The 57,671-nt window shown below is 35.3% G+C and carries 50 protein-coding genes (1 of these 50 running past the window's edge); 25 read left to right on the forward strand and 25 right to left on the reverse strand.

Annotation, left to right across the window (positions count from 1 at the left end):
* Positions 1-44: 44 nt before the first annotated feature.
* The 4 genes from H8R24_RS08360 to H8R24_RS08375 form a co-directional block, all read right to left on the reverse strand.
* Positions 45-752: a lysophospholipid acyltransferase family protein gene (locus H8R24_RS08360; RefSeq protein ID WP_187018184.1), complete on the reverse strand. Its 708-nt coding sequence runs from the start codon at positions 750-752 to the stop codon at positions 45-47.
* Positions 753-809: 57 nt separating this feature from the next.
* Positions 810-1,415, reverse strand: a complete 606-nt coding sequence (locus tag H8R24_RS08365; protein WP_187018183.1) for an FAD-dependent oxidoreductase — start codon at positions 1,413-1,415, stop codon at positions 810-812.
* Between the two features lies 1 nt (position 1,416).
* Positions 1,417-1,620, reverse strand: coding sequence for a hypothetical protein (locus H8R24_RS08370; protein WP_187018182.1), 204 nt, complete (start codon positions 1,618-1,620; stop codon positions 1,417-1,419).
* A 118-nt stretch (positions 1,621-1,738) separates the two neighbouring features.
* On the reverse strand, positions 1,739-2,320 hold the full coding sequence (locus H8R24_RS08375) for a MarC family protein (protein ID WP_187018181.1): 582 nt from the start codon (positions 2,318-2,320) through the stop codon (positions 1,739-1,741).
* 286 nt (positions 2,321-2,606) lie between these two features.
* Between H8R24_RS08375 and H8R24_RS08380 the strand changes: the two genes are divergently transcribed.
* The 4 genes from H8R24_RS08380 to H8R24_RS08395 all read left to right on the forward strand — a co-directional run bounded on the left by H8R24_RS08380 (position 2,607) and on the right by H8R24_RS08395 (position 7,672).
* The gene (locus tag H8R24_RS08380; RefSeq protein WP_187018180.1) at positions 2,607-3,176 is read left to right on the forward strand and encodes a DUF3109 family protein; all 570 of its coding nucleotides are present in this window, start codon (positions 2,607-2,609) and stop codon (positions 3,174-3,176) included.
* A 353-nt stretch (positions 3,177-3,529) separates the two neighbouring features.
* Positions 3,530-4,507, forward strand: a complete 978-nt coding sequence (locus tag H8R24_RS08385; RefSeq protein ID WP_187018179.1) for a ribonucleotide-diphosphate reductase subunit beta — start codon at positions 3,530-3,532, stop codon at positions 4,505-4,507.
* Between the two features lie 254 nt (positions 4,508-4,761).
* On the forward strand, positions 4,762-7,173 hold the full coding sequence (locus H8R24_RS08390; protein WP_187018178.1) for a ribonucleoside-diphosphate reductase subunit alpha: 2,412 nt from the start codon (positions 4,762-4,764) through the stop codon (positions 7,171-7,173).
* A 292-nt stretch (positions 7,174-7,465) separates the two neighbouring features.
* Positions 7,466-7,672: an addiction module protein gene (locus H8R24_RS08395; protein ID WP_187018177.1), complete on the forward strand. Its 207-nt coding sequence runs from the start codon at positions 7,466-7,468 to the stop codon at positions 7,670-7,672.
* 115 nt (positions 7,673-7,787) lie between these two features.
* On the opposite strand, the gene metE is transcribed toward H8R24_RS08395, so the two are convergent.
* Complete coding sequence (gene metE / locus H8R24_RS08400; protein ID WP_187018176.1) at positions 7,788-10,109, reverse strand: 5-methyltetrahydropteroyltriglutamate--homocysteine S-methyltransferase; 2,322 nt, start codon at positions 10,107-10,109, stop codon at positions 7,788-7,790.
* Between the two features lie 155 nt (positions 10,110-10,264).
* Between metE and H8R24_RS08405 the strand changes: the two genes are divergently transcribed.
* A complete protein-coding gene (locus H8R24_RS08405; protein WP_187018175.1) occupies positions 10,265-10,726 on the forward strand; it encodes an Lrp/AsnC family transcriptional regulator in 462 nt (153 codons plus the stop codon).
* A gap of 261 nt (positions 10,727-10,987) precedes the next feature.
* Here H8R24_RS08405 and H8R24_RS08410 read toward each other — a convergent pair whose 3' ends face one another.
* From H8R24_RS08410 to H8R24_RS08445, 8 genes are all read right to left on the reverse strand, one after another.
* Positions 10,988-11,722, reverse strand: coding sequence for a flagellar basal body-associated FliL family protein (locus H8R24_RS08410; RefSeq protein WP_187018174.1), 735 nt, complete (start codon positions 11,720-11,722; stop codon positions 10,988-10,990).
* A gap of 159 nt (positions 11,723-11,881) precedes the next feature.
* Positions 11,882-12,343 (reverse strand): YHS domain-containing (seleno)protein, encoded by a 462-nt coding sequence (locus tag H8R24_RS08415; RefSeq protein ID WP_187018173.1) that lies wholly within the window; start codon positions 12,341-12,343, stop codon positions 11,882-11,884.
* A gap of 51 nt (positions 12,344-12,394) precedes the next feature.
* Entirely contained in the window at positions 12,395-12,823 is a 429-nt protein-coding gene (locus H8R24_RS08420; RefSeq protein WP_187018172.1) for an OsmC family protein, read from the reverse strand.
* Between the two features lie 4 nt (positions 12,824-12,827).
* Positions 12,828-13,148: a thioredoxin gene (gene trxA / locus H8R24_RS08425; RefSeq protein WP_187018171.1), complete on the reverse strand. Its 321-nt coding sequence runs from the start codon at positions 13,146-13,148 to the stop codon at positions 12,828-12,830.
* A gap of 139 nt (positions 13,149-13,287) precedes the next feature.
* The gene (locus H8R24_RS08430; protein WP_187018170.1) at positions 13,288-13,821 is read right to left on the reverse strand and encodes a carboxymuconolactone decarboxylase family protein; all 534 of its coding nucleotides are present in this window, start codon (positions 13,819-13,821) and stop codon (positions 13,288-13,290) included.
* A gap of 30 nt (positions 13,822-13,851) precedes the next feature.
* Positions 13,852-14,010: a hypothetical protein gene (locus H8R24_RS08435; RefSeq protein WP_187018169.1), complete on the reverse strand. Its 159-nt coding sequence runs from the start codon at positions 14,008-14,010 to the stop codon at positions 13,852-13,854.
* A 1,192-nt stretch (positions 14,011-15,202) separates the two neighbouring features.
* Entirely contained in the window at positions 15,203-16,024 is an 822-nt protein-coding gene (locus H8R24_RS08440; RefSeq protein WP_187018168.1) for a helix-turn-helix domain-containing protein, read from the reverse strand.
* 22 nt (positions 16,025-16,046) lie between these two features.
* On the reverse strand, positions 16,047-17,099 hold the full coding sequence (locus tag H8R24_RS08445) for a flavin monoamine oxidase family protein (protein WP_187018167.1): 1,053 nt from the start codon (positions 17,097-17,099) through the stop codon (positions 16,047-16,049).
* Between the two features lie 182 nt (positions 17,100-17,281).
* Between H8R24_RS08445 and H8R24_RS08450 the strand changes: the two genes are divergently transcribed.
* Entirely contained in the window at positions 17,282-18,628 is a 1,347-nt protein-coding gene (locus H8R24_RS08450) for a deoxyguanosinetriphosphate triphosphohydrolase (protein ID WP_187018166.1), read from the forward strand.
* 2 nt (positions 18,629-18,630) lie between these two features.
* Here the strand turns inward: H8R24_RS08450 and H8R24_RS08455 are convergent, their stop codons facing one another.
* From H8R24_RS08455 to H8R24_RS08470, 4 genes are read right to left on the reverse strand one after another with little or no spacing between them, the layout of a single operon-like run.
* Positions 18,631-19,593: a DUF3078 domain-containing protein gene (locus H8R24_RS08455; RefSeq protein ID WP_187018165.1), complete on the reverse strand. Its 963-nt coding sequence runs from the start codon at positions 19,591-19,593 to the stop codon at positions 18,631-18,633.
* Between the two features lie 34 nt (positions 19,594-19,627).
* Entirely contained in the window at positions 19,628-21,409 is a 1,782-nt protein-coding gene (locus H8R24_RS08460) for a 1-deoxy-D-xylulose-5-phosphate synthase (protein WP_187018164.1), read from the reverse strand.
* Positions 21,410-21,457: 48 nt separating this feature from the next.
* On the reverse strand, positions 21,458-22,384 hold the full coding sequence (locus H8R24_RS08465) for a hypothetical protein (RefSeq protein WP_187018163.1): 927 nt from the start codon (positions 22,382-22,384) through the stop codon (positions 21,458-21,460).
* A gap of 44 nt (positions 22,385-22,428) precedes the next feature.
* The gene (locus H8R24_RS08470; RefSeq protein ID WP_187018162.1) at positions 22,429-23,361 is read right to left on the reverse strand and encodes a hypothetical protein; all 933 of its coding nucleotides are present in this window, start codon (positions 23,359-23,361) and stop codon (positions 22,429-22,431) included.
* A gap of 72 nt (positions 23,362-23,433) precedes the next feature.
* Between H8R24_RS08470 and H8R24_RS08475 the strand changes: the two genes are divergently transcribed.
* The 4 genes from H8R24_RS08475 to H8R24_RS08490 all read left to right on the forward strand — a co-directional run bounded on the left by H8R24_RS08475 (position 23,434) and on the right by H8R24_RS08490 (position 33,474).
* Entirely contained in the window at positions 23,434-23,877 is a 444-nt protein-coding gene (locus H8R24_RS08475; protein ID WP_187018189.1) for a nucleoside deaminase, read from the forward strand.
* A gap of 155 nt (positions 23,878-24,032) precedes the next feature.
* Positions 24,033-29,708, forward strand: coding sequence for an alpha-2-macroglobulin family protein (locus H8R24_RS08480; RefSeq protein WP_187018161.1), 5,676 nt, complete (start codon positions 24,033-24,035; stop codon positions 29,706-29,708).
* Positions 29,709-29,763: 55 nt separating this feature from the next.
* Positions 29,764-32,139 (forward strand): penicillin-binding protein 1C, encoded by a 2,376-nt coding sequence (gene pbpC / locus H8R24_RS08485; protein ID WP_187018160.1) that lies wholly within the window; start codon positions 29,764-29,766, stop codon positions 32,137-32,139.
* 141 nt (positions 32,140-32,280) lie between these two features.
* Positions 32,281-33,474: an MFS transporter gene (locus H8R24_RS08490; RefSeq protein ID WP_187018159.1), complete on the forward strand. Its 1,194-nt coding sequence runs from the start codon at positions 32,281-32,283 to the stop codon at positions 33,472-33,474.
* 259 nt (positions 33,475-33,733) lie between these two features.
* Here H8R24_RS08490 and H8R24_RS08495 read toward each other — a convergent pair whose 3' ends face one another.
* Positions 33,734-35,278 carry an Rne/Rng family ribonuclease gene (locus tag H8R24_RS08495; RefSeq protein ID WP_187018158.1) on the reverse strand — a complete coding sequence of 515 codons (1,545 nt, stop codon included), beginning with the start codon at positions 35,276-35,278 and terminating at the stop codon, positions 33,734-33,736.
* 389 nt (positions 35,279-35,667) lie between these two features.
* A complete protein-coding gene (locus H8R24_RS08500; RefSeq protein ID WP_016989051.1) occupies positions 35,668-35,958 on the reverse strand; it encodes an HU family DNA-binding protein in 291 nt (96 codons plus the stop codon).
* Between the two features lie 134 nt (positions 35,959-36,092).
* On the opposite strand from H8R24_RS08500, the gene mutY reads away from it, so the two are divergent.
* From mutY to gldD, 4 genes are read left to right on the forward strand one after another with little or no spacing between them, the layout of a single operon-like run.
* Complete coding sequence (gene mutY, locus H8R24_RS08505) at positions 36,093-37,133, forward strand: A/G-specific adenine glycosylase (protein WP_187018157.1); 1,041 nt, start codon at positions 36,093-36,095, stop codon at positions 37,131-37,133.
* Between the two features lie 45 nt (positions 37,134-37,178).
* Positions 37,179-37,619 (forward strand): single-stranded DNA-binding protein, encoded by a 441-nt coding sequence (locus H8R24_RS08510; RefSeq protein WP_187018156.1) that lies wholly within the window; start codon positions 37,179-37,181, stop codon positions 37,617-37,619.
* A 23-nt stretch (positions 37,620-37,642) separates the two neighbouring features.
* Positions 37,643-38,941, forward strand: coding sequence for a gliding motility-associated protein GldE (locus H8R24_RS08515; RefSeq protein WP_187018155.1), 1,299 nt, complete (start codon positions 37,643-37,645; stop codon positions 38,939-38,941).
* Entirely contained in the window at positions 38,934-39,524 is a 591-nt protein-coding gene (gldD, locus tag H8R24_RS08520) for a gliding motility lipoprotein GldD (protein ID WP_187018154.1), read from the forward strand. Before H8R24_RS08515 ends, gldD begins: the two co-directional genes overlap by 8 nt.
* Before the next feature lie 58 nt (positions 39,525-39,582).
* On the opposite strand, the gene H8R24_RS08525 is transcribed toward gldD, so the two are convergent.
* On the reverse strand, positions 39,583-39,960 hold the full coding sequence (locus tag H8R24_RS08525) for a heavy-metal-associated domain-containing protein (protein WP_187018153.1): 378 nt from the start codon (positions 39,958-39,960) through the stop codon (positions 39,583-39,585).
* Between the two features lie 110 nt (positions 39,961-40,070).
* On the opposite strand from H8R24_RS08525, the gene H8R24_RS08530 reads away from it, so the two are divergent.
* Positions 40,071-40,937 carry a DMT family transporter gene (locus H8R24_RS08530; RefSeq protein WP_187018152.1) on the forward strand — a complete coding sequence of 289 codons (867 nt, stop codon included), beginning with the start codon at positions 40,071-40,073 and terminating at the stop codon, positions 40,935-40,937.
* Positions 40,938-41,072: 135 nt separating this feature from the next.
* Here H8R24_RS08530 and H8R24_RS08535 read toward each other — a convergent pair whose 3' ends face one another.
* Positions 41,073-42,488 carry a M16 family metallopeptidase gene (locus tag H8R24_RS08535; RefSeq protein ID WP_225876789.1) on the reverse strand — a complete coding sequence of 472 codons (1,416 nt, stop codon included), beginning with the start codon at positions 42,486-42,488 and terminating at the stop codon, positions 41,073-41,075.
* Between the two features lie 7 nt (positions 42,489-42,495).
* Positions 42,496-43,821: a M16 family metallopeptidase gene (locus H8R24_RS08540; RefSeq protein ID WP_187018151.1), complete on the reverse strand. Its 1,326-nt coding sequence runs from the start codon at positions 43,819-43,821 to the stop codon at positions 42,496-42,498.
* Positions 43,822-44,054: 233 nt separating this feature from the next.
* Here H8R24_RS08540 and rplU point away from each other — a divergent pair, with 233 nt between their 5' ends.
* Together rplU and rpmA are read left to right on the forward strand one after the other, a co-directional pair.
* Positions 44,055-44,690 (forward strand): 50S ribosomal protein L21, encoded by a 636-nt coding sequence (rplU, locus tag H8R24_RS08545; protein ID WP_187018150.1) that lies wholly within the window; start codon positions 44,055-44,057, stop codon positions 44,688-44,690.
* Between the two features lie 31 nt (positions 44,691-44,721).
* The gene (rpmA, locus tag H8R24_RS08550; RefSeq protein WP_007137428.1) at positions 44,722-44,988 is read left to right on the forward strand and encodes a 50S ribosomal protein L27; all 267 of its coding nucleotides are present in this window, start codon (positions 44,722-44,724) and stop codon (positions 44,986-44,988) included.
* 179 nt (positions 44,989-45,167) lie between these two features.
* Here the strand turns inward: rpmA and H8R24_RS08555 are convergent, their stop codons facing one another.
* The 3 genes from H8R24_RS08555 to ahcY form a co-directional block, all read right to left on the reverse strand.
* The gene (locus tag H8R24_RS08555; protein WP_187018149.1) at positions 45,168-45,674 is read right to left on the reverse strand and encodes a hypothetical protein; all 507 of its coding nucleotides are present in this window, start codon (positions 45,672-45,674) and stop codon (positions 45,168-45,170) included.
* A 96-nt stretch (positions 45,675-45,770) separates the two neighbouring features.
* The gene (locus tag H8R24_RS08560; protein ID WP_187018148.1) at positions 45,771-46,286 is read right to left on the reverse strand and encodes a hypothetical protein; all 516 of its coding nucleotides are present in this window, start codon (positions 46,284-46,286) and stop codon (positions 45,771-45,773) included.
* Between the two features lie 309 nt (positions 46,287-46,595).
* A complete protein-coding gene (ahcY, locus tag H8R24_RS08565; protein WP_187018147.1) occupies positions 46,596-47,912 on the reverse strand; it encodes an adenosylhomocysteinase in 1,317 nt (438 codons plus the stop codon).
* 270 nt (positions 47,913-48,182) lie between these two features.
* On the opposite strand from ahcY, the gene H8R24_RS08570 reads away from it, so the two are divergent.
* From H8R24_RS08570 to H8R24_RS08605, 8 genes are all read left to right on the forward strand, one after another.
* Positions 48,183-48,830: a 4'-phosphopantetheinyl transferase family protein gene (locus H8R24_RS08570; protein WP_187018146.1), complete on the forward strand. Its 648-nt coding sequence runs from the start codon at positions 48,183-48,185 to the stop codon at positions 48,828-48,830.
* Positions 48,831-48,869: 39 nt separating this feature from the next.
* Complete coding sequence (locus H8R24_RS08575) at positions 48,870-49,595, forward strand: geranylgeranylglyceryl/heptaprenylglyceryl phosphate synthase (protein WP_187018145.1); 726 nt, start codon at positions 48,870-48,872, stop codon at positions 49,593-49,595.
* A complete protein-coding gene (gene pnuC / locus H8R24_RS08580; RefSeq protein ID WP_187018144.1) occupies positions 49,592-50,215 on the forward strand; it encodes a nicotinamide riboside transporter PnuC in 624 nt (207 codons plus the stop codon). The genes H8R24_RS08575 and pnuC overlap by 4 nt, the downstream gene beginning before the upstream one ends.
* Positions 50,176-52,305 carry a DUF4301 family protein gene (locus tag H8R24_RS08585; RefSeq protein ID WP_187018143.1) on the forward strand — a complete coding sequence of 710 codons (2,130 nt, stop codon included), beginning with the start codon at positions 50,176-50,178 and terminating at the stop codon, positions 52,303-52,305. The genes pnuC and H8R24_RS08585 overlap by 40 nt, the downstream gene beginning before the upstream one ends.
* Positions 52,293-52,697, forward strand: a complete 405-nt coding sequence (arfB, locus tag H8R24_RS08590; RefSeq protein ID WP_187018142.1) for an alternative ribosome rescue aminoacyl-tRNA hydrolase ArfB — start codon at positions 52,293-52,295, stop codon at positions 52,695-52,697. The genes H8R24_RS08585 and arfB overlap by 13 nt, the downstream gene beginning before the upstream one ends.
* Positions 52,698-53,029: 332 nt before the next feature.
* Complete coding sequence (locus H8R24_RS08595; RefSeq protein WP_187018141.1) at positions 53,030-54,775, forward strand: ATP-binding protein; 1,746 nt, start codon at positions 53,030-53,032, stop codon at positions 54,773-54,775.
* A 2-nt stretch (positions 54,776-54,777) separates the two neighbouring features.
* The gene (locus tag H8R24_RS08600; RefSeq protein ID WP_187018140.1) at positions 54,778-55,155 is read left to right on the forward strand and encodes a response regulator; all 378 of its coding nucleotides are present in this window, start codon (positions 54,778-54,780) and stop codon (positions 55,153-55,155) included.
* Positions 55,156-55,440: 285 nt separating this feature from the next.
* Positions 55,441-57,671: the 5' portion of a TonB-dependent receptor gene (locus H8R24_RS08605; protein WP_187018139.1), read on the forward strand. Its footprint extends 1 nt past the window's final position; 2,231 of the gene's 2,232 nt are visible here — the first part of the coding sequence; it begins with the start codon at positions 55,441-55,443; only part of the stop codon is in view: it crosses the right edge, with 2 bases visible at positions 57,670-57,671.

The following is a 57,671-nucleotide window of genomic DNA, read 5'->3' on the forward strand; positions in this document are numbered from 1 at the left end:
TCTTTGCATTTAAACAAGAAAAAGTAGCTCTAAATACCTCTGTTTTATTGGATTTGCAATTTTTCAGCAAGCCCTAAATAATCCGAGTCGTCTGAGTAAAGAGGAGGGAAGTAGGTTATTTTTATTTCGGTAGTTCGCTTTCCAAAACATTTTAAAAAGTGCGGTATAAAAGTATCGTCATTTACAAATGCATCCGATTGTACTTTATAGTCGATCGCTACAGGGATTATAGCTGCTTCTATTTGAGTAGCTGTTTTGAAGGATCCGGAGTTAAAAAGCAAAGTAGTGGGTTGAATTCCAGTTGTTCCTTCGGGGAAATTGATGATTGATGAGCCTTCGGTTATTGTTTTCTTGATAATTTCACAGGTTTTATTGCGACTATCTTGACAGGCTCGCTCAACAAATACAACTCCTGATATTTTACATAAATAACCAATTAGGGGCCAGGAAGCCACTTCTTTTTTTCCTACAGGATAGGCATGAATATGACTCACAATTAAAATTGGGTCAAAATACGAGCGGTGATTGGCTACTATTAAACCAGGTGTAGTAGGTAAATCTCCATAGATGGTCGTTTTGATTCCTAAAATTTTAATGGTTATTTTTAGTATGAAATCGCGTAGTACAAGCGCGTTTTGATTCTTGGTTTTTTCATTCCAAAAAAGACTTACTACGTAAAAAGTAAAAGAAAAGAAAGAAACGTACAGTATAAAGATGATTAATCTCAAAAGCCCACGGAGGAATGATAACATAAGTTGATTTGTAAGAGCGTAAATCTACTATTAATTCTTTAATAACCTAATCTCTACTTATCGATTACTATCGTGAACGTGAGTTTGGGTGTCATTATTCCATAAGGTAAGAATATCTGTACCTACTGCAGCACCACTACCGGCTGCAATTGCAAGCTGGCTTCTCCATCCTGCGAGAGTTCCTATAACATAAACTCCATCGGTAACTTTATGATCAATGTTTTTGAGTTGGATGCGCTGTTTTGCGGCTAATGATTTTTGATGTGGTTCCAGATATTGCATCATTCCTTCAATGGCAAAGGTGTTCGCGGCTCCTATCCCGATTACTACCATTTTGCTGCTGTATTTTGCTTTGTTTGTTGTAATGGTCAAGTTTGGATAAGTGCCTTCTATTTTTAGAACCTTTTCGTTTGAAATTTGAGTAATATGCGGGTAGGAAGTTGCTAATTGAGCTGTGCTTTCTACTAATAAAGTAGCGCCTAAAGTTCCTGCTGGTATGCCGTATGCATTATTGAAAACAGCATCTTGAAGTGAAGAAGCTTTTTGGTGGGTAAAAATTCCGATTTTCTTATCAGTGACAAAAGTTTTGTTGTGGGCTGAGCCCAAAATAAGTGCGCAGGACACGCCTGAAACACCGCTACCAATGATTAATACGTCAAACATATTATAGTTTGTCGTTCATTTTTTCTTCAATCTTTTTGGACATTCTAAAGATCAGCAGAATTAATACGGCACAAAATGAAGCTGCAATTCCAATAAAAGCAACTACGCTATCTCCTTGAAAAGGGTGTTTGAAATCTAACAAAGTAATATTGAAAACAATAAGGGCTAGTGCTAGAACTACTAATATGCTAGTAAAGATTTTCATAAGGTTGTTTTTTATAGTCTGAAATATAAAAATAAAGTTCAGCTTTTTTTAAAATAGTAGTCTCTAATTTTTTTGATCTTAGAGATTGTATTAGGGGGTAAATTTATAAAAAAAAATACTAGACAAACAAACCTTTAACATTAGCACCGAATAATTTAACAGCAATGGCTAATAATACTACCCCAAAAACCTTTCTGATAACCCCAAGCCCTGATTTTCCTAACATTTGTTCAATCTTTGATGAGGATTTTAAAACAAGATATACCACGACCATATTCAATAAAATTGCGATAATAATATTGATTGTGTGGTATTGTGATTTTAAGGATAGTAATGTAGTCATGGTTCCTGCTCCGGCGATTAATGGGAAAGCAATGGGTACAATAGAAGCTGTTTTTGATTCGTCTTCGTCCTTGTAAATTCGGATTCCTAAAATCATTTCTAAAGCTAGAAAAAATAAGACAAAGGATCCTGCTACTGCAAATGAATTAACGTCTATTCCCATGATGTTAAGCATCTCTTCTCCTACGAATAGAAACATAATCATGATGATCATGGCGGCTATAGTAGCTTTTTCAGACTGGATGTGTCCTACTTTAGTTCGCAAATCCACTAAAATCGGGATGCTTCCTAGGATGTCAATTACGGCAAACAATACCATTCCAACAGTGACGATTTCTTTCCAACTTACTTCAAACATTTTTAAATTTTTTAGGGCACAAAAGTACAATTATTTTTGATTTCCTGAAGCTTTGTGTATTGCGTGATTTGTTGTTAATTTTTTAGAAATAAATAGGTTGAATAGGTGGTGGTTTGTAGTAAGTGAAATAAACTTCTTAAATAAAACAGAGTCTGTTTTTTATTGAATTTATAGTGGTTTAATAATAATGAGTTTTAGCAGTTTTTGTTTTGGTCTAATGCGTCTTTCCTTTGCAACTTACTCGCTTTAGTAGTATCTTTGTCGCTTCAATTATTATACAACAATCATGTTTCAATTAGGTAAAACCATCGTTTCAGAAGATATATTAAGTAAAGAATTTGTGTGCAATTTGTCTGCTTGCAAAGGTGCTTGTTGTGTAGATGGTGATGCCGGTGCTCCTTTAAGTCTCGAGGAAACTAAAATTCTAGAAGAAATCTATCCAAAAGTAAAACCATTTTTGCGAAAGCAAGGAATTGCAGCAATTGAGGCGCAAGGAACTTGGGTAACGGGTACTGATGGAGATTTAGAAACACCGCTAATTGATAATAAGGATTGTGCTTATGTCATTTTTGACGGTAAAACGGCACTTTGCGGTATTGAGCAAGCGTATAATCAAGGGTTGATCGATTGGAAAAAACCAGTTTCTTGTCATTTGTATCCCGTTCGGGTAAAAGACTTCACGGAGTTTGCTGCTGTTAATTATGATAAGTGGGATATTTGTGATGCGGCTTGTTCTTTAGGTCAAGAATTAGAAGTTCCGGTATATAAATTTGTCAAAGAAGCTCTTGTGAGAAGATTTGGTGAAGACTGGTATTTAGAGTTGGAACAAGTGGCAAAAGAATTGAAAGATTCGTAGTACAGAATCGATACAATGCTCAAATTGATTTTGGGTATTGATTGTTAAATTAAATCACACAATTACTTACTTTGTTTGTAAATTGGTCTTGAAATATTTTGCTTTTTCGTGCTTTAAGATAATCTCAAAACCCCATATTTTACAGTGTTTTACACGTTTTAACATTTTTTAATTTATTGAATTTCAATATGTTGAATTTTCAATATCTTTTTTTGCATTTTTCGTATTTGTTAAAAACTCAAGCCGATTGTGGATAAGTTTGGCTTTCATTTCTGACTACAAATGACAATCTTTGTAGTGTACCGAATCAGGAATATTTTTGGTATAAATCTTTAAAAAAACACACAACTATAATGTCGCAAATAGAGCCAATTTTACAAGAAAATAAAAACCGATTCGTAATTTTTCCAATTAAGCACCATGATATATGGGAGTTTTATAAATCAATGGAAGCTAGTTTTTGGACTGCTGAAGAAATTGATTTATCACAGGATTTAAACGATTGGAACAATAAGCTTTCTGATGATGAACGTTATTTTGTAAAACACATTCTTGCTTTTTTTGCTGCGTCTGACGGAATTGTAAATGAAAACCTTGCTGAGAACTTTGTAAACGAAGTACAATATGCTGAGGCTAAATTCTTTTACGGTTTTCAGATCATGATGGAGAACATTCATAGTGAAACATATTCATTATTGATTGATACGTATGTGAAAGATGAGGCTGAAAAAGATGAGTTGTTTAATGCATTAGAGGTTTTTCCAGCAATCAAGAAAAAAGCGGATTGGGCTCTGCAATGGATCGAATCGGATTCATTTGCCGAAAGGTTAATTGCTTTTGCGGCTGTAGAAGGAATTTTCTTCTCAGGAGCATTTTGTTCTATTTATTGGTTGAAAAAACGTGGTTTAATGCCAGGTTTAACTTTTTCTAACGAGTTGATTTCTCGTGACGAAGGTGTTCACTGTGATTTTGCGGTACATTTACACAACCACCACTTGGTGAATAAAGTGCCAAAAGAAAGAATTAGAAGCATAATTGTTGATGCCTTAAATATCGAAAGAGAGTTTATTACAGAGTCGCTTCCGGTGAGTTTAATAGGTATGAATGCAGTGCTGATGACACAATACTTAGAGTTTGTTGCTGATAGATTATTAGTAGAGCTAGGTTGTGAAAGAGAATACAATACTACAAATCCATTTGACTTTATGGATATGATTTCGCTTCAAGGAAAAACAAATTTCTTTGAGAAGAAAGTAGCCGAATACCAAAAATCTGGTGTAATGAACACGGATGGTGACGCGCAAAAAATTTCTTTCGACGCTGATTTTTAATCCAGCATCCGAATTATAAAATTAAAGAATACCACATTGAATGGGCTTTTGCGAAAGCGATAGTTTTTAAAAAGTCCTAAATATAAATTTACTTGCTTTTACAGCAGTAGTATTGCTATGCCTTTTTTGCATGGTTTACAAAATTGTAAAAAAAGAGTAGGACAGCGCTGTGGGGTGCATTGTCCAATAAAAAGTAATACAAATAACAAAAAAATAGGAAAGGGATTTTCTGTTTTTAAAAAACCAACAAAAGTATGTACGTAGTAAAAAGAGACGGCCGCAAAGAACCAGTAATGTTTGACAAAATCACAGATAGAATTAAAAAACTATGCTATGGTTTGAATGATTTAGTAGATGCTGTAAAAGTGGCAATGCGAGTAATTGAAGGGCTTTATGATGGGGTCTCAACATCTGAATTAGATAATTTAGCAGCCGAAACTGCCGCTTCAATGACTATTGCGCATCCTGATTATGCTCAATTGGCTGCGAGAATCGCAATTTCGAATTTGCATTCCAATACAACAAAATCGTTCTCAGAAACGATGACAGAAATGTTCAACTACGTAAACCCAAGAAACGGGCAATATGCACCTCTAGTTGCAGATGATGTTTACAAAGTAATTGTTGATAATGCTGAGTTTTTAGACTCACATATCATTTATAATAGAGATTTTAACTACGATTATTTCGGTTTTAAAACATTAGAACGTTCTTACTTATTAAAGATAAACGGAAAAATTGTCGAAAGACCACAACATATGTTAATGCGTGTTTCGGTAGGGATTCACTTAGATGATTTAGAGTCGGTTTTAGAGACCTATGATTTAATGTCTAAAAAATTCTTTACACATGCAACACCTACATTATTCAATGCAGGTACACCAAAACCACAAATGTCTTCTTGTTTCCTTTTATCAATGCAAGATGATAGTATTGACGGAATTTACGATACGTTGAAACAAACGGCAAAAATCTCGCAATCAGCAGGTGGAATTGGATTAGCAATACACAATGTACGTGCTACAGGTTCTTACATTCGTGGAACTAACGGAACTTCAAATGGAATCGTTCCTATGTTACGTGTTTTTAATGATACAGCGCGTTACGTAGATCAAGGAGGAGGAAAGCGTAAAGGAAGTTTTGCTATTTATATCGAAACTTGGCATGCGGATATCTTTGATTTCTTAGACTTGAAAAAGAATACTGGAAAAGAAGAAATGCGTGCAAGAGATTTATTCTTTGCCATGTGGACCTCTGATTTGTTCATGAAACGTGTACAAGAGGACGGAAACTGGACTTTAATGTGTCCTAATGAATGTCCAGGTTTGTATGATGTTTATGGAGATGAGTTTGAAGCATTGTATGTAAGCTATGAAAAAGCGGGTAAAGGTAGAAAAACGATTAAAGCACATGAATTGTGGGAGAAAATTCTAGAATCTCAAATCGAGACTGGAACACCATACATGTTGTATAAAGATGCAGCTAACCGTAAATCAAACCAAAAGAACCTAGGAACAATTCGTTCATCAAACTTGTGTACTGAGATCATGGAGTATACTTCTCCTGATGAAGTTGCGGTTTGTAACTTGGCATCTCTTTCATTACCAATGTTTGTTGAAAACGGTAAATTTGATCATGAAGCCTTGTTTAATGTAACGAAGCGAGTAACAAGAAACTTGAATAAAGTAATTGACAGAAATTACTACCCAGTAAAAGAAGCCGAAAACTCAAACCTTCGTCACAGACCAATTGGTCTTGGAGTGCAAGGATTAGCGGATGCTTTTATTATGTTGCGCCTGCCGTTTACATCTGATGAGGCTAAGAAACTGAACCAAGAAATTTTTGAAACATTATACTTTGCTGCTGTTACCGCTTCTATGGAAATGGCAAAAGAGGAAGGGCCTTATTCCACTTTCAAGGGTTCACCAATGTCACAAGGAGAATTCCAACACAATATGTGGGGAATGAAAGACGAGGAATTATCAGGACGTTGGGACTGGGCTTCTTTGCGTAAAGAAGTAGTAGAGCACGGAGTTCGTAACTCATTATTAGTGGCGCCTATGCCTACAGCTTCGACTTCACAAATCCTTGGAAATAACGAGGCATTCGAACCATATACTTCTAATATTTACACGCGTCGTGTGCTTTCTGGAGAGTTTATTGTGGTAAACAAGCATTTATTACACGATTTAGTAGAGCTAGGATTGTGGAACGAAACTTTGAAGCAAGAATTGATGCGCAACAACGGATCAGTTCAAGATTTGAATATTCCGCAAGACTTAAAAGAATTGTACAAAACAGTTTGGGAAATGTCTATGAAAGATATTATCGATATGTCTCGTCAACGTGGATATTTTGTAGATCAATCACAATCATTGAACTTGTTCATGCAAAACGCCAACTATTCTAAATTAACGTCCATGCATTTCTATGCTTGGCAATCAGGATTGAAAACGGGAATGTATTATTTAAGAACAAAAGCTGCGGTAGATGCTATTAAATTTACATTAAACAATGATAAAAAAGTAGAACCAATCGAAATCACATCAAAACCAGCTCCTGCTCCAGTAGCAGCCGCAGTTGAGATGACAGTCGACGAATACAAAGCCATGATCGAACTAGCTAAAAATGCTGGTCCAGAAGATTGTGAAATGTGTGGGGCTTAATTTAACAGCTTCATTTAACATAAAAAAGCAGCTATCAAGTATTTGGTAGCTGCTTTTTTTTGGAGCTATTTCCTGCTTTCCGTTGCAATCTTTTTATTTTTAAAGAAAAAATAAAAAGGATTTTCACTGCAATCAGGGCTAATAAAACAGGTTTTGTGCTTTTTATAGAACAATCATTGTGTTGTTTAATGATCAGCTGAATACTAATTATTGGTACATGCTGAAAAAAACAATTCGTCTTAGAAATTATATTTGTACAAATTTGTTCTATTCAAAACGAATGCAGTGAATTATGAAAATTGAAGATTTATCAAAATACAGTAATGCCGAAAAAAATGTTTTGGCTGAACAATTGTGGGATAGTGTTTCTAAAGAACAATTCGAGATTTCAGCGGATGTAAAAAACGAATTGGATATTCGAATTAAGAATTTAGAAACAGGAAATACCGAGTTATATACATGGCAACAAGTTAAAAGTCATTTGAAACACATTAGTTAATATATAGAAATCTTACTGTTTTAAAGTCAAATTTAAAAAATAAAAGCCCCCGATTTAATTTTTAAATTGGGGGCTAATTGTTTCAATTAGTTATGTACTTGGCTTAGTTATTTAATTAAACAGTCGTTGCGCTCACCGCAACTCTCATTTGTTTAGCAGCATGAACCATGGCTATTAAAGCTTTTTTAGTTTCATCCCAATGACGTGTTTTTAGACCGCAATCTGGATTTACCCACAGCTGATCTACAGGGATTACAGCAGCAGCTTTCTCTAATAAATGGACCATTTCTTGACTTGAAGGAACACGTGGAGAGTGAATGTCATATACTCCAGGTCCTATTTCGTTAGGGTATTTAAAGTCGGCAAAAGCGTCTAGTAATTCCATTTGCGAACGCGAACATTCAATCGTGATCACATCGGCATCCATATCAGCAATATTCTGAATGATATCGTTAAATTCACTGTAGCACATATGCGTATGAATTTGTGTATCATCACTCACCCCGCTCGCGGAAATTCGGAAAGCTTTTATTGCCCAATCCAGGTAAGCAGCCCATTCTTCTTTACGCAATGGCAATCCTTCTCTAATGGCAGGTTCGTCAATTTGTATGATTTTAATTCCTGCTTTCTCCAGATCGACCACTTCATCACGAATTGCCAAAGCTATTTGAGTACAGGTTACTGATCTTGGTTGATCATTACGTACAAACGACCATTGCAAGATGGTTACTGGACCAGTCAGCATTCCTTTGACCCATTTTGGCGTAAGCGATTGTGCAAATTCAGCCCATTTTACAGTCATTGGTTGTGGTCTCGAAACATCACCATAAATAACAGGAGGCTTCACGCAACGGCTACCATAACTTTGAACCCAACCGTTTTTTGTAAAAGCAAATCCATCCAGTTGCTCACCAAAGTACTCGACCATATCATTACGTTCAAACTCTCCATGAACAAGAACATCAATACCTGATTCTTCCTGGAAACGAATCGTTTCTTCGGTTTCTTTACGAATAAGATTGTCGTACTCAATAGGGGATAATTCACCTTTTTTAAATTTGGCTCTCCAGCTACGCACTTCAGCCGTTTGCGGAAAAGAACCTATCGTAGTTGTTGGGAATAAAGGCAATTGTAAAGCATTAATTTGAAGTTGTCTTCGCACTGAAAACGTATTGTTTCGTTGTGAATCTGACGCAACAATATTGGCAACTCTATTTTTAACGTCCTTGTTATGAATTATGGTTGCTTTTTTTCGGTTGTCATTTGCAAGCGTGTTTTCTTCAAAAATAGCTTGATCATTTTCGGTAATTTCACCCGAAACTAGATTGCGTAGTACGACAACTTCGTCTACTTTTTGTTTGGCGAAAGCCAGCCATTGTTTTACTTCGGCAGTTAGGGTTGCTTCGTTAGTTTCTAAATCCAGGTCGCAAGGGGAGTGAATCAAGGAACAAGATGGTGCAATTAAAACGCGATCAGACCCAAGAGCATCAACAGCTTTTTGAATTAGAGCTACTGATTTTTTGAAATCGTTTTTCCAAATATTTCTTCCGTCAATAACTCCAAGAGAAAGTGAAGTCGTTTCGGCTAATAAATTAGATTCTAAAATATCATCTAACTGCAACGGGCAACGTACTAAATCTAGATGAAAAGTATGTACGGGTAGGGATAAGGCTGTAGCCAAATTTTCTCCAAAACAATCAAAATAATTGGCTAGAATGATTTTTATCTGAGGGAATTTTTCGTTGATTTGAGTGTAAGTAGTTACTAAAGCGGCTCTTTCAGTATCAGAAAGATTCAAGGCAAGAAATGGCTCGTCAAACTGAACGTATTCAACTTGCTCCTCTTGCAGTTTTTGTAAAATTTCGAAGTAAACCGGAAGTAGTTTATTAATCAGGTCAATTCTATGAAAACCTTCTTGTTTTTCTTTTCCTAAAAGTAAGTAAGAAACTGGCCCTATAATTACCGGTTTTGTTTGAAAACCTGCCGCTTTTGCTTCTTTGTATTCGTCAATAATTTTTTCAGAAAACAAACTAAATTCTTGATCTTTAGTAAATTCAGGTACGATATAATGGTAGTTCGTGTCAAACCACTTCGTCATTTCCATGGCTGCAACGTCTTGACCTTCTTTTTGTGCGCCTCTTGCCATAGCAAAATACAAATCGAGAACCGAATTCTCTTTTGCGAAAGCGGAATAGTGCTCCGGAATCACGCCTAATGTCAATGACAAATCGAGAACTTGATCGTAAAATGAAAAGTCATTTGACGGAATCAAATCAATGCCAGCCTGAGATTGTAGTTTCCAGTTTGCAATTCGGATCTCTTTTCCTGTTGCTATAAGTTCATCGGCAGTGATTTTTCCTGACCAATACAATTCACTTGCTTTTTTTAATTCTCTGTTGCTGCCTATTCTTGGGAACCCTAAGTTATTTGTTTTCATGTTTTTTAGTATTTATTTCTAAGCAAAGGTATAAGCTTAGTGTTAATTACTTAATTTTACGCTATAACTAAGTAATATGAACTGCATGTTGTTTTTTACGCAGAACTTATTATTGTTTAGTAGTACAAAAAATAACTTTAGCAGTAAAAAACACTATGGAAAACTTAGATGCAACCGACATACAGATTTTAAAACACCTTCAAGAAGACTCAAATATCAATATAAAAGACCTTGCGAGTAAGTTATTTTTAACAGCGACTCCTATTTATGAGCGCATTAAAAGACTGGAAAGAGAAGGTTATATCATGAAATATGTAGCGCTATTGGACAAACAAAAAATGAATTTGGGCATGATTGTTTTTTGTAATGTGCGGTTAAAAGAACACGCTCGCAACGTAGGGAGCAATTTTGTGCGGGATATTGTAGCATTGCCCGAAATTATAGAATCGTATAATATTGCGGGCGATTATGATTTTATGTTAAAGATACTGGTCAAGGATATGGCGAGCTATCAAGATTTTGTAATGAATAAACTCTCTACAATTGAAAACATTGGGAATACCCAAACCATTTTTGTGATGGGCGAAATCAAGCACAGTACCGCGTTGAATTTTTAGATAAATCAAGTCATAAAAAAAGGAAACTAGTACAGTTTCCTTTTTTTTAGTATAGAATAACCCGTTGGGTATAATTCAATTTTAAGACTTTTTAACCACATAGAAGTATCCATTTTGTAACTTTTAAAAGGCGTTCAACTCTCTTATAGAAGAGCTGAGCTATGTGAGCTCAAGAATTGAGCTATCGCTCTCTTTTTTTCTATGTTTCTATGCGGTTAAATTTTGTGTTTATTTGATTGTGGATAATGGCTTAGTCCAGACTTACAAAACCGTAAACGGATTCACGCCTTCATTTACTTCTTCGATCGTTTGTCCTGTTTTTACGTTCTCCAGTTTTAAGTCAAATAAACCTTTATGGTTGGTGGCTATTTTAAGACCGTTAGCAAAATTTTGCCAATCATCCCAACTCGTTTCAATACCGCCCACAGGAATAATGCTAACCCACATTTGCCACGCTTTTGGCATGTAATTTTGATCTACAAACCATAAGTAAGAATCTCCAGGAGTACTACCGCCAGAGGCGTAAGTAATCAATAAAGCCTCTTGATTATCCTGAATTACGATGCTTCTAGTAGTTCCGGCATCACGCAATTTAAAAGGTGCAATAAGCCAGAAGGAATCGTTATTGAAATAATCATTTGCTTTTTTAATCACTGCTGTTTTATCATTTTCAGTTAAGGGTTTGTTATTTTTATATGCAACACCTTCTAGTGTTTTGTTGTTGTAAATCACTTTAGTGTCGTCCCATTTTACTTGAACTAGATTTTGTTTTTTGTCCCACACATAATGATGGATTCCTCTAAATGTAAAAGCAATTGCGGCGGTACTATCCCAAGCTTTTTGATTTATTGCTGTTTGGATTTTATCAGTAAGCGCTTCGGCTTTTATTCCTGCTTCACCTTCTGGTAATGGTTTGCTAGAAAAATATAGGAATGCAGCAACCGAGAGAATTAATACAAGGGCAATAGCGCCTATTATTTTGAAAATTTTTTTCATCAGGAATCTGTTTTGTAATTTATAATAATCTCAAAGGTACTGAAATCAGGCCGTTTTTAAACCCTGTTTCTAGATTTGTTCCCATACAACAAAGGGTTTAGCTTTTTACAGCCAAACCCTTTGCGTCCTAATTGTGGTGGTATATAAAAGTGGTATTTCTTATTTAATCGCAGCCCATTTTTTATCGATCTCACCTAAGTATTTTGCTTCGTCTTTGTTCCAGATATCAAGTGTGTTTACTTGTGATCCATTAAAATCTCCGTTGAAAAACAAATACAATTTGTTGTCTACAATTTTAAAAGTTTCAGGATTGATAGAGAATTTAGAATCTTTCTCAGCTACACCCCAAGCACAGTATCCATTAACTTGTGGCAAGTATTTTTTAGGATTTGCTTTGAACGCTTTTGCATTTTCTTTAGACGAAAAGTGGTACGTGATTTTGTCATTTTGTTCTGTAAAATCGGCAGTTCCTTTTACTGCTTTATGGTCTTTTTGATAAGACACTACATCGTATCCACCAATTGCTAAACCTGATTTGTCAATTGCATCTACTTGTGCAAAAATTCCGTTTGAAAATAAAGCAATAAATGCTACTAGTACTGTTGATTTTAAATTTTTCATTTGTTTAATTTTAATTATTTGTATTTGTAATGGTTGTAATTCGGTTTTAGGTTAAGCAGTTACAGCTTCAGTAATAAGCTCTTGTGCTTTTTCAATATTCCACTCGCCTTCAATCATGCGGTGTACGTAGCAGGCGTCGGCTTGTTTTAGTAATTCTGTTTTTTGTTCAGCAGTTAGGTCGCCTTCAATTTTAATTTTGGCCGTCACATTCGATGTTAATTTACCACCTTCTCCACGTTTCACGTTCAGCTCAAATTCTCCATCTACTTCACCTATTGTCCAATTGTTTTTTCTAGCAATGTATCTTACTGTAGCCACTTTGCACATTGCAATACTAGACAAGATTAAATCCTCGGGTGAAAACCCCAAATCAGTTCCTGCGCTAGTTTTAGGTTCATCACCCAAAATACCGTGTCTACCGTTTGTTATCAAGGATTGGTATCCTGTAGGTAGGTTTTTGATGTTTATTTTCTTTCCCATGGTCTTAGCTTTTTATAATGTTAGTTAAATGGCTGGTCATAATCGACTTACTTTGTACGCCGTTTTGAGTGCCTACAATTTCTCCGTTTTTAAAGTAGAATAAAGCAGGAATACTTCTAACTTTAAATTGAGCAGCTAGCTCTGGGTTTTTGTCCACATTGATTTTTGAAATCACCGCTCTACCGTCAAAGTCATTGGCTAATTCCTCTAGTGCAGGATGCAAGGCTTTACAAGGCCCACACCAGTCAGCAAAAAAGTCTACTAGAACCACATCATTATTATTAATGGTCGAATCAAAGTTGGTTTTATCTAAATGTTGTATCATCTTAATTGTTTTTATGTTTTATACCAATACGATTTATAAAATTCCAATTGTCAGTTCGAGCAGAGTCGAGAACTACCAGTAGATCTTGACTGCGCTCGATCGGACAAAGTGGTATTAGTTTTATTGAATGAATTAAAAATTATAGTGCTGGAGCAAGAGGGAAATCAATTGCAAAATCAGCTAGGTTATGAATGTAATTGCTCACAATTTTATCACCTACAACAATCACCACATCAATCATATTTACCTCGGTATAACCAGCGTTAAAAAAGGCAGTTTTAGATTCAGGAGTTGCTTTTCCTTTGTTCTCAACTACTGATGCTGTAAATTTCACTAAAGCATCTAGCTTCGTGTCAAAAGCCGCCGATCCTTTACGTAATTCAATCACTTGGTCGTCTGTAAAACCATTCATTTTTCCAAGAACAGTATGTGCCGACTGGCAATAGTTACAACCATTTATTTGGCTTGTGATTAAGTTAACCACTTCTCTTTCTTTTGCTTTTAGGCTACTTTTTCTATTTTGAAAAGCCAAGTAATCTCCTAAAGCCGTTTCGCTTTTTGCGAAATAAGCGTATAAATTAGGTACAAATCCTAACCCTTTTTCTAGGTTATCAAAAATTGCTTGATTGTTTGCAGATACTTCTTCTCTTGTTGGTACGTTAAATGTTGACATGTTTTTTTATTTTTTAGTTTGAATTAATAATTATATAAATAAGTTGCTTTCGTTACAGTAGTAATCTGTGATGGCCATGTTTTGGCAAAAACTTTCTTGATTTACTGCAATTAATTGCGGTGTTTTTTTAGTTGATTTCAGGCCTAGAATACTTGAAAAGCCTTCGATAATAGTATGTATTGTTTTCATAATTGCTGTTGTTTCAGTTTGATGGTACAAAGGTGCGACGAAAGCAAGCCTTGAAGTTAGGTCGCATTTCCCGCACAGTTGTCTATTCTTCCCTTTTGGTGATTTTTGGAGTAAAAAAGCTGTTTTTGTTTAGTTTTAGAAGCAGAAACTAGATTGCTTTCAAGAAAATTGGTCCCGCTTTCCGTTGCAATCTTTTTATTTTTAAAGAAAAAATAAAAAGGATTTCCACTTCAATCGGGGCTAAGCGATGACGTTTGGTTTTTTATGAGAAGTCATTGCGAAGAAGCACGCAATTATACTAAGTAAGGAATTTAGATTATAGTGGTGATTGTCAGTTCGAGCGGAGTCGAGAACCGCAATTGTATCTCGACTCCGCTCGATATGACCAAAACAGGTTTGACTATACCTTCGTGATTATTGATTTTGGTATGTAACACCACTAACAGCTGTTAATAAATATGATTGTCAGTTCGAGCGGAGTCGAGAACCGCAATTGTATCTCGACTCCGCTCGATATGACAAAAATAGGTTTATCTATAGCTTCATAATTATTGATTTTGGTATGTAACACCACTAACAGCTGTTGATAAATCTCATTGTCAGTTCGAGCGGAGTCGAGAACCAGTATTGCATCTCAACTCCGCTAGATTTGACTAAAACAGGTTTGACTATGCCTTCGTGTTTATTGATTATGATATGTATTACCACTAACAGTTGTTAATAAATCTGATTGTCAGTTCGAGCGGAGTCGAGAACCAGTATTGCATCTCAACTTCACTCGAGCTGAGAAAAACAGGTTGACCATACCTCCGCGTATATTGATTAGGGTAGGTATATCACTACTATCAGTTGTTAATAAATCACATTGTCAGCTCGAGCGGAGTCGAGAACTATCATTGCATTTCGACTCCGCTCGATATGAGAAAAACTGCTTTGTCTAAATCTTTGCGTTTATTAATTATGATATGTAAAACCACTAACAGTTGTTATTAAATCTCATTATTAGTTAGAGCGGAGTCGAGAACCATCATTATATCTCGACTCCGCTCGATATGACAAAATCAAGAAATAAAGTACAGCTGTAATTGAAACTCACAAGCGCCCTAGCCCGGATAGAAGCGGCATCCTTTTATACTGGTGTTCAGTATAAAAGATAAAGCGGATAGCTGGATTAGCTCCTGAAAAAACAAATTTACATTGCCTTTTTAAACTCAGATGGGGAGCTGCCTTCTACTTTTTTGAAAAACCTACTGAAGGATTGAATGTCTTCGTAACCAATTTCGTAAGCAATCTCTTTGATGCTTTTGTCAGAGTAACGAAGTAGTCGGCGCGCTTCAAGAATAGTGCGGTTTTGAATGATTTGTAAAGGCGATTTTTCGTTGTATTTTTTGAATAAATTCGATAAAGTTTTCGGACTTTTATTCAGCATTTCAGCATAATCAGCAACTTGGTGTTTGGTCTTAAAATGAGTTTCAACAAGGTAATTGTATTCTCTAACAATGTCCAGTTGTTTTTTGTCAAATGAAGTCAATTCGGTTTGTTCTTTGTACACACGCGTGCATAAAATAAGCAGGCGCTTTAACATCATTTGTAACATATCGTTTTGCAAATCGTCTTTCGAAACCATTTCGATAGCAAACATTTTCCATAGAATTTCAAATTTCTCCATTTCTTCATCGGGAATGGTGATTTTAGGAAACTGCGAAGCGCCAAAGAACAAAATCCCCTTGCAACCTACCTCGCTATCGTGATCCGCAATACAGTAAAAAGCCCTGTTGAATCGTATCATACGCGCTTTTGTGACTTTTAAAACTTCGACTTTATGGTATTCGGTTAAAAATAAAACCGAATTGGCCGGAAACAAATGTTCGGTTCCGTCAACGTTAATTTTTAGTTCCTCGATGGTCCAAATGACACTTAATCCTTCGGAGATTTTTTCTTTTAGTAAATCACAGTTGGTAGCGTCAATTTCGGCTAAGCGGATGAATTCATTAAGTTGACCAGTGTAAAGCATAAGCGACTTATTTAGAACTAATTTATAATTTTAAAATGACATTGGCGGTGTTTTCGGCAGCAATTACGGCGCCTTCCATGTAGCCAGGATATTGTTTGGCGGTTTCAGTACCTGCAAAAAACAAGCGATTGTCGCAGTAGGATTCCCTAAATAAAGGATGTCCGTTGTTTTGATGCGGATACATAAAACCAATTTGCTTCGGACTTTTGGTTGCTGTTTCCTTGCTCCAAACCGTCTCTTGATAAGACGTGAATTGTAGTGCTTCCTGACCAAAAACTTTGACTAATTGCAATTTTATTTTTTCTAAACGTTCAGCGGGATTATACATCTCCATACCAGAACTCACAAAGCCACAAAGCGCAAATTTATCCAAACTAGCATTTGACTGATCGTAAAACTCGGTTATGGGGCCCACGTTGCTAAATAAGGTTCCCGAAAATTGCTTGTTGCGCCAGAAAGGAGTGGCGTAAATAAAAGCCACTTTGATTGAATCTTGCATCCAAGTATGGGTTTTACTGGCAATAGCTGTCAGTTTTTCGGGTAAAGTAGGAGTGACGGTAATGTCGTTGGCAAACAAAGCTTGAGGCAAGGTCGAGATCACATAATCAGCCTCAAAATATTGATTTTGAGTCATGATTTTAACTTTGTCATTTTCAAAATGGAGTTGGTTAACCGTTTCGTTTAAGTGAATGGTAACCAAATCTAATTTGTTTTTTAAGCTTTCGACAATTTGGTTTGTTCCGCCCAAAACGCGGTAACTAGGACTGTTTGCCGGAATCTCGATTTCCTGCGCCGCAGCCGCAGAGAATGGTTCGAAATACGAAGTCCCTTGCATGAACTGCTCAAAATAGTCCAGTTCGAGTTCGCTTAACAGTTTTTTGAAATTCACATGAACGTCATTAAACCAAGTAGCTCCCATTTCTACCTGAGCAATATTCGAATGGACGGTATGGATTCGACCACCAATGCGGTCTCTGGTTTCGATAATTTCAATTTCAGATCCTTTGTTTTGCAAGCGATAAGCGGTAAGTAAGCCGCTTAATCCAGCTCCTAATATGATTATTTTTTTAGACATTGTTGATCGTGGTTAAGGATGGTAAAAATACAATCTGTTTTTTTAGAAATAAACAATGAAGCATCAATTTATCAAATTGTGTTATTGTAAGGTTTATAAATCCAACCAAAGCTATTTTATGTTATCCCTATTTCTCTATCTTTGAAAAATAATACAATTATTTAAACCCTACAATTAACAGCATGAACTGGGAACAACTTTTATCATTAAAACGACAAGGCGACACAAGCAAACGATTACGTATAGAGCAGGACGACACCCGATTGGGGTTTGAGGTAGATTACGATCGTATTATTTTCTCGGCTGCTTTTAGAAGTTTACAAGATAAAACTCAGGTAATACCGTTGTCAAAAACCGACTTTGTACACACGCGTTTGACGCATAGTTTAGAGGTTTCGGTAGTGGGGCGTTCTTTAGGGCGGTTAGTAGGGAAGAAAATAATTGAAAAATACCCGCATCTAAAAGAGGTTCATGGCTATCACATGAATGACTTTGGGGCTATTGTAGCTGCGGCTTCACTGGCGCATGATATAGGGAATCCGCCTTTTGGACATTCTGGAGAAAAAGCCATAGGAGAGTATTTTTCTATTGGAAACGGGAAACAATACAAAGACCAATTGTCTAATAAAGAATGGCAAGATCTAATTGATTTTGAAGGAAACGCTAATGGATTTGCGGTATTAACAGCAAGTCGCCCCGGAATTGAAGGTGGATTGCGAATTTCGTATGCCACTCTTGGTGCGTTCATGAAATACCCAAAGGAAAGTTTGCCTAAAAAACCAACCAAGGATATTGCCGATAAAAAATACGGTTTCTTTCAAACAGATAAAAATTTTTTTGAGGCTGCAGCCAAAGATATGGGCATGATCCCAAATAAATCAGGAGACAATATTGGATTCGAAAGACATCCACTGGCATATTTAGTTGAAGCTGCCGATGATATTTGTTATACTATAATTGATTTTGAGGACGGAATCAATCTTGGTTTAGTCTCGGAGGATTTTGCTTTAGAATATTTAATAAAATTGGTAAAGGACAGTATTGATACTTCAAAATACAAGACTTTAGAAACCAAAGAAGATAGAATTAGTTATTTGCGTGCATTAGCAATTGGTAGTTTGATCAATGATGCAGTAAAAGTTTTTATCGATAATGAAGAAGCGATTTTGAACGGAAAATTCCCGTATGCTTTAACAGATAAAAGTAAGTACAAGGCACAGATGGATGATATTATCAAAATCAGTGTGAATAATATTTATCAAAGTCGAGAGGTAATCGAAAAAGAAATTGTGGGCTACCAGATTATACAAACCTTACTGGATAAATTTATTACCGCTTATGATAATAAATTCAACGGTAAAGCATCAAATTATGATGCACTTATCTTAAAAATGCTACCAGAAAAGCACCATTTAGAAAAAGAAAACCTGTACGAAAGATTGTTGCATATTTGTCATTATATTTCCTTGCTTACAGATGGAAATGCGTTAGAGCTATTCAATACAATCAACGGAAAGAAAGGAGTTTAGTTTTAGAAAAGATAAACTATTCCTACTCCTAGCACTTGCTTTAATTGCAGTTTTGGACCAACGGTGATTTGTGTACCGTCAATATTTTCTTTCGCTTTGATGTCATCATCATAAATGAAATGTGCTCCTATGTTAGTACGTATGTGCGAGTTTACAATTAAGTCTAGGGAAAGGTCGTAATCGATATCTACATTACCAAAACGGTTGATGTAGTCAGAGTATAAACTCAGTTTGTTTTCGATGGTTACGTTCTTTACAATTTCTTTTTTGTAATACGCGGTTAGTAAAAAACCAAGTTCAATTTTTGATTTTTCTCCTTCTCGTACAAGGTTTCCGCTGCTATCATAAACCGCTTTAACCACCCCAAAAGTCCCCAAGTTAGCTAATCTTTGATCTAATACAAAAGTCATTTTTGATGTAAAAGGAGATAGATAAAGCATGCGGTCTTTCTTTTTAGTAGCGTATTCAGCTCCTAGTCCTAGGAAAACATATGCGGGTGCAAATGGTTTAGAGACTGATATCTCTTTGTTTGGATATGCATAACCATTTGTGAATTGCGTGTTGAAATTGAATTTTGCAGTATGGTACCAGTTGGAAATCGTGTCATTTCTATATCCAAAAGCCGAGTTGAATTGAAAAACATCATCCGTTTTTCTAAGCTCGATTCCGTCTTGCTTGTTCAGTCCATAACGCATGATTAATTCGTTTGACCAGTTATAATTATCCTTGGTGTAAATGCGTTTGAATTGCGTTTTTAGTAAGCCAGAAATAGAACTTGTTCCACCAGCATTCCAGTTTACAAAAGCAATCTCAGAAATATCAAATCCTATTTTATTTTTTTTTGTCCAGTTCGAAAGCGTGTCTTTTGCGTGTGGATCTATTGGTAAGGTGGTGATTATTTTTTGCGAAAAGGCAGTAAATGATACTAAAAATAAGAGGCAAATACTAACAAATAATTTGGTCATAATTTTTGGGTTAAGGGGCGCAAAATAATTATTTTCATTTAGTTGAAAAAATTAATTCCAAACTTTTAACGTCTAATTTGCATAATTGTTGTAATTCGGTTACCGTTCCTTGTTCGATAAACACATCAGGAACACCCAATGTTTTAATAGGGATGTTGTAATTATGTGCCGACGCAAACTCTAGAATTGCTGTTCCAAAGCCACCTATTATTGCTCCGTCTTCAATAGTTATTATAGATGAGAATTGAGTAAATATTTGATGTAATTCTTTCTCGTCCAAAGGCTTAATGAACGGAAAGTCATAGTGGGCTATGTCATTTGGGTTATTTAAATTAGCTAAGGCCTCGGTAACGTTTTTTCCTATAGTACCATTTGATAAAACGGCAGTTATTGTTCCGGTTTTTAAGCAATTTGCTTTCCCAATTTCGATACTATTATTATTTCCTAAATGGTTTGATTGCCAATCAACGGTTACGCCACGACCTCTGGGGTAGCGGATAGCGATCGGATTATTAAGGCCTAGTTGAGCGGTGTATAGTATGTTTTGAAGTGCAATTTCGTTCAACGGCGCGTAAATTATCATGTTAGGAATACAACGCAAGTAGGCAATATCATAGAGCCCATGATGTGTTGCTCCATCTTCTCCTACAAGGCCTGCGCGATCCAAACAAAAAATCACGGGTAGATTTTGAATAGCGACATCATGAATTACTTGATCGTATGCGCGTTGTAAGAAAGTGGAATATATATTGCAATATACAATCATTCCTTGAGTCGCCATTCCTGCAGCAAGTGTTACGGCATGTTGCTCAGCAATTCCCACGTCAAAAGCACGATTAGGTAAAGCTTCCATCATGAATTTTAGCGAGCTACCAGAGGGCATTGCCGGCGTGATCCCGATTATTTTTTCGTTCTTAAGAGCCAAGTCTAATACGGTCAAGCCAAAAACGTCTTGGTATTTTGGAGGAAGGTTTTCTTCTGATTTAGAGTGAATTTCTCCAGATTTGGCATCAAATTTTCCAGGCGCATGGTATTTTACCTGATCTTCTTCGGCTTGTTTTAATCCTTTTCCTTTGGTAGTGATGATATGAAGGAATTTTGGCCCTTTTATTTTTTGTAAGCGTTTTAGTTCTTTGATAACTGCAAAAATATCGTGACCGTCAATAGGTCCTGAATAATCAAAATTCAATGATTTGATCATGTTGTTTTGCTTCGGATTTTTTCCGTTTTTAACCGACGTCAAATAGTTTTTTAAGGCGCCCACGCTAGGATCAATTCCGATGGCGTTGTCATTTAAAATGACTAATAAATTAGCATCAGTAACGCCTGCATGATTGAGTCCTTCAAATGCCATTCCTGATGCGATTGAAGCATCACCTATTACGGCAATATGTTGTTTGTTGAGGTCTCCTTTTAAGTTGGATGCGATTGCCATTCCTAATGCTGCTGATATAGAAGTAGAGGAGTGGCCTACGCCAAAAGCATCATACTCACTTTCACTTCTTTTTGGAAATCCAGAGATCCCGTTTAGTTGTCGGTTGGTATCAAAGTTTTCTCTGCGGCCTGTTAGTATTTTATGTCCATATGCTTGATGTCCTACATCCCAAATCAATAAATCATCGGGTGTCTTGAAGACATAATGTAAAGCAATGGTAAGTTCTACAACACCAAGACTGGCGCCAAGGTGGCCTTCTTTTACCGATACGATATCAATAATAAAATCGCGTAATTCTCTAGCAACTTGAGGAAGTTGTAATTCATCTAGTTTGCGTAAATCCGTTGGGTAATAAATGCTTGAAAGTAAATTATCTGCCATAAAGCAAATTTACTGTTTTCTACTGAAAATTGTATTCATTTGAAAGTGTTATTGTGTAATTATTATCGATTCAATATGGGAAGCCAGTTTGGTTTTAAATAGCGTTTTCTTGATGGTATCTGTTCTAATATTTAAAGTTATTAGGTATAAGGATTTTGTTGCTTTTCCATTTTGAGAACCTGGAATCCATTTGTTAGATTGCTCTAAAACGCTTAGTAATTCTAATCCGATATTTGGTTCGATCGTTTTTTTTAGTTTGAAGCTGCTTAGGCTGCCGTCCCTTTCTACAACAAATGTTGCAGCAACAGCACCATTTAAGGCTTTAGTTGTTTTTGGGAAAGTAAAATTTTGTTGCACGAATTCTTTGAATTTTGGCATGCCTCCTTTGTATTCAGGATTCAAATAAAATTCAATACCACCATTGTAAATTACGTCTTCTTCTATAAGGGTGCTGTCCGCTTTTTTAGCTGTAATTTCACCACAGCTGATTGTTTTTGGTTTTTGGAATTTAATTTTGGGAGTAGTGGTTGTACTATTGTCTTCTGACGGTTTGGTTGGGATTTTTTTTGGAGGTAATGATGAACCCGGAATAGCTGTTTTAGACTCAATTGAATCTTCTACTAGTACCACTTTTTCAATTTTTTGTTTGTTTCCGTTTTTATCAGCGCAACTAAAAAGTGTTGTACCCATGGTAATGAATAATACTAATAAAAAAAGTTTATTATACTGTGTTTGATTGTACAAAGATTGAATAGGAATTTCAATAGTCAGTGCATTAAGTTGAGAGCTCTTAAATCTCCCACAAACGTTACTGTTTTTCTGGAAATGTAATTGTATCTCGTTGGGCTCCATATTGGTAAAGTCAACTACAGTTTTAGCGCAACTGTTACAAAACTTACCTATAGCTGTAGGTTTCATTTTGTTCCAGTCCTCGTTGCACGGTACGGGTATGTTGATTTTATATTTTGGATTCATGACGCGTTTTTCACTATTTACAAGTATAAAATTATTCTTTTAGATTAATTATGGTTAAATTTTGTGATTCGGGATATGTTAATGGAGTCGATTTTTGGAACTATTTTTTTGCCAATGAATTTTCTTCGAATGGTGTCGTTTGTGATAGAAATATCAATTTCAATAACAAAGTCTATTGGTCTTCCATTCTCAATTGCAGGATTCCATTTTGTAGATAATTTTAAAGTCTTTACCAATTCGTCACTATTTTCTTGATGGTTTGTTTGGATTATTTTCACATCGCTCAATTCTCCGTTTTGTTTAATAATAAAAGAAGCTTTTAGTTTGTCTATGAGTTTTGGTTCATAATTGTTTTTGATAAAAGTTTCAAACAGTGGCATTCCGCCAACATACTCAGGACTTACACTAATTGACATACCTCCATATATATTATTGTCTTCGTAGATGTCATTACGGTCAGTTACCACTGCGCTAGCTGTAACTTCATTGTGTATAGATTTTACAATTTTTGTAAATCGAATTTTAGTTTTTTTAGTTTTGGGCTTGCCTTTATTCTCTAACGTGTCATTGGCTATGGTTTGAATAGTGTCTGGATTGTTATTTTTTATTTGCGGCGTGTTTACGATTTCAATTTTCTCAATTTTTTGTTTGTTACCATTTTTATCTGCACAACTAAATAAGCTTGTTCCCATTGTAATAAATAGGGCGAGTAAAAATATTTTGTGATAATGAGTCTGTGCATACAAAGTACTATTAGGGATTTGAATTGTCAATCCATTAAGTTTTGATTTTTGGATCCTCCCACAAACGTTTGTGTTTTGTCGCAAATGTTGCACGATCAAGTCTGGCGGCATATTGGTAAAATCAACTACAGTTTTAGCGCAACTGTTGCAAAACCTACCTATAGCTGTAGGTTTCATTTTGTTCCAGTCCTCGTTGCACGGTTCGGGTATGTTGATTTTGTAATTAGATTCCATATTATTCAATTGAATTAATTAAAAGTAAGGAAAAATAATATGAAAATAGTAGCAAAGCAGTATTTTTGTTTTATGATAAATCCTTTCACTGACGAATATTTTATGAAAAAGGCTTTGAATGAAGCCGAGATGGCTTTTGAAAAAGGCGAAATCCCTGTTGGAGCTGTTATTGTAGTTAATAATATCATTATTGCGCGAAGTCATAATTTGACTGAAATGTTGAATGATGTAACGGCCCATGCCGAAATGCAAACCATAACTGCTGCAGCTAATTATCTTGGAGGGAAATATCTAAAAGACTGTACGCTTTATGTAACACTCGAACCTTGCCAAATGTGCGCAGGTGCTTTGTATTGGAGCCAAATTTCTAAGATTGTTTATGGGGCGACTGACTTGCAACGTGGTTTTGAAAAAATGGGTACGCAGCTGCATCCTAAAACAACTGTTGTTCGCGGCGTCTTGGCTGATGAAGCGGCTGAATTGATGAAACGCTTTTTTGCAGAAAGAAGGAAGTGATTTCGATTTTCGAAAATAAAATAGTTGCCGAATTTTCTTCTTAAATAATATAATAAAAAATACTACATTTACTTTAATTGCGTTCATGCTAAAATGATTAGAAAATTTATTTTTCGAATCACAAGTTTGAGTTTTAACTCTTTAAAGTTTAAGAAATGAAAATTAAGGGATTTGTTGTAGTATTATGTGTGTTTTTTTTCTCCCAAGGATGTTCTAAAAAGTCAGCTTCTGATTTTAATTCTGATTTTTCTTTGTTCAAAGAATTGATCAGCAATTTTACTGGAGGAATTGTTTCTTCACAGTCCGATATTCGCGTTGTTCTTGCCTTTAACAAAAAGGAATGGAAAGCGAATCAGGTTTTAGATAATGATTTATTTGATATTTCACCAAGCGTAGATGGAAAAGTAGTAGCGCTATCCTCAAATACAATTGCTTTTATTCCAAAAGAAAAATTAAAACAAAACACAGAGTATCAAGTTACTTTGCATTTGTCAAAATTGATAAAGACAGAAAAAGAATTGTCTGAATTTAATTTTACTGTGAAGACAATAAAGCAAAATTATATTGTTGTAACAAATGATGTTCAGTCCTACAGTAAAGATTCACAATATTTAAATTGTGTTTTAAAAACTGCCGATGTTACGGATTTAGAGTCAGCTATGAAGCTTGTTTCTGCTCAACAAAACGGTAGTAGTCTCCCAATTAAGTTTGATAAAGGCGTTCGTTCTGGTACGGAGTTTAAATTTGTAATTGATAAAATTCAACGTTTAAGTACTGAAAGTAAGGTCATGATCAATTTTGACGAAAGTGCAATTGATGCCGAAGAGAAAGAAGCGCTTGAGTATATAGTGGCTGCAAAAGGAGATTTTAAAATCATGAAAGTTGATGTTCCAGAGGGAAATAATCAAATGATGACAATCAATTTTTCAGAACCGCTACGTAAGGACCAAGATTTTAGTGGCTTAGTTTCAATTGAAAATGCAAGAAATTTAAAATTCAGTACTGATGGTAATTTACTTAAAGTATTTTTCAATAACCAAACTACTGCAAACCCTAAAAAAGTAGAAGAAGAAGTAGTAGAAGACGTTAGTGAAGATGTAGCAGATAGTTCAGCCGTAGAAACAGTTGTTATTGATAGTGCCGCAGTAGCTGTAGCGCCTCCCGTTGTTCAGTATGTAGAGCCAGAAGTAGAAACGCAACAATTATTAACTGGAGAATTGCTAGTAGAAGTTTTTCAAGGAATTGAAAGCATCTACGGTCAAAAGATGCAGGAAAGTTACACTACAAAAATTTCCTTTGATCAAGTAAAACCAGGTGTTCGTTTTGTGAAAAACGGAACTATTTTGCCTAGTTCTAATAATCTAAAATTAAATTTTGAAGCGGCTAACTTGAGAGCAGTTGATGTAAAAGTGTATAAGATTTATTCGAATAATATTCTTCAATTCCTACAGGATAATCAAATTAACGGCAGTCAGAATTTAAAAAGAGTCAGTCAGCCGATAGCCAAAACAACCATAAATTTAAAAGAAAATTCCTTAGTAAATACCAGTAAATGGAACACCTATGCTTTAGATCTTTCTCAAATTATTACGCCTGAACCAGGTGCAATTTATAGAGTTGAGTTTTCATTCAAGAAAGCATATTCTTTGTATAAATGTGCAAATTTAGATCCGGAAGATAGTCAAGACGATGAAAAAGAGGAAGTAGATGAGGATGATGTTAATTATAGCAATTCCAATTATGATGATGATTATTACTATGAAAATTACGATTGGGATGAAAGAGAAGATCCATGTAGTGATTCTTACTATTACAATAGTAAAGTTGGGACTAATATTCTAGCATCTGACCTAGGGGTTATTGCAAAACGCGGGGCTGATAAATCGTATTTTTTTGCAGTAAATAATATTGTAACAACTGAACCAGTTAGTGGTGCAAAAATTGAATTGTACAGCTACCAACAACAAAAATTGGCAACAGAAAAGACAGATAGTGATGGTATTGCTAATTTTAAGCTCAATAAGTTCGCCTATTTTGCTATTATTACTGAGGGTAAAAGTGCTACCTATATCAAGCTAGATGACGGCACATCATTGTCAGTTAGTAATTTTGATGTCGCTGGTGAAACCTTACAAAAAGGCTTGAAGGGATATATTTATGGGGAAAGAGGCGTTTGGCGCCCTGGAGATGACTTGTATCTGTCTTTTATATTAAATGACGCTGCTAATAAACTGCCCGAATCACATCCTATAAAATTAAGACTTTCGGACCCCAATGGGAAAGTAGTTTATCAAAAAGTACAAAAATCGAATGAGTTAAATCATTATGTTTTTAATGTTAAGACTGATCCTGATGCACCTACAGGAAACTGGGAAGCCATGGTGAGTGTGGGAGGTGCGAAGTTTTACAAAAGTGTGAAAATTGAAACGATTAAGCCGAATCGTTTACGAATCAAGAATAGTTTTAAAAGAGCGGTTCTCTCTTCTTCTTATCCTAATAGTAGCAACCTAGAGGTAACTTGGCTTCACGGTGCAATTGCTAGAAATTTGAAGGTAGAAATGCAAGCTAAGTTTTCGCAACAAACGACTACTTTTAAAAATTACCCAAAATATACTTTTGATGATTTAGTACGTAAATTTAATACAGAAGAGATTAATATTTTCTCTGGAAAAATAGATGGAAACGGTAGGGCTTCGGTAAATATTCAGCCTAAATTGAATGAACAAGCTCCTGGAATGTTAAGAGCTTCTTTTATCACAAAAGTGTATGAAGAAGGGGGCGATTTTAGTTCAGATGTGATGGCAACAACCTATTCTCCTTACAAAGTTTATGTAGGGTTAAAATCTCCAGAGCCTAATAAATACGGTACCTTAGAAACAGGAAAAAACAATAGATTTGAGGTGGTGACTGTCGATGAAAACGGAAGACCGAGATCCGTACGAGACCTTGAAGTAAAAATATTTAAGGTCGAATGGAGATGGTGGTGGGATGCATCAGAAGATAATTTATCGAATTATAATTCGTCTAATTCGACTACTTCCTATAAAACAATGTATATCAATACCGATTCTAGTGGAAAAGGTAGTTTTCAGTTTGCAGTCGATGAAAATGATTGGGGGAGATATTTAGTACGTGTTGCTGATGAAGATGGCGGACATGCAACTGCTCAAACCGTTTTGATTGATTGGCCAATCTGGTCAGGAAAAACAAGAAATACAGATGCTTCTACGGCTAGTATGTTGGTTTTTTCGACTAATAAAAAAAATTATGCTGTAGGTGAAAAAGCCGAAATATCTTTTCCTTCAAGTGAAGGCGGAAGGGCGTTAATTTCGATCGAAAATGGAACAAAAGTAGTTCAAACACTTTGGGCTGTAACTAAAAAAGGAGAAACTAAAGTTACCGTTCCTATTACGTCAGCGATGGCTCCTAATGTGTTTTTTAATATCACTTTATTGCAACCGCATGCAACCACTAAAAATGATTCGCCTATCAGAATGTATGGAATTGTTCCGATAGAAGTGGTTGATAAAAACACCATTTTAGTACCAAAAATCGCAATGCCAGCAGTTTTAAAACCAGAACAATCTTTCAATGTTCAAGTAAGTGAACAATCAGGGAAAGCAATGACATATTCTATTGCAGTTGTTGATGAGGGATTATTAGATTTGACTCGATTTAAAACGCCTAATGCTTGGGATAGTTTTTACAGTCGTGAAGCACTTGGGGTAAAAACTTGGGATGTTTATGATGATGTAATTGGTGCGTATGGTGGTAAAGTAAATCAGATTTTCAGTATTGGTGGAGATCAGGATTTAGGTGGCGGAAAGGCTAAAAAAGCAAATCGATTTAAGCCTGTTGTTATCTACCTAGGGCCTTTTCTTTTGCCGAAAGGCGGAACAAAAACGCATAAAATAAAATTACCAAAATATATAGGGTCGGTAAGAACAATGGTGGTTGCTGGTGATGCAAGTACTAGTGCTTACGGGAATGTTGAAAAATCAACTCCTGTTCGCAGTCCGTTAATGGTTTTAGCGTCGTTGCCAAGAAAAATTTCTCCATCTGAAAAAGTGACCATTCCAGTTACGGTTTTTGCGATGGAAAAAAACATAAAAAATGTACGAGTTGAAATAAAAACAAATAACGGACTGAGGGTTATTGGAACAAGAGCGCAGACATTAAATTTTGCAAATCCGGATGAGAAAATGACTTATTTCAATTTAGAAGTAGGGCAAACCACCGGTATTGGAAAAGTGACAATCACGGCCACTTCAGGAAGTGAAAAAGCTTCTTATGATGTGGAGATTGATATGACAAATCCAAACCCGATAACAAATACTTATAAAGATGTCGTTTTAGAGCCACATAGTTCTAAGACGATTTCATGGGAAACTTTTGGTGTTGCAGGAAGTAATAAGGCTAAGCTGGAAGTTTCGTCTATGCCAACAATAGATTTTAATCGAAGGTTACAATACTTAATAGGATATCCACATGGTTGTGTAGAGCAAACGACATCATCTGTTTTTCCTCAATTGTATTTGAATGATGTGGTTGATCTTGATGCGGGCCGTCAACAAACAATTCAAAAAAATGTGTCTGCTGGAATAACGAGATTAGGTGGTTTTCAATTAGCAAATGGTGGATTGTCGTATTGGCAAGGTAATACGGTTGCTGATGATTGGGGAACTTCGTACGCTGGTCATTTCTTGATTGAAGCCGAGAAAAAGGGATATGTTTTACCTATTAATTTTAAATCTAAATGGATTTCGTACCAACAGAGAGAAGCGAAACAATGGCGATTTACACCACAGTACGGAAATGATTTAGCGCAAGCTTATCGTTTATATACACTGGCTTTAGCGGGAGCTCCAGATTTGTCTGCGATGAATAGATTGAGAGAGACCGCCAACATTTCTAACGAAAGTAAATTGCGTTTGGCTGCGGCCTATGCTTTGGCGGGTCAAAAAGCAGCTGGTGTTTCTTTATTGCTGAAAACTACTATTGACGATGAAAGTAATAGTTATGGTCATTATTATTACTATGGATCAAGTGAAAGAAACAAAGCAATGACTTTAGAGACTTTAATTTCGTTGGGTCTAAAAGGAAAAGCATTTGCAGTAGCGACTCAGTTAGCCAAGAAAATGGCGAGTGATCAATGGATGAGTACACAAACTACGGCTTATTGTTTGCTGGCAATGTCTAAGTTTGCTCAAAATAACGGAGCAAAGGGTATTGCTTTACAGTATAAAAAAGACGGGAAAGTTCAAGCGATCAAAACGATGAAATCTATTGCAAACCGATCTTTAGAAGTTAGAACAGGGCTGAGCACAATGACGTTAACGAATACTAAAGATAACACCGTTTATGTAAGGGTGTTGAATAGCGGTATTTTGCCTATCGGTCAAGAGCAGGTTTTACAAAATAACTTAGCAGCTTCGATACGTTTTAAAAACAGAAAAGGTGTTGTTATCGATGTGAGTAAAATTGATCAAGGAACAGAATTTATTGCAGAAGTTAATATTAGAAATTTAAAAAATGAAGGTGTCGAAAATGTTGCCTTGTCTCAAATTCTCCCTTCTGGATTCGAAATCGTTAATACAAGATTTACGGATTATGGTGATTCGACTAACAATGTTGCGGACTATATTGACATACGTGATGATCGAACGAATTTCTATTTTGGGCTTAAAGCCAATGAAAGTAAAACATTCAGAGTATTGTTGAATGCGTCATATTTAGGAACTTATTATTTGCCAGGATTACAATGTGAAGCGATGTATGACAATACGTTTTTAGCCAGAACAAAAGGGCAATGGGTTGAGGTTGTGAAATAATTATAATGTAACCCAATAGTTTTAAAGACTGTTGGGGACTTTTAAATAGAATGTATTGAAGAATAAATTAATTGCGTTCATGCAGCGCATTATAAATTGGATTAAAAACAATAGAATTAAATCATCAATAGTTTTTGTACTATTGGTGGTTTATTTTTTTTCATTGCCTAGCACTTTGTTTGAAGAACCTTACTCAACGGTTATTGAAAGTAGAGAAGGGGTTTTGCTTGGCGCCAAAATAGCAAGGGACGGCCAGTGGCGTTTTCCAGAGCAAGATAGCGTGCCAGATAAATTCAAAAAGTGTATTGTTTATTTTGAAGACGAATATTTTTATCAGCACCCAGGATTTAATCCCATTGCTATGTTTAATGCGATCAAGCAAAATAGAGCAGCAGGAAAAGTAGTTCGCGGGGGAAGTACGCTTACGCAACAAGTGATTCGTTTGTCTAGAAAGGGAAAAGGGAGAACTTACTTTGAAAAAGGAATAGAAGTACTTCTCTCTACACGATTGGAGTTGGGGTATTCTAAAGACGGAATACTTAATTTATATGCTGCTCACGCTCCTTTTGGAGGAAATGTTGTTGGACTCGAGATGGCTTCTTGGCGGTATTTTGGCGTACAATCGCATCAATTATCATGGGCTCAAAGTGCTACATTAGCAGTTTTACCTAATGCTCCTAGCTTAATTTATCCTGGTAAAAATCAACAAAAATTGCGTTTAAAAAGAGATCGCCTTTTATTGAAATTACAAACAGAAGGCGTGATAGACAGTCAAACTTATGCCCTTTCTATAGCGGAGCCATTGCCTCAAAAACCGTATGATTTACCACAAATTGCGCCGCACCTTTTACAAAAAGTAGTTAAAAGCCAGGAAGGAGAACTTGTAAAAACAACTATTGAAGTGGAACTGCAAAATAGGGTGAACCAAATTGCAAAATACTATCACAATCAATACAAACAGAATGAGGTTAATAATTTAGCTATTATAGTAATTGATATTACGAATAGAAATGTGATAAGCTATGTTGGGAATGCACCAACGGATAGAAACCATCAAAAAGATGTCGATATTATTGATGCTCCTAGAAGCACGGGTAGTATTTTGAAACCTTTATTGTACGCCGCGATGATGGATGATGGAGAGCTACTGCCCAACACCCTAGTCCCCGATATACCTACACAAATATCTGGTTATGCTCCCCAGAATTACAATCTTACCTTTGATGGTGCTGTCCCTGCTCATCGTGCATTGTCGCGGTCTTTGAATATTCCTGCCGTTTTGATGCTACAAGATTTTGGAGTAAATAAGTTTTACGAAGAATTGCAAAAATTTAAGTTGAGGGATATCTCTCAACCGCCAGATCATTACGGATTGTCATTAATTTTAGGTGGTGCCGAAAGCAATTTATGGGATTTATGTCGAACGTATGCGGGCTTATCCTCGACTGTAGATTACTTTAATAAAAATGATGGGAAGTATCGAACCAAGGAGTTTGCAGAGTTAAATATTCATCAGGATTACAAAGTAGATTTTGGTGATCAAAGTGATCAAAAAACAATATTGGGAGCAGGTTCTATTTGGCTTACGTACAATGCTATGGAACAAGTAGGACGTCCTGAAGGCGATGAAGCTTGGGAGTTTTATGATAGCGCTTTAAAAATTGCTTGGAAAACAGGAACGAGTTTTGGTAATAGAGATGCTTGGGCAATAGGAACCAATTCTAAATATGTTGTGGGTGTTTGGGTAGGGAATGCAACTGGAGAGGGTCGACCAACTTTAACCGGAGTTACTAGCGCTGCACCTATTTTATTTGATGTTTTTAATTTGTTACCAAGAAAAAAATGGTTTGCTACCCCTTATAAAGATTTAAAAGAAGTAGAAGTTTGCTCGCTAAGCGGTTATCTCGCACAAGAAAATTGTCCAAAAATCAGTCAGTTGGTTTCCTTAAAAGGGAGTTCAACTGCAATTTGTCCTTACCACAAGATGATTCACGTAGATAAAACAGGTCAATTTAGGGTGAACAGTAATTGTGAAAGCGTTGAGAATATAGTTGTAAAAAACTGGTTTGTCTTGCCTCCGGTTATGGAGTGGTATTACAAAAGCCACCACATAGCTTATCAAACATTGCCGCCTTTTAGAGCTGATTGCGGTTCGAATCAGGTGGCTTCAATGGATTTTATTTATCCTAAGGCCAATAGTAAAATATATTTGACCAAAGATTTTAATAGCAAGGTGCAACCTGTAATTTTAAAAGTAGCACATTCACAAAGTGAAGCACGACTATTTTGGTATGTTGATAATGTGTATAAGGGCGTTACAAAAACTTTTCACGAAATGCCTATTGAACCTGTTTCTGGGTTTCATTATATTACCGTTGAAGATGAGGATGGTAATGAAATTAGGAGGAAAATAGAGATTGTACGCGAATAATTTTGATCGAAAGTTGTTTGATTTTATAAGTGATTTGTGCTGATTATGGTTTTGTTTATTTCTAAATTTGCAAAATAGAACAAAGCTTGAGATTGCTATTTTATAAAATGGGCTTTACATGCAAATGATTAAAATATTTAAATGAAAAAAAGTTTACTATCGCTCCTGTTGGGCGGTTTGACAATAGGAATAACTGAGTTTGTAATGATGGGGCTTTTGCCAGATATCGCATCAGATTTGAAAGTTTCGATTCCGGTGGCAGGGTATTTAATATCAGCTTATGCATTAGGTGTTGTGATAGGAGCGCCTTTGATTGTAATTATTGCTCGTAATGCTCCACCAAAAAAGATTTTGTTGCTATTAGCAGTAATGCTGACTATTTTTAACTCCTTGTCTACTATTGCGCCCTCTTATAATTTCTTGTTGCTCTCTCGTTTGCTTTCAGGATTACCTCACGGAGCCTTTTTTGGTGTGGGTGCTGTAGTAGCAACACGTCTAGCAGATAAAGGGAAAGAAGCGCAAGCTATATCCATAATGTTTTCAGGTTTAACAATAGCAAATCTGGCTGGAGTGCCTATTGGGACTTACATAGGGCATCATTTTGCTTGGCGTTATACATTTATTATCATTGCTTTTATAGGACTGTTAACGATAGCGGCTCTTTATTTTTGGATGCCAAATGTAGAGGCTAGAGCCAAAGAAACAGTAAAAAGTCAGTTGCAGGTATTTAAAAAACCAGAAGCTTGGTTGGTTATTTTGATTACAGCTATAGGTACAGGAGGTTTGTTTTGCTGGATTAGTTATATTGCTCCGTTGCTAACCAATATTTCTAAGTTCTCCCCTTCTGATGTTTCTTATATTTTGGTTTTGGCCGGATTAGGGATGGTGATTGGGAATTTAATAGGAGGGAAGTTAACCGATCGATTTTCGCCGGAGATCACTATAATTGCGATTTTGTTATTGCTTTCGGTTGATCTAGTGTTGGTTTATTTGTTTTCGTCTAATCAATATATGAGTTTATTGTTAGTGTTTATGACAGGTTGTATTTCATTTTCTATAGGTGCGCCTATTCAAATGTTGATGATTAAAACGGCTGTTGGCTCTGAGATGATTGCTTCAGCATCGATACAAGCTGCGTTTAATGTGGGTAATGCTTTAGGTGCTTTTTTAGGAGGATTGCCATTAGTAGCTGGATTGAATTACGCCACGCCTAACTTAGTGGGCGTTGCTATGGCTATGAGTGGTGCTTTAATTACATTTATTTTTTTACAAAGAAGACGTAGATTGTCCCGTTTAGGAGGCGGCCAGTTTAAAGCTGTGAAAATGGAGGTATGATAAATTTGTGATCGTGTAAATTGATGTCTGAATATTATTTTTAAAGGGTTGTGAATTGATTTCACGGCTCTTTTTTTTAGCCCAGATTGCAACGGAAATCCTTTATTGTTTTTCTTTAAAACAATAAAGATTGCAGTGTAAAGCTGGAAAAGCTCCAAAAAACAAAGACATAAAAAAACCGCCACACGAGGTTGCTAAGCCGAACTGGCTAAGCAATTTTACGAAAGGCGGTTTTTTGTTCTGAATGTTATTCCAGAATTTATTCTTTAATTTCTTTTCCTTGTTTATCATTAAAATGATATTCAAGGTACGTGTAAGCGTCACGAGGTATGATTTTTACCCACTTTTTATGTTCAAAAAACCATTTTGAACGTAATGATGGAAAACCTTTGGTAAGGTATGCTGCCACAAAAGGGTGTACATTAAGTACCACTTTTTTGTGGGTTTTTAATATTCTTTCTAAGTCAGAAATGATTTTATCGATAATTAGGATTGGCGCTTCAATTTCGCCATTCACATCGTTTGGATCTTCTTCTCTAGTTTTAATGTTTACTTCTGGTCTTACTCTTTGTCTTGTAATTTGGACTAATCCAAATTTACTAGGAGGTAAGATTTTATGTTTCGCTTTGTCATCGCTCATTTCTTCTCTCAAGAAGTCGAACAAAACTTTACGATTTTCAGGATTAGACATATCGATAAAATCAATTACAATAATACCACCCATGTCACGTAGACGTAATTGTCTAGCGATTTCGGCGGCAGCTATCATGTTGACTTCCATGGCTGTATCTTCTTGGTTGGTTGCTTTATTAGAACGGTTTCCGCTGTTGACGTCAATGACGTGTAAAGCTTCGGTATGTTCAATAATAAGGTAAGCCCCTTTACTCATGGATACGGTTTTCCCAAATGAAGTTTTGATTTGTCTCTCTATGTTATATTTCTCAAAAATAGGTGTATCGTTTGATTGATAAAACTTAACAATTGATTGTTTTGAAGGTGCAATTTCTTGCAAATAGTCCTTTGTTTGGTTGTACAACTCTTCATCATCAATTTGAATACCACTAAAGGTATCATTAAATACATCTCTTAATATTGAAGACGCTCTATTGAGTTCTCCTAATACTTTGGATGGATGATGAGCAGTTGGTAATTTTTTACACATTGCATCCCATCTGCTTAGCAGGTTCTGCAAATCTTTTTCTAGTTCGGCTGTATTTTTGCCTTCTGCTACTGTGCGAACAATAACACCAAAACCTTTAGGTTTAACAGAGTGTACAAGTTTTTTTAGTCTGTCTTTTTCTTTTTTGTCCTCTATTTTTTGAGAAATAGAAACACGATCTGAGAAAGGTACCAGAACAATAAAACGTCCGGCAAGAGAAAGCTCAGCGCTAATTCTTGGTCCTTTGGTTGATATTGGTTCTTTTACTACTTGTACAAGGATCGATTGATTGGCGTTTATTACCTCAGTAATGGTGCCGTCTTTGTCGATCTCTTTGTCAAACTGAAAGTTTTTTAGGGAGAAATCTTTTAATTTACCTGCGCTTACAAGTTTTATGAATTTCAGTTGGGAAGATAAATTAGGTCCTAAATCATGATAATGTAAAAAGGCATCTTTTTCGAAGCCTACGTTTACAAAAGCAGCGTTAAGTCCAGCAACAGGTTTTCTAATTTTGGCAATAAAAATATCACCTACTTGAAAGTTGCTTTTTTCTTCTTCTTTGTGTAATTCAATTAGTTTTCCATCTTTTAATAAGGCAAAATCTACGAAATCAGAACTAGATCTAATGATCAATTCTTTATTCATCTGTAAATTTTTATCCAGACTTTTTGGCTTTTGGCTTTTAGCTTTTGGCTTTTGGCAAATTTTACATTGCTAATGGCTAATAGCTAATGGCTAAGAGTTAATTGTAAGGATGGATTAAACAATAATTTTAACAGGTATTGTACCCGGAGAAAACTAGCTAGCAGTTTGCAGTACAAAGTGATCAGTAAACTGAATACTAAAAACTGACGACTGAATACTAATTTTCGATTTCAATGAACGTTTAAAAAGAAAAAAGTAGTTAAAAACTACTTTTTCTTTTTGTGACGGTTAGCTCTCGCTCTTTTCTTACGTTTGTGAGTCGCTACCTTATGTCTTTTTCTTTTTTTACCACTTGGCATAATCTTTTAGATTTTATGATTAATATTATATTATTTTGCTTCGTTATTTATTTTTACTCCTTCAACAAAAACTTTTGCTGGTTTGAAAGCAGGAATGTTGTGTGCAGGAATTTTTATTGTTGTATTTTTGGAAATATTTCTTCCTGTTTTTTCAGCTCTTGTTTTCACAATAAAACTTCCAAAACCTCTTAGATAAACATTGTCTCCAGTTTCTAATGAATTTTTTACTTCATTCATAAAAGTCTCTACTGTTGCTTGAACATCACCTTTTTCAAGACCTAATTTTTCTGAAATTTTTGCTACGATATCTGCTTTCGTCATTTTCTTTCCTTATTTATTATATTGTAATAATTTTTTTGAGTGTGCAAATATAGGAATTTAAAAAACAATAAATCAAGCTAATTCGTTAAATTTTAATCATATAAACTTTTACTTTTGCAAACAAATATTTAATAATGATTTTTTCTAACTTGCTTATTCAGTGGTATTTACAAAACAAACGAGATTTGCCCTGGCGTAATACTACTAATCCTTACTTCATTTGGCTTTCTGAAATCATGTTACAACAGACGCGAGTAGCGCAAGGAATGCCTTATTTCTTGTCTTTTACGACGGCGTTTCCTACTGTTTTTGATTTGGCTAAAGCCGATGAAGAACAAGTGTTAAAACTTTGGCAAGGTTTAGGGTATTATTCCCGAGCCCGCAATTTACATAAAACGGCGCAATATATAGCTACTGATTTGGAAGGAATTTTTCCAGATACTTATAATGATTTGTTAAAGTTAAAGGGAGTGGGCGAATACACTGCTGCTGCAATCGCTTCTTTCTCGTATAATGAGGTCGTGCCAGTGGTAGATGGTAATGTTTTTAGAGTATTGTCGCGATTTTTAGATGTAGAAACAGACATTGCGCAAGCTTCGGCTAAAAAAGAGTTTGCTGCTTTAGCTTTTGAATTAATGCCAAAAGACAACCCAGCTATTTTTAATCAGGCTATTATGGAGTTTGGAGCTTTGCAATGCGTTCCCAAAAGTCCAGATTGTGGTAGTTGTGTTTTTAATGAAAGTTGCGCTGCTTTGCAAAAAGGAAAAGTAGATCAGTTACCAGTGAAGTCGAAGAAGTTGAAAGTGCGCAATAGGTATTTTAATTATCTGGTGGTAGAGGATGAAAATGGCGCTACTGTAATTCATAAACGTGTATTGAAAGGCATCTGGCAAAACCTATACGAATTCCCCTTGATAGAAACAGAGCAGGTGGTGGGCTTTGAGGTGATAGCTAAGCTAGTTCAAGATGATTTTTTTAAAGAGAATAAGGTGGTAAGTATTATGGAGTGGAACAGTGAAAGTATTATACATAAGCTATCACATCAACACCTATATATAAAGTTCTGGAAAATTAAACTAAAAGGAGTTGTTAAGGACGGCGTTGATGTGGTTAGTATGAAAACATTTCCGTTTCCTATAGTGATTCATAATTTTATCGAAAAGGAATATATATAGGTATCAAAAAAATGTATCTTTGATAGAAATACCATAATTAATAAAATGAACGGAACGTTGAATAAAGTGATGCTTATTGGGTATCTAGGTGATGAAGTGAAAATGCATTATTTTGATGGAGGGAGTTGTATTGGTCGGTTTCAATTGGCAACAAATGAAGTTTATGTGAATAAAACGACTAATGAAAAAATTACTTCTACAGAGTGGCATAATTTAGTGGTACGTAATAAAGCAGCAGAGTTGTGTGAAAAATATCTTTCCAAGGGAGATAAGATTTATGTAGAAGGTCGCATCAAGTCTCGACAATGGCAAACAGAGGATGGAACGGTAAAATATGCCTCGGAAATACAGGTGACAGAGTTTACTTTTTTATCGACAAAAAAGGATGCTGAAAACAACAAGCAAATTCCCAATCAAGAATCGACAAAAAAGGCTAACTTTGACCCACAGAATAATGGCTTACCTATCAATGATTTGCCGTTTTGATTGTTTAACTAATCTTTTTTAATTTGGACCCAGAGCCCAGTTTAAATTTTGCATATACAGTAGATACTAATCTATTGTTTGGTTTTGCCGGAATATTTGTTTTGCTATTTTGCTCAGCACTAGTATCCGGAGCCGAAGTCGCCTTGTTCTCATTGTCTCAAAAAGATATTGATGAAGCAATACAGGGAAACGCCTCCAAAGGAAGAATTTTGGCTGATCTTGTAGGGAAGCCAAAGAAATTGTTGGCAACACTTCTAGTTGCTAATAACTTTATCAATATAGGAGTTGTAATTTTATTTTCATTTATTGGGAATGATTTATTTGGAGCTATCGGTTCGCCTGTTTTAAAATTTATTTTAGAGGTAATTGTGGTGACTTTTTTATTATTGCTTTTTGGTGAGGTGTTGCCAAAGGTTTATGCCAGTCGTAACAATATTAAATTTGCAAAAGCGGTGGCTTATCCCATAGTGGTTTTGGATAAATTATTATCTCCCTTGAGTATTCCTATGCGTCAAGCAACAGTTTTCTTGCATAATAAATTGGGGAAACAAAAAACCAGTTTTTCAGTAGATCAGTTGTCTCAAGCTTTAGAGCTTACTTCGTCTGATGAAACTTCATCGGAAGAACAGAAGATTTTAGAGGGAATTGTTTCATTCGGGAATACAGATACTAAGCAAGTAATGAGTCCTAGGATTGATGTTTTTGCATTAGAAATAACAGAATCTTTTACGGATATCTACGCTAAGATTATTGAAAAAGGGTATTCTAGAATTCCTGTTTTTAGGGACAATATTGATCAAATAGAAGGAGTGCTTTTTGTTAAAGATCTACTGCCGCATATCAATACCAACGATTTTGATTGGGCGTCGTTAATAAGAGAGCCTTTCTTTGTTCCTGAAAATAAAAAGTTAGACAATTTGTTGAAGGATTTTCAAAACATGAAAAGTCACTTGGCTATCGTTGTAGATGAGTACGGTGGAACTTCTGGATTGGTGTCTTTAGAAGATGTGATCGAAGAGATTGTAGGGGATATTAGTGATGAGTTTGATGACGAGGACATCAATTTTTCACAGTTAGATGACCGAAACTACATTTTTGAAGGTAAAATAAACCTGAAAGACTTCTATCGAATTATAGAAGTTGACGAGGATTTGTTTGAAATAAAAAAAGGTGAAGCCGAAACTTTGGCTGGATTTATTCTAGAGATTTCTGGAAATTTCCCGTCCAAAGGACAGAAGATATCTTATGAAAATTGCTTGTTTACGATAGAAGCAGTTGATAAGAAACGAATAAAACAGATAAAAGTCACGATTGATGTTTAGTAATAAAAAGACAAATAAAAAGTTTCGTTTAGGGGCTTTATTTTCGATTGCTTTTTTGGGGCCATTTCTTTTTTCAAGTTGTAAAGATGATGTGATTCCGAAGCCGTCCAGCTATTTGCGATTGGATTATCCAGAAGCAAAGTATGTTAATTTTGAAAATAGTTGTCCGTTTACATTTGAAATGAATTCGGCAGCGGTTGTAAAAGGGGAGAAGGATTGTGGTTTTACGATTACCTATCCAAAAATGAAAGCTACAATATACTTGACTTATAAACCTGTAAATGGCGATATTAATAAGCTATTGAGAGATGCTCAAAAATTAACCTACGAGCATGTGATTAAGGCAGATGATATACTGGAACAACCGTATTTGAACCCTGCTAAAAAAGTGTATGGTATGTTTTATCAAGTAGATGGTAATGCTGCAACCAACTCGCAGTTTTATGCTACAGATAGCACGAAACATTTTGTTACAGGTTCGATCTATTTCTATGCTAAGCCCAATTTTGATTCTATTATGCCAGCAGCTAGTTATGTAAAAAACGATATGCAACGCTTGTTAGAAACCTTGAAATGGAAATAAACAACATAAAAAAAGCTTCTCATTGAGAAGCTTTTTTTATGAATTGAAAACGTACTGCTTACGATTTCATGTCTGATACTTTGTATGTTTTTCCATCACCAGTCGCTTGAACTATTTTAGTTATTGCTTCTGGATTTTGTACTGTTTTGTCAAAAGTAACAGTTCCTAATTTTTTATCGAAATCTATAGTAGCGGTTTGTACACCGTCTAATGCCGAAAGTTCGTCTTGAATAGTTTGAGCACAGCCCATTGCGCAAGTCATTCCTTCTACTTTGAAGCTTGCTGTTTGTAAGTTTTCGGCAGCAATTTCTTTTTTTACTTTAGGAGCTACAGTTTCTGTTTTAGCAGTCTCTTTAGATGCTTCGGTGTTGTTTTTACAGCTTACAAATAAAAGTCCAGCTAGTGCAATTGTTGCAAATGATTTTGAAATAGTCATTGTATGTTGATTTTGAAGGTGTTAATCTAGTTTTTAATCAAAAACAAAATTACTCAAAAAAGGATGAGAAATTGATAAAATTATTACAATTTTGGGTTAAAATTATAATTATGGAATCGAAACAGTTGAAATGGGGATATTTATTAGTGCTTTCTTTGGTTTGGGGGAGTTCCTTTATTCTAATAAAAAAAGGATTAATTGGTTTGACAGCTGTGCAGGTAGGTTCTCTTCGAATCGTTTTTGCGGCAGTATTTTTACTGTTGATAGGTTTTAAAACCTTGGCTAAAATCCCAAAAGAAAAATGGAAATACATTGCTTTAACGGCTGTTTTTGGGACTTTTATTCCGGCTTTTCTTTTTGCATTAGCGCAAACAGAAATAGATAGTTCAGTTACTTCAATCTTGAATTCCTTAACGCCGTTGAATACGTTAGTTTTGGGATCGTTGGTTTTTGGGGTTAGTTTTCAAAAAAGACAAGTCTGGGGCGTACTTATTGGGCTGGCGGGGAGTTTGCTTTTGGTTTTTAATGGAGCGATGAATCATCCGGATCAAAATTATTATTACGCTATTTTGGTTGTGATTGCTTCGCTTTGTTATGCTGTGAATGTCAATTTAATTAAGCGTTTCTTGTCTGATTTGAGTCCGTTGAGTATTACAACTGGGAATTTTTTGTGTTTGCTTTTTCCGTCATTATTGATCCTTTATTTTACTGGGTTTGCAGAGGCAATTGCAATTGAAAAAGTCCAGCATTCAGTGCTTTTTATAATGATTTTGGGTATTGTGGGGACTGGTATTGCTAATATTTTATTTTTTAAATTGATCCAAATATCTTCTCCAGTTTTTGCAACTTCAGTGACTTACTTGATTCCTATAGTTGCTTTCTTTTGGGGTTTACTCGATAATGAGATGTTGACGCTTACGCAGTTTTTTGGGGCTTTTATTGTTTTGATCGGAGTGTATTTGTCGGCAAGAAAATAGTTTTGCTGTTTTTTCGAATAAAAAAATACCGCAAACCCATTTGTCATAATAACTAATTGCTAGTCTTTTAATAAGTGGGTTTGCGGTTCTGCTTTTGGAAGTTTGTCCAGTTGTGCTTTTATTGGATTTCTCTACTTATTTATAAATAGGTTTTTCGGTAGGATTGGCAAAGCTGTCAAAATAGAAAATAGGAGTACTAAGCTTTTCTAACCCAGGTATTACTTCTTCTCCTTTTCCTGCAATGATAATTCGCATGTTGTTAATTAGGAAATATTTATTAGCCGCTTGCAGTACATCTTCGGGAGTAACGGCATTGATGGTTTTTATGTAATTTTCATAAAAATCTTTAGGCAGTCCTTCTGTTTCTATGTTTAATGCATATCGAGCAACTGCTTGTGGTTTCTCAACCTGCATTACAAATCGTCCAATATAGCCTGCTTTTACTTCGTTTAGGGTTTGTTCAGAAACTTTTTCGGTACGGATTCTTTTAATTTCTTTTACAAATTCGGCTACAGCGCTATCGGTAACGGCTGTTTTTATCGAAGATGCTGCTCTTATTTTGGTAACATATTTCCCTGCTCCTATAATGGCATTTGCGCCATAAGTCCAGCCATGCTCTTCTCGAAGATTCATGTTAAGGTAGCTGTTAAATCCTCCTCCTAATATGTAGGTTGCAATAACTGCAGGAAAAAAGTCTTTGTCGCTCATTTTTAAATTAAGGCTGTTGACTACTGAAACCTCCGACTGTGAAGCATTGGGAACGTCTATGAAGTTGATTTGAGTAAATGGAGCGTTTTCTGGAGCGGTATACGATTGATATGTGGTATTTGTTTTTTTCCAGGATCCGAAAAGTTTTTCAACAATTGGCTTTACCTCTTTGAATTTCACATCGCCTATGATTACCAGATAGCTGTTATCGGGTGCGAAATGGTTGTTGTAATTGGCTTGAACGTCTGCAAGGGTAATGTTGCTTATGGTTTGTTCAGTAATGTATTCGCCAGAAGGGTGGCTTTTGCCAAAGGTCAGCGCGTCTACAACTCTATTGGCAATGACAGGTACGCTTTTTTCCTGTGATTTAAGGTTTTCTAGCAGCTTGGCTTTTTCTTTATCAAATTCGTCTTGTGTAAAATTGGGGTATAAAGCACCATAAGTGAGTAGTTCTAGAATACGTCCAGAGTATTTAGAGAGAGAGCTGGCATAGGCGCCATGTGAGTTGAAGCTAATGGTAGCGCCTAAGAAATCTACCTCTTCATTAAAATCATCTTTGGATATTTTAGTACTTCCGTTGCCTATCAAGTAGCTGCATAGTTCGTCGACTCCTTTTTTATCGCTTTCTGCAAATGGGGGATTGTCAATTGTAAGGTTAAAGGTTACTTTGGGTAATTTGTGGTTTTCTACTACCATTACTTTTAGTCCATTTGCTAGAAAGAATGTTTGTGGTTTGTTAATGTTGACTATTGGTGCTTTTCCGGCAGTGGGCTGTGGGCGATCTTGTGCTTGCATAATTCCTGTTATCAATACTAGGATGAGTGTAATACTTGTTTTTTTCATGGCTATCTTACTTCTGAGGTGTTTCTGCAGTAGGAAGGTAGTCCAGTAATAATCGCTGGTTTGGGTTCAGGTATTTTTGGGCTACTGTTCGAATTTCTTCTTGTGTAATCGAGTGGTAGGTCTTGATTTCGTTATTAATCAAATGGATGTCTCCGTACAATAAGTAGTATTTTGCTAGATTTTCGGCAATTCCTTCTACGTTTGAATTGTTGTTTACATATTGATTTTCAAATTGGTTCAGTAGTTTTTGGTAATCTTTATCCGAAATTAAATCGGTTTGGATTTTGATAATTTCTTCGTCAATTTCTTTTAGTAAGTCGGCGGTAGTATTTACACCCATTGGTAGTCCATATAAAATATACATACCATAATCTTCCTCGCTCAGGTTTACGGCTCCAATTTGAAGAGCGGTTTGTTTTTGGTCTACCATTTTCTTGTATAATTTAGAGCTTTTACCGTCGCTTAAGTAAGCCGATATAAAGTCTAAAACCACAGCGTCTCTCGTTTTCATAGATGGAGTTCGGTAGGCAGCAACGATCATTGGAATTTTGATATTCGGATCGTGATAAGTTGCTTTTATCGTTTGGGTGATTGGTTCTTCAGTAAAAACTTGTTTTTTTACTTTTTCTCCTTTTTCTATGGGGCCAAAGTATTTTTGAATCCATTCTTTGGTTTTTTTGCTTTCAAAATCTCCTGCAACTACAAGAACTGCATTGTTTGGCGTATAGAATTTTTTATTAAAAGCCTGAAAATCTTCAAGGGTTGCTGTGTCTAGATGCTCCATAGAACCAATGGTAGACCAGCGATAAGGATGGTTTGTGAACAAATGTTCTTTTACAACATTGATGATCTTTCCATAAGGGCGGTTGTCATAACGGGAGCTTTTTTCCTCTTTGATTACGCCGTTTTGAGTGTTAACTCCTATTTGATTGATTACAGGATGCATCAATCTTTCGGACTCCATCCAAAGTGCTAGTTCTAGGTTGTTGGACGGGAAGACTTCGTAATAATAGGTGCGATCGTCTGATGTATTGGCGTTGTTTATTCCGCCATTCGAAGATACAATTTTAAACCATTCTCCGCGTTTTATATTTGCGGTACCTTCAAAAAGCAGGTGTTCAAAGAAGTGTGCAAAACCTGTTTTATCAGGGTTTTCGTCTTTGGATCCTACGTGGTACATCACTGATGTGATCACTACGGGTGCTGTGGGGTCATGGTGCAGAATAACGTGCATTCCGTTATCAAGATCATATTCTTCAAAGGCGATTTTTTGAGCAGTAGCTACTCCGCCAAGCATAAGTGCAGAACTTAATACCATGATTGATTTTTTCATAAAGATTAATAAAATATATGTACAATAAGTGGTAGAAACGGTATTATTGTTACCTCAAAAATACTTTTTTTTAAGTTCTAATGTTCAATTGTTTTGAGATCTATTGTAGATTAGGACTCTAAAGTCTTGAAAATAGGGTAAAAGGGAATGAAAATATTTTTTTAGTCAACTGATTGGATGCTAAAAATTAAATTGTATATTTGCAACCTTAAAAATCAATAAATCAATTTGGTATGTATGCAATCGTAGAGATAGCAGGGCAACAATTTAAAGTAAGCAAAGACTTAAAGGTTTATGTTAACCGTTTGACTAATGAAGAAGGTTCAAAAGTTTCTTTTGACAAAGTTCTTTTATTAGACGATAATGGTAATGTAACTTTAGGCGCCCCAGCTATAGAAGGTGCTTCAGTAGAAGCTAAAGTGTTACAACACTTAAAAGGTGATAAAGTTATCGTTTTCAAAAAGAAAAGAAGAAAAGGATACAAAAAGAGAAATGGTCACAGACAATATCTTACTCAAATTTTGATTGAAGGTATTTCTGCATCAGGTGCTAAAAAAGCTGCTCCAAAAGCAGAAAAAGTAGCAGAGGCTAAAGCTCCTAAAGCATCAAAAAAAGGTGATGATTTAAAGTTAGTTGAAGGAATTGGGCCAAAAGCTGCAGAGGCATTAGTTGCTGCTGGGATTGATACATTCTCAAAATTAGCTAAAGCAAGTGCTGACGCTGTAAAAGAAATTTTAGAAGCTTCAACATCTAAATTATCTCATTTAGATCCAACTACTTGGGCTCAACAAGCGCAATTAGCTGCAGATGGTAAAATGGATGAATTAAAAAAATTACAAGATGAATTAAACGGTGGTAAAGCGGTTTAATTAATTACTAACAATACAAAACTTATACGTCATGGCTCACAAGAAAGGTGTCGGTAGTTCTAAGAATGGTAGAGAATCTGAATCAAAACGTTTAGGCGTTAAGATTTTTGGAGGACAAGCTGCCATTGCAGGGAACATCATCGTAAGACAAAGAGGTTCTAAGCACAATCCAGGTGAAAATGTTTACATTAGTAAAGATCACACTTTGCATGCTAGAGTACCAGGAATTGTAAAATTCCAAAAGAAAAGAGATAACAAATCATACGTTTCTATCCTTCCATTTGAAGTTGAAGCATAATTGATTTTATCAATTTATTAAAAAACCCAATCTGAAAAGATTGGGTTTTTTTGTGCTTTGTTTTTAAACTTTTACTTAGTAAGTTCAGGCTTTTCAATTTGTGGGGGTAGGTTTTTGTTTAAAAATAGAGCAGCCCATACATTTGTATGGGCTGCTTTTTTTTTGTAAATCTAAATGTTTTACTTGATTTTTAACTTGTCGATGTTTTTGTTGGTTTCTTCTTTAGCAGTTGCAGCGGCTTTGGCAGCGTCTTCTTTTGCTGTTTTTGCAGCATTAGTCACGTCTGTTTTGGCGGTGTTTATCGCGGCTTTTGCATCAGTAACAGATTCTTTTGCGTCTGCTTTTACCTTGGTAGCGGCATCTTCTAGTTTAGCACCAGTTTCGTCAAGACCTTCTTTTACATCTGTTCCTATTTCGGATGCTTTGCTTTTTGCGGCTTCCCAAGATGTTTTGGCGTTGTCAACAGCTTCTTGAGCTAGTTTTTCGGCTTCTGCATCTCCGCTTTTCTTTGCTTCTTCTAGTTTTGCAACAGCATCGTTATAAGCGGTTTCAAGCGTTGTTACATCGGCTGAGACTGTTGTTGTTTCAATAGTAGATGTTGGTGTTGTTTCTACCGTTGTTTCTTTTTTACAAGATGTAGCAAAAATTAAAGCTACAGCAGCCATACTTAAAATGATTTTTTTCATTTGTTTGTGTTGTTAAGTTATTGATTGTTTAATTGCAAATTATATGCCAGAATGCAAAATGATTCTGTATGTAGTTGTGAAGTAGTTGTTTACTATTTATTCTCCTGCTTCTTTTTTCTCTTTTTTGAGTCTTTTCTTTTCTTCTTTTTTAGCTTTTAGGGCTTCTTGTTCTTTTTTGGTTGCTTCGAGTTCGCTTTTTAAGGCTGTTATTTGTGAAGCAGTTGTTTGGATTTTGGTATTGGTTTCGCGTACTTTTTTTTCGGCCTCAGTTGTCTTTTTTTCGGCAGTAGTTATGTTCTTTTCGGGACTATTGTTGTTTTTTAGATTGGATAAACGTTCTTGTTTTAGGGCTAAGTCGGCTTGTTTTTCTTTTAATTTCCGACTGAGTTTTTCGTTTTTCTTTTCCGCTGTCCTTAATTTATTTTCAGTAGTAGCTAGCATGGATGAATAGTTGGCTAAATCGCGTTGTTGTCGTTGTATTTGTAAGGACATTTGATTTTGCTGTCTGACAATATTATTAGACATATTCATTTGTCTTTGTGCGCTAGAGAATTGAGCTGATGCAGCAAAAGGTGCTATTGTAAGGAGTAATAGGAGTAAGTGTGCTTTCATAATGCGTACTTTAATGAAGTAGGATGAGTTAATTTGTAATAAAAGTAATAAAAACAATTTGAGTGGGTAGGTGATAGTGCAATTATTTTGTTGAAGTAGTGGTGTGCGAGAGGGATAGTAGCGGCATCCTTTTATGTAGTCCCGAAACTTCGGGACTACATAAAAGATACAGCGAATAGCCCGCCCCGTAGGGACTCGCCCAAAAAACAAAAAACCCTTGCAATCCTGATAGCTATCGGGACTGTAAGGGTTAATTTATTTATCAATTTTAGCTATAATTACTATTCACTAGTAACTAATTACTAAAATTTAGTATCTGTAGTATTCTGGTTTGAATGGACCTGTAACTTCAACTCCAATGTAAGCAGCTTGATCGTCACGTAAAGTCTCTAATTCTACTCCTAATTTTGCAAGGTGCAACATAGCTACTTTTTCATCTAAATGTTTTGGTAACATGTATACGTCATTGTTGTAAGCAGCGCTGTTTTTCCATAATTCGATTTGTGCTAAAGTTTGGTTTGTAAATGAGTTACTCATTACAAAACTTGGGTGACCTGTAGCGCAACCAAGGTTTACTAAACGACCTTCGGCAAGTAAGATAATATCTTTACCGTTGATCGTGTATTTGTCAACCTGAGGTTTGATTTCAACTTTAGAAGCTCCGTGGTTTGTGTTCAACCAAGCAACTGCAATTTCGTTGTCAAAATGCCCGATGTTACAAACTATAGTTTTGTCTTTCATTTGCTCAAAGTGAGATCCTTGAACGATATCTTTGTTTCCTGTAGTTGTGATGATGATATCAGCATTTCCAACAACAGTGTTTAATTTTTTAACTTCAAAACCGTCCATTGCAGCTTGTAAAGCACAAATTGGATCGATTTCAGTAACTGTAACAATAGATCCAGCACCTCTAAAAGAAGCAGCGGTACCTTTTCCTACGTCACCGTATCCACATACCACAACTCTTTTACCAGCAAGCATAATATCAGTTGCACGACGAACTGCATCAACTGCAGATTCTTTACAACCGTATTTGTTGTCAAATTTCGATTTAGTAACCGAGTCATTCACATTGATTGCAGGCATTGGTAAAGTTCCCGCTTTTACTCTTTCGTACAATCTGTGAACTCCAGTTGTAGTCTCTTCAGACAATCCTTTAATTCCAGCAACTAAATGTGGGTAACGGTCAATAACCATGTTTGTTAAGTCTCCACCATCATCAAGAATCATGTTCAATGGTTTTCTATCTTCACCAAAGAATAATGTTTGCTCGATACACCAGTCAAAATCCTCTTCGTTCAACCCTTTCCAAGCATAAACTTGAATTCCAGCAGCAGCAATTGCAGCAGCAGCTTGATCTTGAGTAGAGAAAATGTTACAAGATGACCAAGTAACTTCAGCACCAAGAGCGATTAAAGTCTCGATTAAAACTGCAGTTTGGATCGTCATGTGTAAACATCCCGCAATACGAGAACCAGCAAGTGGTTGCTCATCTTTATATTCAGCACGAAGTGCCATTAAACCTGGCATTTCTGCTTCAGCTAGTTCGATTTCTTTTCTTCCCCAGGCCGCTAGAGAGATGTCTTTTACTTTGAAAGCCACAAAAGGCATAGTTGTAGTACTCATTTATAGTATATTTGTATTGTAATTTTTTGCAAATTTACGGAATATCTTATGATTTAAAAAGGATTCGACTATATTTATGAATTGTTTAATAGTGTAATCTTTTAAAAATCAGTAAAATAATAAATTAAAGACTGTTAGCTTCTTTTTTAGGAGCTATTCCCGCTGTACACTATATCTTTTTATCTGGAGCGTTATGGGGTAAACTCAAACATTTTTCAAGATAAAAAGGATGCCGTTGCCATCGGGGCTAAAAATCATCAGACCAAAACCATGCCTTTATATAAGACCATAAATGTAAAACGTCCCGAGGGGAAAACGACTACAGTACTCGTGTGGGAAATCACCGAATCATTTGACGAATTGCGATCAGAGGTAGTGCTAAATATGAAAAACCGTACGCGGCTCGAAGGCATGAAATCAGAGTTGCACCAACGTGGTTTTTTAAGTGTTCGCAAACTCATGCAAGAAGCAGGTTATAATGACTTAGACTTGTTTTATGACGAATTTGGGAAACCGCATTTAAAAGACGATAAATACATTTCGATCACGCATTCGCATCATTTTTCGGCTATTATTATTAGCGATGAGAGCGTTGGTATTGATATTGAATTGCAGCGCGAAAAAATCATTCGCATTGCCGATAAGTTTGTTGATACCGAGTTCAAATATCTGGATAAAAAAAATGAACAAGAATACATCAAAAAACTTACTGTGATTTGGGGTGCCAAAGAAGCTATTTTTAAAATAAGAAACGAAAAAGGAATTAGCTTTAATGATCATATTAGAGTGAAGTCTTTTCGATTGCAAGATAAAAAAGTTGCTGCCACGCTACATTTTGAAGGGAAGCTGCATAGTTTTGAATTGTATCAAGAGGAAATTAAGGGTTTTGGACTCGTTTATGCTTTTCAAGCCGACTAAAATTTTAGTTGTTTAAAAATAATAATTGGAGTGCAAATAATGACAGAAATATACAGCCAAATACTAAAAGCCAAGGTGGAAAATAGAAAATTGCTAGCGGTATTACTGGATCCAGATAAAATTATTTGGGACCAGTTAAATCATCAAATTGATAGAATCAATCAGTCGCCCGCAACACATGTTTTTATTGGCGGAAGCCTTGTAGAGTCCGGTAGAATGGACGAATTGATTGAGGCTATTAAACAAAAATGCAATTTACCTATCGTTCTTTTTCCAGGCAATCCTTCGCAAATTTCGAACAAAGCCGATGCAATCTTGTTTTTGTCTTTGTTGTCTGGTAGAAACCCCGATTATTTAATAGGGCATCAGGTTGCTGCAGCTCCTGTTTTAAAGAAAAGCAGTTTAGAAATAATTTCAACAGGATATTTGTTAATCGAGAGTGGTAGTGAAACGGCGGTTGCTAGAGTGAGCAAGACAAGACCTATGGATCGAGACAATCTTGAATTGGTTGTGGCTACAGCTCAAGCAGGCGAAATGTTAGGCAATAAGCTCATTTATCTAGAAGCGGGTAGTGGTGCGAGGAAGGCCGTTCCGCTACAGCTGATTGAAAGCGTGAGTCGCAATGTTGCTATTCCATTAATTGTGGGCGGCGGTATCATGGATGCTGTGGGAATTCAAATAGCTTATAATGCGGGTGCTGATCTGGTAGTTATAGGAACGGCTTTTGAAAAAGATTTTAATTTTTTTAATTCATACAATCAATGATAGATTTTTTTTTAGACGCATATAAAGACGTAAGTACAACTCATATTTTATTAGAGTTTATTGTTTTTGTTTTTGGGATATTAAGTGTTTGGTTTGCTAGGCAAGAAAATATTTTAGTCTATCCTACAGGATTAATAGCTACGATAATTTCAGTATATTTACTTTTTATTGCAGGTTATCTTGGTGATATGATGATTAACGGATATTTTACGATCATGAGTATTTATGGTTGGTATAAGTGGACAAGAAAGTCATCTGATAATGATGCAATGCCTATAACGAGAACAAATACTAGAGAGAAATTAATAGGATTCTTATTGTTTATTGTAACTATTTTTGTAGTTTACGGTATCTATAAGTTGTTTGGTAATGAACTTCACGGTGATAATTATTTTGATATCGTTGCATCGGGTATTTTCTTTACGGGAATGTGGTATATGGCCAATAAAAAAATCGAAAACTGGACACTTTGGATTTTGGGTGATATAATTGTGACCCCGTTGTATGCATATAGAGGATTAGGAATGTTGTCTTTACAATATTTAATATTTACAATATTAGCTATTTCAGCTTATTTAGAATGGAGAAAAATCTTAAACAAGAACAGTCAGCGATTGTAAAAATTGCCATGTTTGGTCCTGAGAGTACGGGAAAAACGACTTTAGCAATACAACTAGCCGAATATTATAAAACGGAATGGGTTCCTGAGTTTGCACGTGATTATTTGCAAGAGAAATGGGATCAAAAACAAGAAATTTGTAGTCTAGAGGATATGCTACCCATAGCGTATGGCCAAACGAAACTGGAAAATATGAAGTTGGCTCATGCCAATAAATATTTATTTTGTGACACTAATCTGATGGTTACTAAGGTTTTTTCGGAGGTGTATTATGATTTTTGCGAGCCGGATCTGGATAAAGCAGCAGTAGAACATCAATATGATTTGTTTTTTCTTACGGATATTGATGTTCCTTGGGAAAAAGATGATTTAAGAGATAAGCCAGAAGGTAGAAAATCAGTCTTTGAGGTGTTTAAAAAATCATTAATTGACAATAATAAGCCGTTTATAACCCTTTCGGGCGATAAAAAACTGAGATTAAGTACTGCAATTGCAATTATAGATTCTTTGGCGAAAGCTAAGGAATTGGGTTTTAGCACGTGTGATTTTGTGCAAATCTACAAACATGGAATCCCATTTGAGAATATAGTAGAGCAATTGAGTTTCTTTAAAAATGGAATTCCGAAAGCAAAATTAATAGCACCTGCAGCAATATTAAACGGGATAATAAAGTTATCGAAAGCACAATTTGAAGAGAAGGCCAGTTATTTTGACGATCATAAGTCTAATTATGTGTTAGAGAAATTTGTACCAGCTTCTGGGGCTGCTTCAAGGATGTTTAAGTTTTTGAACGTATTCTTGAATGAATTTGATATCGAACGAGAAACTATTAACTCTTATATTAATAGAAGCAAGGATAACGAATTAGCTGTTTTTATAGTAGGTACCGATCGTTTTCCGTTTTTTAAGGAAGTTTATGAAAAATTGGTTAGTGAAATAGAAAATTTTGAAGACCTAGACCGAGATCACAAAAATTATTATTTTATTAGTTTTTTACTGTCGGCTCAATATTTCGATTATGCCAATAAGCCAAAGGGTATTTTACCCTTTCATAAATACGCCGAGAGTATAGCCAGTCCTATAGAAGAGCATTTATACGAATGTGGGTATTATGCAAGTGTGAACGGAAAGTCATTATTGCACTTTACCGTCTCTCAAGAGCATCAATCTCAATTTGAACATATTATTAGTTCAGTACACAATGCAGTAGAAAATGAAACGAGTACTGTGGTAGACGTTAGCTATTCATTCCAAAATCAGAGCACAGATACTATTGCAGTAACACTTTCAAACGAACCTTTTCATACTAATAAAGGTGATTTAGTTTTTAGACCTGGGGGCCATGGTGCGCTGATTGAAAACCTGAATAATCTAAAATCAGATGTGGTTTTTATTAAAAACATTGATAATGTTATCCAGAACAATAACGAGATAATAGCAGTTTATAAAAAAGGTTTGGGTGGAATACTGTTAGAGATTCAGCAACAAATTTTTTCTTATTTAAAAGCTTTAGATTCAAATTCAGTTGATGATGCATTGATTGCAACAATTGTGGTTTTCTTGAAAGACAGCCTATATATTACTATTGATGAGGATTTTAATAGTAGCTCAGTAAATGCTAAAATAGATTTTATTAAAAAGAAATTAGACAGACCAATTCGTGTGTGCGGAGTAGTTATAAACGAAGGAGAGCCAGGAGGAGGGCCGTTTTGGGTTCTAAATGACATCAATGGTATTTCGTTGCAAATTGTTGAATCGTCACAAGTAGATATGGATAATGAAGAACAAGCAGCAATCATGGCTGATGCTTCGCATTTTAATCCAGTTGATTTGGTTTGTGGTATTCGTAATTATAAAGGAGATAAGTTTGATTTAAGTCAGTTTGTGGATAAAAACAGCGGATTTATTGTAGAGAAAAACACAGGAGGGGCTACTATAAAAGCGTATGAATTGCCGGGATTGTGGAACGGTGCGATGGCAAATTGGATTACAATTTTTGTCGAAGTACCATTGATTACTTTTAATCCAGTAAAAACAGTAAACGATTTATTAAAAGATCCGCATCAACGCAGTAAAATATGGAAAATATAACATTAGTTTCCGAGCTACAATACAAAGCCGTTCGCAGTAGTGGCGCAGGAGGTCAAAATGTAAATAAGGTGTCTTCAAAAGTAGTGCTTAGTTTTGACTTGAAAAAATCTAAGGGATTATCGGATGAAGAGAAAGCTTTGCTTGAAATTAATTTATCTTCAAGATTAACGGATGATTTACTATTGATTTTAAATTGTGATGAAGATCGCAGTCAGCTACGCAATAAAGAAATTGTTACCAAACGATTCTTTGAGCTACTTAAGAAAGGGCTGTTTGTTCCTAAGCCACGAAAAGAAACTAAAATTCCTAAAGCAGCAATACGCAAGCGAATCAAGAACAAAAAGAACATCTCACAGTTAAAACAAACGCGTAAAAAGCCAGACTTAGATTAATACGGCTCAATGTTGCAAGTCATTTTTTTGTTTTAGTTGTAAATCGTACCAATGCGAATCTTAATGTGTTTTGAGATGTAGATGATCTTAAAGTTGTATATTTGTTTTTATCCTAAGGATTTAGTTTTAAATCAGTATTTTTCTTATTAAAAACGATGATTGTTTACTAATAAAGCAGATAATTATTGATTAATAAGTAAGGGTAGATTAAGAATAGTTCAAACAAATAAAGCATAAATTTTTATTTCCATAGCGCAATTAGAAATCTAGAATAGGACTTTATATTTCTAAAGAATTAAAGAAAAGAAATGAAAATACAGTTAAAAAAAGCATTGAATAAATTATTAAGCATTAAGAGACTTAAAAAATCAATTTTTATTCCCTTCTTTTTGTTTGCATTTGTTTTTATATCAATTTCATTAATTAGTATTTATATTTTACATAAAAAAGTCATTCAAAAGGAGGTTTCTTTTGAATACAGTAATATAGATACAATGTTTAAGGATAAAATTAAATCTGAGGCAATAAGCCTTAGGTTGTTTGTTGTACAATTAAGTACTAATGATTCTTTGCTGCGCGCCTTTAAGAACAATGATCGAAACTTATTTCAAAAAGCATCCAATAAATACTTTAAAAAATCCGATTTAAATTTAGCTCCTGATTTATTAAACTTTATATCTAGTGACGGCATAGTTCTTTATAGAAACCATCAGCCCAAGGTATATGGGCAAAAAGTAACACAGCAATTTATCTATAAAAAAGCAGTTGCTACTGGAGCAAGTTTTTTTCATATAGGTTCGGGAACCTACTCAGGTGTAAGTTTAAAAGTTATTGTTCCTGTGCGCGATACAAGTCAAAAAGTCGTGGGGTATATAGTGGTGGGGAAGGATTTCTCTAAAATTTTGCAAGAAACGGCGAAACAAACCCATATGGACTTCCTTTTTTTTACTAAACTCAATTTGTTGAATTTAAAACTCAATACAGATAAAATTAAAAAGTTTGGATTGTTTAAGAAAGGGAATGATGATTTATTTCTAGAATGGTCCACACTATCCCCAAATGCTGTAATTGATAAAGAAGTTATTGAAACAAAAATCAAGTCAAATGCAGTAACATCGATACGCTTAAATGGTGTTGACTATCTGTCAAAATCATTGCCTTTAATTAATTTTGATGAGACTGAGTTTGGGCAAGTTTTTGTGCTTCATGACAATTCAATTCATCTAAATGATTTGATGGAGACTATCGCTTATTTGATTTTGATTTCAATAGTGATGATAGTTATTCTTTCATTAATTTTTAATACTATTCTAAATAAAATCGGGAAGAATTTATTTGATAAAAATCAAAAATTAATTTTAGAATTAAAAAAGAGAATTATTGCAGATAGGAAATTAAGTGAAAATATTAGTGAGTTAAAGCAGTTGACACTTATTGCATCTCATGATCTTAGAAGTCCGTTAACCAATTTAGAAGGTTTATTGGATTTGCTGCAAAATGAAGATACTGATTCGGATTTACAATCTTTATTATTAGAAAATGCCGCTACTAGTGTGGAGTTGATGAAAAATACAATAGATAGTTTGACTACTATTGTAAAGCAAAGAGAAAGTTTTTTAAAAGAGATCGTTGTTGAGCAATCAATTCAGCCTGTATTTGACAAGGTGATTTTGCAGCTTGAGCATCTTATTAAAGAAAAACATATAGAAATAAAGACAAATTTTGTTGCCTGTCCTTCTTTGTTAGTATCCCAAATTCACCTTAAAAGTATTTTGCTAAACCTATTAAGTAATGCTATCAAATATGCATCAGAGACAAAGGACGTTAAATGTGTTATAGAAGTCTATAGTGTCATGGAAAAGGGAGTTAGATCGATTGTGATACAAGATAATGGCATAGGTTTTGATTCAAATTTTCAAAAAGGAAAGCTTTTTAAACCCTTTAAACGTTTTCATCATGAAAAAACCGGAAGTGGTATCGGTTTGTATTTAACAAAGTTAATTGTTGAAAATTATAATGGTAAAATTCAAATTGAGAGTGAAGTAGGAAAAGGAACAATGGTAAAAATTGATTTTTAATTATGATAAATCCAAATTTCATATTGGTTGACGATGATAAGATTATGTTGTTTTTAATTGAGTTAGAAATTAAAAAACACTTTAAAGACGCAACAAGGGTGAGTTTTTGTAAATCAGATCTTGCTTTTAACTATATGAAAGAAAATGCAAGTAATTTAAAAGACACGGTTGTTTTATTGGATTTAAACATGCCTGTTATGGACGGTTTTCAATTATTAAGAGAGTTAAATTCATTTTCGCATACTTTAAAAGTGATCATTGTAACAAGCTCAATTTCTGATCAAGATAAAAGCGAAGCCATGGCGTATCCCTTTGTTTTGGGATATATCAATAAACCTTTAAAAGCGCTCGAGATACAAAACGTACTTTTAAAAAATTAAAAGAAGCGTACTGCTGTAAACTTGTTAAAAAATGATCGATAATAATTTTTAAATTGTTGTTTGATTATTATTCTTTTTAGAATTACATTTGCCCCGTCTCAAAGGGGTGCTAAATTCTAGAAATGGAAATAAAGCTGAGATTATACCCAACGAACCTGGACGAGTAATGTTGTCAAGGGAAAAAAGGATAGAGAAAAGCAGAAATGCCATTTTTTGTCATAGGAACAACCAATTATAAATTTAACAACAAGAATAATTCCCCCTTTTATTCGTGATTTTTTACGAATGAAAACAATTATTAGTTACAAAGTTGCAAGATCTCAAAGTTGCAACGTCTTAAAATTGCAAAAAGTTGCAAATTTCAAGAGATTCACTCTTTTATCTATTCTATTTTCTTCAATTTCTTTTGCCCAAGTTAAGGATACAACTACGGTAAACAAGCTAGACGAAGTCTTGGTTTCGGCTGTACGTGTCACTACTAAAACGCCGGTTAGTTTTAGCAACTTAGACAAAAAAGAAATCAAATCTCGCAATTTAGGGCAAGATATTCCAATTTTAATGAATTACCTTCCATCGGTTGTTACAACCTCTGATGCTGGGAATGGTGTGGGCTATACTGGTATTCGTGTGCGTGGTAGCGATGCAACACGAGTAAATGTGACCATAAACGGAATTCCGTACAATGATTCAGAGAGTCATGGCACTTATTGGGTTAATATGCCTGATTTTGCGTCATCGGTAGAGAGCTTGCAGCTGCAACGTGGGGTAGGTACTTCTACAAATGGTGCAGGAGCTTTTGGCGCAAGCCTTAATATGTTAACTGATGCTTACGCAAAAGTGAGTAATGGTGAAATTTCTAATTCAATAGGAAGCTTTAATACCCATAAACATACAGTAAAATTCAGCACTGGCTTGTTAAACGATCATTTTGAATTAGCTGGACGATTATCTGTATTAAAATCAGATGGCTATGTGGACCGCGCTAGTTCCGACATGAAATCGTATTTTTTACAAGGAACCTATGTGGGGAAATCGACTTTGATTAAAGCTTTAGTTTTTGGCGGAAAAGAAAAAACATATCAATCGTGGAATGGATTGGAAGATCTGGATGTTTTAAAAAATGACAGAACTTTTAATACAGCTGGGATGTACACCGACGAATTTGGCAACACCAAGTTTTACGATAACGAAACCGATAATTACCAGCAAGATCATTTTCAATTGCATTGGAATGAAAAAGTATCAGCTGCATGGAGTACGAATTTGGCTGTTTTTTATTCGAAAGGAAAAGGCTATTATGAAAACTATAAGGAGAATGCTAAGTTTTCTGGGTATGGATTGACGCCAATAGTTATAGGTGGAACAACGATTAATAGAACCGATTTGATTCGTCAAAAATGGTTGGACAATGATTTTTATGGTACTACTTTTTCGGCTAATTATAAGCACGAAAAATGGGATGTGATCCTAGGTGGCGGGTACAATAAATACGAAGGAAGTCACTTTGGTAAGGTGATTTGGGCGCGATATGCATCAACATCTGAAGTAGGAGATCGCTACTATGATGACAGTGCTACAAAAACAGATGCTAATGTTTTTGCGAAAGCTAATTATCAAGTGGTAGAAAAGCTTAGTTTATTTGGAGATTTACAAGTACGCGCGGTACGATATAAAGCGAATGCAGCTGAGACAGGTGTGGTAAATGATACGTTCCGCTTTTTTAATCCAAAAACAGGTTTGAATTATGCTATCAACTCAAGTAATCAATTGTACTTTTCGTATGCAAGAGCTAATCGCGAGCCGAATAGAACCGACTATGAAAACGGAAGTCCTAGACCCGAAAAATTAAATGATTTTGAGTTAGGATTGCGTCACAATACAGCAAAGATAAAACTGAATGCAAATGTGTATTACATGGCATACAAAGACCAATTAATTTTAACAGGAGAACTGGATGATGTAGGCGCGCCTATTCGTAAAAACAGCGGGGATAGTTATCGCTTAGGTTTAGAGTTAGATGCTACAGTAGCGGTTTTGGATAACTTAATTATCAGGCCTAATATGACGATTAGTACGAATAAAAATAAGGATTTCTTTTTTACTAGAGACGGGGTTTTAACATCTTTAGGAAATACAAATATCGCTTATTCCCCAGATTTTATTGCAGGGAACATCATTACTTTTTTGCCTGTGAGTAATTTACAAATTTCGTTTTTATCAAAATTTGTAGGACAGCAATACATGGGAAATATAGATTCCGAAGGATCAAAGCTTAAATCATATTTTGTAAACGATTTAAATTTCTCGTATGAGTTCAAACCAAAGTCGGTTTTTAAATCTATTTTGATCACTGGATTGGTAAATAATATTTTTGACTACAAATACATTTCAAATGGTTATTTCTACACCTATGATGATGATTATTCTAATCCTCCGGCAATTACAACCATCGAAGGAGCAGGTTATTATCCTCAAGCGGGAATTAATTTCTTGGTAGGATTAACGCTGAAGTTCTA

The sequence above is a fragment of the Flavobacterium muglaense genome (assembly GCF_014305155.1).
Taxonomy (GTDB): domain Bacteria; phylum Bacteroidota; class Bacteroidia; order Flavobacteriales; family Flavobacteriaceae; genus Flavobacterium; species Flavobacterium muglaense.

Coding starts and splice junctions, on each gene's coding strand:
- H8R24_RS08360 (WP_187018184.1), bottom strand. CDS start 752: ATGTTATCATTCCTCCGTGGGCTTTTGAGATTAATCATCTTTATACTG.
- H8R24_RS08365 (WP_187018183.1), bottom strand. CDS start 1,415: ATGTTTGACGTATTAATCATTGGTAGCGGTGTTTCAGGCGTGTCCTGC.
- H8R24_RS08370 (WP_187018182.1), bottom strand. CDS start 1,620: ATGAAAATCTTTACTAGCATATTAGTAGTTCTAGCACTAGCCCTTATT.
- H8R24_RS08375 (WP_187018181.1), bottom strand. CDS start 2,320: ATGTTTGAAGTAAGTTGGAAAGAAATCGTCACTGTTGGAATGGTATTG.
- H8R24_RS08380 (WP_187018180.1), top strand. CDS start 2,607: ATGTTTCAATTAGGTAAAACCATCGTTTCAGAAGATATATTAAGTAAA.
- H8R24_RS08385 (WP_187018179.1), top strand. CDS start 3,530: ATGTCGCAAATAGAGCCAATTTTACAAGAAAATAAAAACCGATTCGTA.
- H8R24_RS08390 (WP_187018178.1), top strand. CDS start 4,762: ATGTACGTAGTAAAAAGAGACGGCCGCAAAGAACCAGTAATGTTTGAC.
- H8R24_RS08395 (WP_187018177.1), top strand. CDS start 7,466: ATGAAAATTGAAGATTTATCAAAATACAGTAATGCCGAAAAAAATGTT.
- metE (WP_187018176.1), bottom strand. CDS start 10,109: ATGAAAACAAATAACTTAGGGTTCCCAAGAATAGGCAGCAACAGAGAA.
- H8R24_RS08405 (WP_187018175.1), top strand. CDS start 10,265: ATGGAAAACTTAGATGCAACCGACATACAGATTTTAAAACACCTTCAA.
- H8R24_RS08410 (WP_187018174.1), bottom strand. CDS start 11,722: ATGAAAAAAATTTTCAAAATAATAGGCGCTATTGCCCTTGTATTAATT.
- H8R24_RS08415 (WP_187018173.1), bottom strand. CDS start 12,343: ATGAAAAATTTAAAATCAACAGTACTAGTAGCATTTATTGCTTTATTT.
- H8R24_RS08420 (WP_187018172.1), bottom strand. CDS start 12,823: ATGGGAAAGAAAATAAACATCAAAAACCTACCTACAGGATACCAATCC.
- trxA (WP_187018171.1), bottom strand. CDS start 13,148: ATGATACAACATTTAGATAAAACCAACTTTGATTCGACCATTAATAAT.
- H8R24_RS08430 (WP_187018170.1), bottom strand. CDS start 13,821: ATGTCAACATTTAACGTACCAACAAGAGAAGAAGTATCTGCAAACAAT.
- H8R24_RS08435 (WP_187018169.1), bottom strand. CDS start 14,010: ATGAAAACAATACATACTATTATCGAAGGCTTTTCAAGTATTCTAGGC.
- H8R24_RS08440 (WP_187018168.1), bottom strand. CDS start 16,024: ATGCTTTACACTGGTCAACTTAATGAATTCATCCGCTTAGCCGAAATT.
- H8R24_RS08445 (WP_187018167.1), bottom strand. CDS start 17,099: ATGTCTAAAAAAATAATCATATTAGGAGCTGGATTAAGCGGCTTACTT.
- H8R24_RS08450 (WP_187018166.1), top strand. CDS start 17,282: ATGAACTGGGAACAACTTTTATCATTAAAACGACAAGGCGACACAAGC.
- H8R24_RS08455 (WP_187018165.1), bottom strand. CDS start 19,593: ATGACCAAATTATTTGTTAGTATTTGCCTCTTATTTTTAGTATCATTT.
- H8R24_RS08460 (WP_187018164.1), bottom strand. CDS start 21,409: ATGGCAGATAATTTACTTTCAAGCATTTATTACCCAACGGATTTACGC.
- H8R24_RS08465 (WP_187018163.1), bottom strand. CDS start 22,384: ATGAATCCAAAATATAAAATCAACATACCCGTACCGTGCAACGAGGAC.
- H8R24_RS08470 (WP_187018162.1), bottom strand. CDS start 23,361: ATGGAATCTAATTACAAAATCAACATACCCGAACCGTGCAACGAGGAC.
- H8R24_RS08475 (WP_187018189.1), top strand. CDS start 23,434: ATGATAAATCCTTTCACTGACGAATATTTTATGAAAAAGGCTTTGAAT.
- H8R24_RS08480 (WP_187018161.1), top strand. CDS start 24,033: ATGAAAATTAAGGGATTTGTTGTAGTATTATGTGTGTTTTTTTTCTCC.
- H8R24_RS08490 (WP_187018159.1), top strand. CDS start 32,281: ATGAAAAAAAGTTTACTATCGCTCCTGTTGGGCGGTTTGACAATAGGA.
- H8R24_RS08495 (WP_187018158.1), bottom strand. CDS start 35,278: ATGAATAAAGAATTGATCATTAGATCTAGTTCTGATTTCGTAGATTTT.
- H8R24_RS08500 (WP_016989051.1), bottom strand. CDS start 35,958: ATGACGAAAGCAGATATCGTAGCAAAAATTTCAGAAAAATTAGGTCTT.
- mutY (WP_187018157.1), top strand. CDS start 36,093: ATGATTTTTTCTAACTTGCTTATTCAGTGGTATTTACAAAACAAACGA.
- H8R24_RS08510 (WP_187018156.1), top strand. CDS start 37,179: ATGAACGGAACGTTGAATAAAGTGATGCTTATTGGGTATCTAGGTGAT.
- gldD (WP_187018154.1), top strand. CDS start 38,934: ATGTTTAGTAATAAAAAGACAAATAAAAAGTTTCGTTTAGGGGCTTTA.
- H8R24_RS08525 (WP_187018153.1), bottom strand. CDS start 39,960: ATGACTATTTCAAAATCATTTGCAACAATTGCACTAGCTGGACTTTTA.
- H8R24_RS08530 (WP_187018152.1), top strand. CDS start 40,071: ATGGAATCGAAACAGTTGAAATGGGGATATTTATTAGTGCTTTCTTTG.
- H8R24_RS08535 (WP_225876789.1), bottom strand. CDS start 42,488: ATGAAAAAAACAAGTATTACACTCATCCTAGTATTGATAACAGGAATT.
- H8R24_RS08540 (WP_187018151.1), bottom strand. CDS start 43,821: ATGAAAAAATCAATCATGGTATTAAGTTCTGCACTTATGCTTGGCGGA.
- rplU (WP_187018150.1), top strand. CDS start 44,055: ATGTATGCAATCGTAGAGATAGCAGGGCAACAATTTAAAGTAAGCAAA.
- rpmA (WP_007137428.1), top strand. CDS start 44,722: ATGGCTCACAAGAAAGGTGTCGGTAGTTCTAAGAATGGTAGAGAATCT.
- H8R24_RS08555 (WP_187018149.1), bottom strand. CDS start 45,674: ATGAAAAAAATCATTTTAAGTATGGCTGCTGTAGCTTTAATTTTTGCT.
- H8R24_RS08560 (WP_187018148.1), bottom strand. CDS start 46,286: ATGAAAGCACACTTACTCCTATTACTCCTTACAATAGCACCTTTTGCT.
- ahcY (WP_187018147.1), bottom strand. CDS start 47,912: ATGAGTACTACAACTATGCCTTTTGTGGCTTTCAAAGTAAAAGACATC.
- H8R24_RS08570 (WP_187018146.1), top strand. CDS start 48,183: ATGCCTTTATATAAGACCATAAATGTAAAACGTCCCGAGGGGAAAACG.
- H8R24_RS08575 (WP_187018145.1), top strand. CDS start 48,870: ATGACAGAAATATACAGCCAAATACTAAAAGCCAAGGTGGAAAATAGA.
- pnuC (WP_187018144.1), top strand. CDS start 49,592: ATGATAGATTTTTTTTTAGACGCATATAAAGACGTAAGTACAACTCAT.
- H8R24_RS08585 (WP_187018143.1), top strand. CDS start 50,176: ATGGAGAAAAATCTTAAACAAGAACAGTCAGCGATTGTAAAAATTGCC.
- arfB (WP_187018142.1), top strand. CDS start 52,293: ATGGAAAATATAACATTAGTTTCCGAGCTACAATACAAAGCCGTTCGC.
- H8R24_RS08600 (WP_187018140.1), top strand. CDS start 54,778: ATGATAAATCCAAATTTCATATTGGTTGACGATGATAAGATTATGTTG.